At 72.7% G+C, this 57,515-nt stretch carries 51 protein-coding genes (2 of these 51 only partly in view); 35 read left to right on the top strand and 16 right to left on the bottom strand.

What is annotated here, in order from left to right; all coding sequences use genetic code 11:
- Positions 1–335, bottom strand: the 5' portion of a protein-coding gene (locus tag ACXJKB_RS05310; protein ID WP_457186120.1) for a LysR family transcriptional regulator. Its footprint begins 580 nt before the window's first position; the window shows 335 of its 915 coding nt (coding positions 1–335); it begins with the start codon at positions 333–335; the stop codon falls past the left edge of the window.
- A gap of 82 nt (positions 336–417) precedes the next feature.
- Here ACXJKB_RS05310 and ACXJKB_RS05305 point away from each other — a divergent pair, with 82 nt between their 5' ends.
- From ACXJKB_RS05305 to ACXJKB_RS05265, 9 genes are all read left to right on the top strand, one after another.
- Positions 418–1,518 (top strand): class I SAM-dependent methyltransferase, encoded by a 1,101-nt coding sequence (locus tag ACXJKB_RS05305; RefSeq protein ID WP_457186117.1) that lies wholly within the window; start codon positions 418–420, stop codon positions 1,516–1,518.
- 74 nt (positions 1,519–1,592) lie between these two features.
- The gene (locus ACXJKB_RS05300; protein ID WP_457186115.1) at positions 1,593–2,621 is read left to right on the top strand and encodes an iron ABC transporter substrate-binding protein; all 1,029 of its coding nucleotides are present in this window, start codon (positions 1,593–1,595) and stop codon (positions 2,619–2,621) included.
- A 77-nt stretch (positions 2,622–2,698) separates the two neighbouring features.
- Complete coding sequence (locus ACXJKB_RS05295; RefSeq protein ID WP_457186113.1) at positions 2,699–4,174, top strand: ABC transporter permease; 1,476 nt, start codon at positions 2,699–2,701, stop codon at positions 4,172–4,174.
- Between the two features lie 61 nt (positions 4,175–4,235).
- Positions 4,236–5,300, top strand: coding sequence for an ABC transporter ATP-binding protein (locus tag ACXJKB_RS05290; RefSeq protein WP_457186111.1), 1,065 nt, complete (start codon positions 4,236–4,238; stop codon positions 5,298–5,300).
- Entirely contained in the window at positions 5,297–7,957 is a 2,661-nt protein-coding gene (locus ACXJKB_RS05285) for an AMP-binding protein (RefSeq protein WP_457186109.1), read from the top strand. The genes ACXJKB_RS05290 and ACXJKB_RS05285 overlap by 4 nt, the downstream gene beginning before the upstream one ends.
- Positions 7,958–8,025: 68 nt before the next feature.
- Entirely contained in the window at positions 8,026–9,807 is a 1,782-nt protein-coding gene (locus ACXJKB_RS05280) for an acetyl/propionyl/methylcrotonyl-CoA carboxylase subunit alpha (protein WP_457186107.1), read from the top strand.
- 94 nt (positions 9,808–9,901) lie between these two features.
- Positions 9,902–11,842, top strand: coding sequence for a hypothetical protein (locus ACXJKB_RS05275; RefSeq protein WP_457186106.1), 1,941 nt, complete (start codon positions 9,902–9,904; stop codon positions 11,840–11,842).
- A gap of 44 nt (positions 11,843–11,886) precedes the next feature.
- Complete coding sequence (locus ACXJKB_RS05270) at positions 11,887–12,522, top strand: TetR/AcrR family transcriptional regulator (RefSeq protein ID WP_457186104.1); 636 nt, start codon at positions 11,887–11,889, stop codon at positions 12,520–12,522.
- Positions 12,519–14,225, top strand: a complete 1,707-nt coding sequence (locus ACXJKB_RS05265; RefSeq protein WP_457186102.1) for an FAD-binding dehydrogenase — start codon at positions 12,519–12,521, stop codon at positions 14,223–14,225. Before ACXJKB_RS05270 ends, ACXJKB_RS05265 begins: the two co-directional genes overlap by 4 nt.
- A gap of 1 nt (position 14,226) precedes the next feature.
- Here ACXJKB_RS05265 and ACXJKB_RS05260 read toward each other — a convergent pair whose 3' ends face one another.
- On the bottom strand, positions 14,227–14,955 hold the full coding sequence (locus tag ACXJKB_RS05260; RefSeq protein ID WP_457186100.1) for a TetR/AcrR family transcriptional regulator: 729 nt from the start codon (positions 14,953–14,955) through the stop codon (positions 14,227–14,229).
- A 126-nt stretch (positions 14,956–15,081) separates the two neighbouring features.
- On the opposite strand from ACXJKB_RS05260, the gene ACXJKB_RS05255 reads away from it, so the two are divergent.
- On the top strand, positions 15,082–16,020 hold the full coding sequence (locus ACXJKB_RS05255) for an NAD-dependent epimerase/dehydratase family protein (protein WP_457186098.1): 939 nt from the start codon (positions 15,082–15,084) through the stop codon (positions 16,018–16,020).
- A gap of 76 nt (positions 16,021–16,096) precedes the next feature.
- Positions 16,097–19,501, top strand: a complete 3,405-nt coding sequence (locus ACXJKB_RS05250; RefSeq protein ID WP_457186096.1) for a pyruvate carboxylase — start codon at positions 16,097–16,099, stop codon at positions 19,499–19,501.
- Here the strand turns inward: ACXJKB_RS05250 and ACXJKB_RS05245 are convergent.
- Positions 19,488–20,432, bottom strand: coding sequence for an SGNH/GDSL hydrolase family protein (locus tag ACXJKB_RS05245; protein WP_457186094.1), 945 nt, complete (start codon positions 20,430–20,432; stop codon positions 19,488–19,490). The two genes, ACXJKB_RS05250 and ACXJKB_RS05245, sit on opposite strands and share 14 nt — an antisense overlap.
- On the bottom strand, positions 20,429–21,670 hold the full coding sequence (locus ACXJKB_RS05240) for a SpoIID/LytB domain-containing protein (RefSeq protein WP_457186092.1): 1,242 nt from the start codon (positions 21,668–21,670) through the stop codon (positions 20,429–20,431). Before ACXJKB_RS05240 ends, ACXJKB_RS05245 begins: the two co-directional genes overlap by 4 nt.
- A 239-nt stretch (positions 21,671–21,909) precedes the next feature.
- Here ACXJKB_RS05240 and ACXJKB_RS05235 point away from each other — a divergent pair, with 239 nt between their 5' ends.
- The 6 genes from ACXJKB_RS05235 to ACXJKB_RS05210 all read left to right on the top strand — a co-directional run bounded on the left by ACXJKB_RS05235 (position 21,910) and on the right by ACXJKB_RS05210 (position 28,961).
- On the top strand, positions 21,910–23,196 hold the full coding sequence (locus tag ACXJKB_RS05235; RefSeq protein WP_457186090.1) for an MFS transporter: 1,287 nt from the start codon (positions 21,910–21,912) through the stop codon (positions 23,194–23,196).
- Positions 23,193–24,590, top strand: a complete 1,398-nt coding sequence (locus ACXJKB_RS05230; RefSeq protein WP_457186088.1) for an FAD-binding oxidoreductase — start codon at positions 23,193–23,195, stop codon at positions 24,588–24,590. The genes ACXJKB_RS05235 and ACXJKB_RS05230 overlap by 4 nt, the downstream gene beginning before the upstream one ends.
- A gap of 35 nt (positions 24,591–24,625) precedes the next feature.
- On the top strand, positions 24,626–26,347 hold the full coding sequence (locus ACXJKB_RS05225; RefSeq protein WP_457186086.1) for a helix-turn-helix domain-containing protein: 1,722 nt from the start codon (positions 24,626–24,628) through the stop codon (positions 26,345–26,347).
- 113 nt (positions 26,348–26,460) lie between these two features.
- A complete protein-coding gene (locus ACXJKB_RS05220) occupies positions 26,461–27,282 on the top strand; it encodes an alpha/beta fold hydrolase (RefSeq protein ID WP_457186084.1) in 822 nt (273 codons plus the stop codon).
- Positions 27,279–28,019 carry an alpha/beta fold hydrolase gene (locus ACXJKB_RS05215; RefSeq protein WP_457186082.1) on the top strand — a complete coding sequence of 247 codons (741 nt, stop codon included), beginning with the start codon at positions 27,279–27,281 and terminating at the stop codon, positions 28,017–28,019. Before ACXJKB_RS05220 ends, ACXJKB_RS05215 begins: the two co-directional genes overlap by 4 nt.
- 33 nt (positions 28,020–28,052) lie before the next feature.
- Positions 28,053–28,961 carry a DNA-formamidopyrimidine glycosylase family protein gene (locus ACXJKB_RS05210; protein ID WP_457186080.1) on the top strand — a complete coding sequence of 303 codons (909 nt, stop codon included), beginning with the start codon at positions 28,053–28,055 and terminating at the stop codon, positions 28,959–28,961.
- On the opposite strand, the gene ACXJKB_RS05205 is transcribed toward ACXJKB_RS05210, so the two are convergent.
- Positions 28,897–30,288: an NAD(P)H-quinone dehydrogenase gene (locus ACXJKB_RS05205; protein WP_457186078.1), complete on the bottom strand. Its 1,392-nt coding sequence runs from the start codon at positions 30,286–30,288 to the stop codon at positions 28,897–28,899. The genes ACXJKB_RS05210 and ACXJKB_RS05205 overlap by 65 nt on opposite strands.
- A 108-nt stretch (positions 30,289–30,396) precedes the next feature.
- Positions 30,397–31,800 (bottom strand): dihydrolipoyl dehydrogenase, encoded by a 1,404-nt coding sequence (gene lpdA, locus ACXJKB_RS05200; protein ID WP_457186076.1) that lies wholly within the window; start codon positions 31,798–31,800, stop codon positions 30,397–30,399.
- Positions 31,801–31,867: 67 nt separating this feature from the next.
- On the opposite strand from lpdA, the gene ACXJKB_RS05195 reads away from it, so the two are divergent.
- The 5 genes from ACXJKB_RS05195 to ACXJKB_RS05175 are packed head-to-tail and all read left to right on the top strand — an operon-like array spanning position 31,868 to position 35,435.
- Positions 31,868–32,320, top strand: a complete 453-nt coding sequence (locus ACXJKB_RS05195) for a gamma-glutamylcyclotransferase (protein WP_268110135.1) — start codon at positions 31,868–31,870, stop codon at positions 32,318–32,320.
- A gap of 47 nt (positions 32,321–32,367) precedes the next feature.
- A complete protein-coding gene (locus tag ACXJKB_RS05190; RefSeq protein ID WP_457186074.1) occupies positions 32,368–33,180 on the top strand; it encodes a purine-nucleoside phosphorylase in 813 nt (270 codons plus the stop codon).
- A gap of 2 nt (positions 33,181–33,182) precedes the next feature.
- Complete coding sequence (locus ACXJKB_RS05185) at positions 33,183–33,980, top strand: NAD-dependent epimerase/dehydratase family protein (protein WP_457186072.1); 798 nt, start codon at positions 33,183–33,185, stop codon at positions 33,978–33,980.
- 33 nt (positions 33,981–34,013) lie between these two features.
- Positions 34,014–34,388 carry a MerR family transcriptional regulator gene (locus ACXJKB_RS05180; protein WP_457186070.1) on the top strand — a complete coding sequence of 125 codons (375 nt, stop codon included), beginning with the start codon at positions 34,014–34,016 and terminating at the stop codon, positions 34,386–34,388.
- Positions 34,389–34,445: 57 nt separating this feature from the next.
- The gene (locus ACXJKB_RS05175) at positions 34,446–35,435 is read left to right on the top strand and encodes an aldo/keto reductase (RefSeq protein ID WP_457186068.1); all 990 of its coding nucleotides are present in this window, start codon (positions 34,446–34,448) and stop codon (positions 35,433–35,435) included.
- Between the two features lie 9 nt (positions 35,436–35,444).
- Here ACXJKB_RS05175 and ACXJKB_RS05170 read toward each other — a convergent pair whose 3' ends face one another.
- Positions 35,445–36,764, bottom strand: coding sequence for a DUF2252 domain-containing protein (locus ACXJKB_RS05170; protein WP_457186066.1), 1,320 nt, complete (start codon positions 36,762–36,764; stop codon positions 35,445–35,447).
- Positions 36,765–36,803: 39 nt separating this feature from the next.
- Here ACXJKB_RS05170 and tpx point away from each other — a divergent pair, with 39 nt between their 5' ends.
- Entirely contained in the window at positions 36,804–37,301 is a 498-nt protein-coding gene (gene tpx / locus ACXJKB_RS05165) for a thiol peroxidase (RefSeq protein WP_457186064.1), read from the top strand.
- 87 nt (positions 37,302–37,388) lie between these two features.
- Here tpx and ACXJKB_RS05160 read toward each other — a convergent pair whose 3' ends face one another.
- The gene (locus tag ACXJKB_RS05160) at positions 37,389–38,033 is read right to left on the bottom strand and encodes an MOSC domain-containing protein (protein ID WP_457186062.1); all 645 of its coding nucleotides are present in this window, start codon (positions 38,031–38,033) and stop codon (positions 37,389–37,391) included.
- A 16-nt stretch (positions 38,034–38,049) separates the two neighbouring features.
- The gene (locus ACXJKB_RS05155; protein WP_457186060.1) at positions 38,050–38,421 is read right to left on the bottom strand and encodes a VOC family protein; all 372 of its coding nucleotides are present in this window, start codon (positions 38,419–38,421) and stop codon (positions 38,050–38,052) included.
- Positions 38,422–38,480: 59 nt separating this feature from the next.
- Between ACXJKB_RS05155 and ACXJKB_RS05150 the strand changes: the two genes are divergently transcribed.
- Genes ACXJKB_RS05150 through yidC form a run of 5 tightly spaced genes read left to right on the top strand, consistent with a single transcriptional unit; the run spans position 38,481 to position 43,447 of the window.
- A complete protein-coding gene (locus ACXJKB_RS05150; RefSeq protein WP_457186058.1) occupies positions 38,481–40,145 on the top strand; it encodes a phospho-sugar mutase in 1,665 nt (554 codons plus the stop codon).
- 1 nt (position 40,146) lies between these two features.
- The gene (locus tag ACXJKB_RS05145) at positions 40,147–41,292 is read left to right on the top strand and encodes a hypothetical protein (protein WP_457186056.1); all 1,146 of its coding nucleotides are present in this window, start codon (positions 40,147–40,149) and stop codon (positions 41,290–41,292) included.
- Between the two features lie 2 nt (positions 41,293–41,294).
- Positions 41,295–42,239 carry a GNAT family N-acetyltransferase gene (locus tag ACXJKB_RS05140; protein ID WP_457186054.1) on the top strand — a complete coding sequence of 315 codons (945 nt, stop codon included), beginning with the start codon at positions 41,295–41,297 and terminating at the stop codon, positions 42,237–42,239.
- A 49-nt stretch (positions 42,240–42,288) separates the two neighbouring features.
- Positions 42,289–42,594: a hypothetical protein gene (locus ACXJKB_RS05135; RefSeq protein ID WP_457186052.1), complete on the top strand. Its 306-nt coding sequence runs from the start codon at positions 42,289–42,291 to the stop codon at positions 42,592–42,594.
- Between the two features lie 55 nt (positions 42,595–42,649).
- On the top strand, positions 42,650–43,447 hold the full coding sequence (yidC, locus tag ACXJKB_RS05130) for a membrane protein insertase YidC (protein ID WP_457186050.1): 798 nt from the start codon (positions 42,650–42,652) through the stop codon (positions 43,445–43,447).
- Here yidC and ACXJKB_RS05125 read toward each other — a convergent pair.
- Positions 43,437–44,378 (bottom strand): NAD(P)-dependent alcohol dehydrogenase, encoded by a 942-nt coding sequence (locus ACXJKB_RS05125; protein ID WP_457186048.1) that lies wholly within the window; start codon positions 44,376–44,378, stop codon positions 43,437–43,439. The genes yidC and ACXJKB_RS05125 overlap by 11 nt on opposite strands.
- A 95-nt stretch (positions 44,379–44,473) precedes the next feature.
- Here ACXJKB_RS05125 and ACXJKB_RS05120 point away from each other — a divergent pair, with 95 nt between their 5' ends.
- Positions 44,474–45,130 carry a TetR/AcrR family transcriptional regulator gene (locus ACXJKB_RS05120; protein ID WP_457186046.1) on the top strand — a complete coding sequence of 219 codons (657 nt, stop codon included), beginning with the start codon at positions 44,474–44,476 and terminating at the stop codon, positions 45,128–45,130.
- Here ACXJKB_RS05120 and ACXJKB_RS05115 read toward each other — a convergent pair.
- A complete protein-coding gene (locus ACXJKB_RS05115) occupies positions 45,114–45,722 on the bottom strand; it encodes a hypothetical protein (RefSeq protein ID WP_457186044.1) in 609 nt (202 codons plus the stop codon). The genes ACXJKB_RS05120 and ACXJKB_RS05115 overlap by 17 nt on opposite strands.
- Before the next feature lie 78 nt (positions 45,723–45,800).
- Between ACXJKB_RS05115 and deoC the strand changes: the two genes are divergently transcribed.
- From deoC to ACXJKB_RS05100, 3 genes are read left to right on the top strand one after another with little or no spacing between them, the layout of a single operon-like run.
- Positions 45,801–46,778, top strand: a complete 978-nt coding sequence (gene deoC, locus ACXJKB_RS05110; RefSeq protein WP_457186042.1) for a deoxyribose-phosphate aldolase — start codon at positions 45,801–45,803, stop codon at positions 46,776–46,778.
- 5 nt (positions 46,779–46,783) lie between these two features.
- Positions 46,784–48,229 carry an aldehyde dehydrogenase family protein gene (locus tag ACXJKB_RS05105; protein ID WP_457186040.1) on the top strand — a complete coding sequence of 482 codons (1,446 nt, stop codon included), beginning with the start codon at positions 46,784–46,786 and terminating at the stop codon, positions 48,227–48,229.
- Positions 48,226–49,086: an aldehyde dehydrogenase family protein gene (locus ACXJKB_RS05100; protein ID WP_457186038.1), complete on the top strand. Its 861-nt coding sequence runs from the start codon at positions 48,226–48,228 to the stop codon at positions 49,084–49,086. The genes ACXJKB_RS05105 and ACXJKB_RS05100 overlap by 4 nt, the downstream gene beginning before the upstream one ends.
- An 80-nt stretch (positions 49,087–49,166) precedes the next feature.
- On the opposite strand, the gene ACXJKB_RS05095 is transcribed toward ACXJKB_RS05100, so the two are convergent.
- Positions 49,167–50,843, bottom strand: coding sequence for a substrate-binding domain-containing protein (locus tag ACXJKB_RS05095; RefSeq protein WP_457186036.1), 1,677 nt, complete (start codon positions 50,841–50,843; stop codon positions 49,167–49,169).
- Between the two features lie 97 nt (positions 50,844–50,940).
- On the opposite strand from ACXJKB_RS05095, the gene ACXJKB_RS05090 reads away from it, so the two are divergent.
- A complete protein-coding gene (locus ACXJKB_RS05090) occupies positions 50,941–51,552 on the top strand; it encodes an ATP-binding protein (RefSeq protein WP_457186034.1) in 612 nt (203 codons plus the stop codon).
- Here the strand turns inward: ACXJKB_RS05090 and ACXJKB_RS05085 are convergent.
- Complete coding sequence (locus ACXJKB_RS05085) at positions 51,542–52,618, bottom strand: adenosine deaminase (RefSeq protein WP_457186032.1); 1,077 nt, start codon at positions 52,616–52,618, stop codon at positions 51,542–51,544. The genes ACXJKB_RS05090 and ACXJKB_RS05085 overlap by 11 nt on opposite strands.
- 49 nt (positions 52,619–52,667) lie before the next feature.
- Between ACXJKB_RS05085 and ACXJKB_RS05080 the strand changes: the two genes are divergently transcribed.
- Entirely contained in the window at positions 52,668–53,120 is a 453-nt protein-coding gene (locus tag ACXJKB_RS05080; protein WP_457186030.1) for a MaoC family dehydratase, read from the top strand.
- A gap of 4 nt (positions 53,121–53,124) precedes the next feature.
- Here the strand turns inward: ACXJKB_RS05080 and ACXJKB_RS05075 are convergent, their stop codons facing one another.
- The 3 genes from ACXJKB_RS05075 to ACXJKB_RS05065 form a co-directional block, all read right to left on the bottom strand.
- On the bottom strand, positions 53,125–54,723 hold the full coding sequence (locus ACXJKB_RS05075) for a VWA domain-containing protein (RefSeq protein ID WP_457186028.1): 1,599 nt from the start codon (positions 54,721–54,723) through the stop codon (positions 53,125–53,127).
- 111 nt (positions 54,724–54,834) lie between these two features.
- Positions 54,835–56,118 (bottom strand): thymidine phosphorylase, encoded by a 1,284-nt coding sequence (locus ACXJKB_RS05070; RefSeq protein ID WP_457186026.1) that lies wholly within the window; start codon positions 56,116–56,118, stop codon positions 54,835–54,837.
- Positions 56,118–56,585, bottom strand: coding sequence for a cytidine deaminase (locus tag ACXJKB_RS05065; RefSeq protein WP_457186024.1), 468 nt, complete (start codon positions 56,583–56,585; stop codon positions 56,118–56,120). Before ACXJKB_RS05065 ends, ACXJKB_RS05070 begins: the two co-directional genes overlap by 1 nt.
- Before the next feature lie 210 nt (positions 56,586–56,795).
- Between ACXJKB_RS05065 and ACXJKB_RS05060 the strand changes: the two genes are divergently transcribed.
- A protein-coding gene (locus tag ACXJKB_RS05060) for a BMP family lipoprotein (RefSeq protein WP_457186022.1) crosses the window boundary here: on the top strand, positions 56,796–57,515 show its 5' portion. Its footprint extends 399 nt past the window's final position; only the first 720 of its 1,119 coding nucleotides appear in the window; the start codon lies at positions 56,796–56,798; its stop codon lies beyond the right edge, outside the window.

The raw sequence follows: 57,515 nt of genomic DNA, 5'->3' as shown, positions 1-57,515 counted from the left end.
CCCGGCACGAACGACGCGAGGGCGGTCGGCACGCTGCCGAGCCGCAGACGCCGCTCCTGCCGGCCGAGGACGTCGAGGAGGTCGCGCTCGGCGGCGTCGAGGCGGGCGACGACGGCCCGGGCGTGCTCGGCCAGCACATGCCCGGCTGGAGTCAGCTGCACCGGCCGCGCCCCTCGGTCCACGAGGCCCGCCCCGACCTGGCGCTCCAGCGCGGCCACGTGCTGGCTCACCGCCGACTGGCTGACGCCCAGCGCCGCGGCGGCACCGGAGAACGATCCCGCCGCCTCGACGGCGGCGAGGGCCTGAAGGCGCGGGCCCGCTGCTATCAGCCTCACTTATCAGACGATAGCAATCAGCCTCTCCACTGATGGGACATCCGGGCGACCGTGGCGGTCCACACCCATCGAGGAGACAGCCATGACCACCACCGACCAGCCCGGCCAGCAGCCGCTCGAGGAGCCTCTCGACGAGCAGCGCCTGATGTCCTTCGTGTTCCGCGCCGTGGACGAGGTCGGCGCGACCCTCAACGCGGCGCTCGTCGTGCTGGGCGACAAGCTCGGCTGGTACGAGGCGCTCGCCGAGCGCGGCCCGATGACGGCCGAGGCACTCGCCGATGCCGCCGGCACCGCTCTGCCCTACACCCGCGAGTGGCTCAACGCGCAGGCCGCCGGCTCGTTCGTCGACTACGACCCGACGACCGGTCGCTACACCCTCCCGCCGGAGCACGCCGTGGCCCTCACCGACGCCGACAGCCCGGCGTACCTCCCCGGCCTCTTCCAGATCGCCCTCGGCACCGTCGCCGACAGCCAGCGCCTCGTCGACGCCGTACGTCGCGGGGGCGGGATCGGCTGGCCGGAGCACAGCGGCGACGTGCACGAGGGCTGCGAGCGGTTCTTCCGGCCGTCCTACCGCGCCCACCTCGTCGACTCCTGGCTCCCGGCCGTGGGGGTCGCCGACCGCCTGCGCGCCGGTGCCGCCGTCGCCGACGTGGGCTGTGGGCACGGCGCGTCGACCATCCTGATGGCCTCGGCGTTCCCCGCGTCCCGGTTCGCCGGCTCCGACCCGCACGCCCCGTCGATCGACGTCGCGCGCCGAAGGGCCGAGGAGGCCGGCGTCGCGGACCGGGTCCGCTTCGAGGTCGCCGACGCGGCCGGGTTCAGCGGCACCGGCTTCGACCTGGTGGCGACCTTCGACTCGCTCCACGACATGGGCGACCCGGTCGGCGCCGCGCGCCACGTCCGCTCGGCGCTCGCCGACGACGGCGTGTGGATGGTCGTCGAGCCGATGGCCGGCGACCACGTCGAGGACAACCTCACGCCCGTGGGCCGTGCCTACTACGGCTTCTCGACCCTGCTCTGCACCCCGGCCTCGCTCTCGCAGGAGGTGGGCCTGGCGCTCGGCACGCAGGCTGGGCCGGCGCGGATCCGGGCGGTGGTCGAGCAGGCCGGTTTCGGCTCGCTGCGCAGTGCCGCCGAGACGCCGTTCCACCGCGTGATGGAGGTCCGCGTCGCGGTGTGACGGACGCGATTCCGCGCACCCCACGGTCCGGGTCTAGGGTTAGGGCAGCCTAAGCAAAGTAAGGACGCCCCCTCGTGTCGACTCCCCCCCGCCGCGCGACCAAGCGCGCCAGCGTGGCCCTGGCCGCGACCCTCCTGACGGCCTCCACCCTGTCCGGGTGCGGCGTCTTCGGGTCGCCCGACCTCGTCGTCTACAACGCCCAGCACGAGGAGCTCCTCGACGAGATCGTGCCGATGTTCGAGGAGCAGTCCGGTCTCGACGTCGAGCTGCGCAGCGGCAAGGACCTCGAGATGGCCAACCAGATCGTCGAGGAGGGCAAGGACTCCCCCGCCGACGTGTTCCTCACCGAGAACTCGCCCGCGATGAGCATCGTCGACAACGCCGGCCTGTTCGCGGAGCTGCCCGAGGCCGCCACGGCGTCGATCCCCGACGAGTACGTCCCGTCGGACCGCGCGTGGACCGGCTTCCTGGCCCGCTCCACCGTCGCGATGTACAACACCGACACGATGACCGACGCCGACATGCCCGACTCGATCCTCGACTTCGCCGACCCCGAGTGGAAGGGCCGCGTGGCCTTCTCCCCGACCGGTGCCGACTTCCAGGCGATCGTGTCCGCCGTCCTCGAGCTCGAGGGCGAGCAGGCCACGGCCGACTGGCTCGCCGGCCTCGAGGAGAACGGCGTCATCGTGCAGAACAACCTCGTCGTGATGCAGTCAGTGGACTCCGGCGAGGTCGACGCCGGCATCGCCTACCACTACTACTGGTACCGCGACCGCCAGGAGAACGGCAGCGACTCCGACAGCTCGGCGCTGCACTTCTTCGGCGACCAGGACCCCGGTGCGTTCCTCAGCATCTCCGGCGCCGGCATCCTCGACAGCAGCGAGCACAAGGACGCCGCCGAGGAGTTCGTCACCTGGCTGACCAGCACCGACGCGCAGCAGGCGATGGCGGAGTCGTACGCCCTGGAGTACCCGCTCAACCCCGACGCGAAGCTCGACCCCGCGGTCAAGCCGTTCGACGAGCTCGAGCCGCCCACCGTCGACGTGGCGAGCCTCAACGGTCCGCAGGTGACCGAGCTGATGACCGCGGCAGGCCTCCTCTGACCACGTACGCCCAGACCGGGCGTCGCGCACCGCGGCCACTGCTGGTCGCGGGGGCGGCGGTCGCGGTCCTGGCGCTGGTGCCGCTTGCCTACGTGGCCTTCTACGTCGTGATCATCGGCCCCGTCGACCTCTGGCACCTCCTGGCCCGGCCGCGCATCGCCGAGCTGCTGCGCAACACCGTCACCCTGGCGATCGCGTGCATGGCCGCCACCGCCGCCCTCGGCGTCTCGCTCGGCGTCCTCGTCGAGCGCACCGACCTGCCCGGACGCCGCCTGTGGCACGGCCTGCTCGTCGCACCACTCGCCGTCCCCGCGTTCGTCAACGGCTATGCCTGGGTCTCGCTCGACCGCAGCGTCCACGGGTTCACCGGCGCCTTCACCGTCGTCACGCTCTCCTACTACCCGCTGGTCTACCTCCCCGTCGTCGCGATGCTGCGCCGCCTCGACCCGGCGCTCGAGGAGTCGGCCTGGTCGCTCGGCCACTCCCGCGCCCGCACCTTCCGCACGGTCGTCCTCCCGCAGCTGCGCCCCGCCCTGCTCGGCGGCGCGCTGCTGGTCGGGCTCCACCTGCTCGCCGAGTTCGGCGCGCTGTCGCTGCTGCGCTTCCCGACCTTCACCACCGCGATCTACGACCAGTACGGCTCGACCTTCAACGGCGCCGCGGCCACCGCGATGGCCGTCGTCCTGGTCCTGCTCTGCCTCGTGCTGCTGCTCGCCGAGCTGCGCCTGCGCGGCAACCGGAGGTACGCCCGGCTGGGCCGCGGCGCCGCCCGCAGCGCCGTACCCGTCGCGCTCGGCCCGTGGCGCTGGCCGCTCCTCGGTGTCGTCGGGGCCGTGGTGGTCCTCGCCCTCGGCATCCCCGCCTACTCCCTGCTGCGCTGGCTGGTCGTCGGCACGTCGACCGAGTTCCCGATGGCCGAGCTGGCCGAGGCGCTCGTCGCGACGGTCGCGCTCGCGCTCGCCGGAGCGGTCGTCACGACGCTCGCCGCGATCCCGGTGGTCTGGCTGGCCGTGCGCCACCGCGGCTGGGCGAGCACCGTGATCGAGCGCAGCACGTACATCGCCAACGCGCTGCCGGGCATCGTCGTCGGCCTCGCCCTCGTCGTGGCGTCGTTGCGCCTCGTGCCGGCGATCTACCAGACCGCCGCCCTGCTCGTCGCGGCGTACGTCATCCTCTTCCTGCCGCGAGCCGTGGTGACGGTCCGAGCCGGGCTGGAGCAGGCGCCCACCGTGCTCGACGACGTCGCGCACAGCCTCGGCACCGGCCCGCTCGCGACCGCGCGCCGGGTGACCCTGCCGCTCATCGCGCCGAGCCTCGGCGCGGGCGCGGCGCTGGTCTTCCTCGCGATCTCCACCGAGCTCACCGCGACGCTCATGCTGTCGCCGATCGGCACCCACACGCTGGCCACCGAGTTCTGGTCGGCCTCCTCCGAGCTCCGCTACGGCGCCGCGGCCCCCTACGCGCTGCTGCTGGTGCTCGTCTCGATCCCCGCCACGGTGCTGCTGATGCGCTCCGACAGCCCCGCCACCCGCACGGAGAGGGTTCCGGTATGAACACCCCACGACGTTCTTGTCCTCCGCTTCGCTCCCCCGAACAACGCCGCGGGGACCCCGCATGAGCTCGCTCACGATCACCGGCGTCACGAAGTCCTTCGGCGCAGGGGCCTCGGCCACCCGCGCCGTCGACGACGTCACCCTCCACGTGCCGCACGGCTCGTTCACGACCGTGCTCGGCCCGTCCGGCTGCGGGAAGACGACCCTGCTGCGGCTCATCGCCGGCTTCCTGCTCCCCGAGTCGGGCAGCATCGCCTTCGGCGACACGACCGTCGCCGGCGAGGGCGTGCGCCCCGTGGCGCCGCAGGCGCGGCGGGTCGGCTACGTCCCCCAGGAGGGGGCGCTGTTCCCGCACCTCGACGTGGCCGCCAACATCGCGTTCGGCCTGCCGCGGGACGCCCGCGGGGGTCAGGACGGTCGCGACCGCGTCGCCGAGATGCTCGACCTCGTCGAGCTGCCCACCGACTTCCGCGACCGTCGCCCGGACGAGCTGTCGGGCGGCCAGCAGCAGCGCGTGGCTCTGGCCCGCTCGCTCGCGCCGCAGCCCGCCGTCGTGCTCCTCGACGAGCCGTTCTCCTCCCTCGACGCCAGCCTGCGCGGCAGCACGTCGCGGGCCGTGCGCCGCGCCCTCGAGGCGACGAACACCACCGCCCTGCTGGTCACCCACGACCAGAACGAGGCCCTCTCGCTCGCCGACCAGGTCGCCGTGATGCGCGCCGGCCGGCTGGTGCAGTCGGCGACGCCGAGCCAGGTCTACCTCTCCCCCACCGACCCGCAGGTCGCCGAGTTCGTCGGCCGCGCCGTCGTGCTGCCCGGCACCGCCACCGACGCCCGCGCGACCTGCTCGCTGGGCGAGGTCGTGCTGACCGAGCCGACCACCGGGCCGGTCGCGCTGATGATCCGCCCCGAGCAGGTCTTCGTCGACCTCGCGCACGACGAGGGCGTGCGCGGCACGGTCGAGGAGGTCAGCTACTACGGGCACGACTGCGCCGTGCAGGTCCGCCTCGACGACGGGACCTCGGTCCTCGCGCGGATGGCGGGCGTGCGCCACCCCGGCCCCGGCGACACCGTCCACCTGCGCGTCACCGGCCTGGTCCGGGCCTACCACCCGACGGACACGCCGTGACGCTCACGTCGCCCCAGCCCGCGCTGCACCCGCTGCACCCCCTGCACCCCCTGCACCCCGCGCCGGACCTGGGCAGGAGGGTCGCACCGGCGGTCGGCCCGGTCCTCGACCACGCGCGCTTCGGCGCCGCTCCCGCCGTGCTCGCCGGCGAAGAGGTCCTCACCCACGCCGACCTCGCCCGGCGCGTCGCGGACCGCGCGGCCACCTGGGGCCCCGCCCGCCGGCTCGTCCTGGTCGAGGGCGCCAACGACCTCGGCTCGCTCGTCGCCTACCTCGCCGCGCTCCAGCACGGCCACGTCGCCCTCGTCGTCCCCGACGGCCGACCTGCGCAGCGTGACGCGACGGTCGCGGCCTACGACCCGGACGTGGTCTGCACGCCCGGCGCGCGCGACGACGTACGCCGCCCCACGAGCGCGCACGACCTGCACCCCGACCTCGCGCTGCTGCTGAGCACCTCCGGCACCACCGGCTCGCCCAAGCTCGTACGGCTGTCCCGCGACAACGTCGCCAGCAACGCCGCGGCCATCGCCGACTACCTCGCGCTCACCCCTGCCGACCGCGCGGTCACCACCCTGCCGCTGCACTACTGCTACGGCCTGTCCGTGCTGCACTCCCACCTCGCGGTCGGCGCGAGCGTCGTGCTGACCGACCTGAGCGTCGTCGACGCCTGCTTCTGGGACCTCTTCGCCCGCACCGGCGTGACCGGGCTCGCCGGGGTGCCGCACACCTTCGACCTGCTGGCCGCCAGCGGCTTCGAGGACCGCGACCTGCCGACGCTGAGGCAGGTCACCCAGGCCGGCGGCCGGCTCGCGCCGGAGGACGTGCGCCGCTGGAGCCGCTCCGGTCGCAGCCGCGGGTGGGACCTCGTGGTGATGTACGGCGCCACCGAGGCCACGGCCCGGATGGCGTGGCTGCCGCCGGACCTCGCCGAGGACCACCCCGACAGCATCGGCGTCGCGATCCCCGGCGGGCACCTGCACCTCGACGAGTCCGTCGACGACCGGCCCGGCGTCGGGGAGCTCGTCTACACCGGCCCCAACGTGATGCTCGGCTACGCCGAGGAGCCCGCCGACCTCGCCCTCCCCCGCGTGACGACCGAGCTGCGCACCGGCGACCTCGCCCGCGAGCGCCACGGCCTCTTCGCGGTGGTGGGACGACGCAACCGCTGGGGCAAGGTGTTCGGCCTGCGCATCGACCTCGATGCCGTCGAGCAGGGCCTGCGCGCCGACGTCGACCGGCACGCCCGGGTGGTCGCGACGGGCCGCGCCGTCCACGCCTTCGTCACGAGCGGACGCGGCAGCGCCGCCGCACGCGCGCTCGTCGCCGACCGGTGCGGCGTACCTCCGCACGCGGTGCGGGTCACCGTCGTGCCGCAGGTGCCGCTCACGAGCAGCGGCAAGCCCGACTACGCCGCGCTCGGCGAGCTCGCCACACAGGTCGAGCGGGAGGTCGAGCGGGAGGAGGGCACGACAGCCGCGCCCGACCGCCACGCCCGCACCGTCCGCGCCGACGTCGTCCGCGTGCTCGGCCGCCCCGACGCGACCGACGCCGACTCGTTCGTCTCGCTCGGCGGCGACTCGCTGTCCTACGTCGAGCTCGCGACCCGGCTGGCCGACCACTTCCCGCACGGACTGCCCGCCGGGTGGCACGTGCGCGGGATCAGGGAGCTCGAGCGCCTCGCGGCGACCGCCGACGTCCGGCCGGACACCGACGGGACGACCGGCGCCTCGACGGGGGCCGACCGCCCGCGGCGCCGCACGACGTACCTCGACACGACGGTCGCGCTGCGGGCGCTCGCGATCCTGCTCATCGTCGCCAGCCACGTGGACCTCGTCGGCCTCGAGGGCGGCGCCCACCTGCTCCTCGCCCTCGCCGGCTTCAACTTCGCGCGCTTCCAGCTCTCTGCGCCCGGCGGCGCCCGCACCCGGCTGCGGCACGGCCTCGCCGGCCTGGCCCAGCTCGTCGTACCGGCGGTGCTGTGGGTCGGTGGCGTCGCGCTCGTGCTCGGCAGCTACGACCTCACGACCGTCCTGTTCGTCCGCGAGGTGGTCAACGGCTCGGAGTGGGACGACCAGTGGCAGCTGTGGTTCCTCGAGTCGCTCGTGTGGCTCACCGCCGCCGCGCTGGCCGTCACCACGCTCCCGGTGCTGCACCGCCTCGAGCGGCGTACGCCGTTCCGCTTCGCGCTCGGCGTGCTGGCCGTGACGACCGTCGCCCGCGTCGCCGAGGTGGGCCTCCGCGCCGGCCCGACCGAGCGCTACACCACGCTCGTGGTGGCGTTCTTCTTCGCCCTCGGCTGGACGGGCGCACGTGCCGCGACCACGCGGCAGCGCCTGCTCGTCTCCGGCCTGGCCCTCCTGCTGGTCGTCGGCTTCTTCGGCGAGGTGCACCGCGAGGTCATCGTCGTGGGCGGGTTCCTGCTGCTCGTGTGGCGCCCGCACCTGCCGGTCACGCCGCTGCTCGCGCGGGTCGCGGGGGTGCTGGCCACGGCGAGCCTGTTCATCTACCTGACGCACTGGCAGGTCTACCCGGCCCTCGAGGACGCAGGTCACCAGTGGCTCGCGCTTGTGGCGTCGCTCACAGTGGGGATCGCCTACGCGCACGTCGTACGACCCGTGCACCAAGCAGTCGGTCGCGCCGTGCTCGGGTCGCGGTAGCCTGCCGAGCGGTACGCCCTCCGGCTGCCCGTCGCCACCCAGCCAGTGTCACCGCCAGGAGTAGTCGCGTGAGTCTGAAGAAGGTCCTCATCGCCAACCGCGGCGAGATCGCCGTCCGCGTCATCCGCGCCTGCAAGGACGCCGGCATCGGGTCGGTCGCGGTCTACGCCGACCCGGACCGCGACGCCCTCTTCGTGCGCCTCGCCGACGAGGCCCACTCCCTCGGTGGCGCCACCCCGGCCGAGTCCTACCTCGACATCGCCAAGATCATCGCGATCGCGGAGAAGTCCGGCGCCGACAGCATCCACCCCGGCTACGGGTTCCTCGCCGAGAACGCCGAGTTCGCCCAGGCCGTCATCGACGCCGGGCTGATCTGGATCGGTCCCCCGCCCGCCGCGATCGAGGCGCTGGGCGACAAGGCCCGGGCCAAGCACATCGCCGACAAGGCGAAGGCCCCGCTCGCGCCGGGCACCAAGGACCCGGTGACAGATGCGCAGGAGGTCGTCGAGTTCGCCAAGGCCAACGGCCTGCCGGTCGCGATCAAGGCCGTCTTCGGCGGCGGCGGCCGCGGCCTCAAGGTCGCCCGCACGCTCGAGGAGATCCCCGACGCCTACGAGTCCGCCGTCCGCGAGGCCGTCACCGCCTTCGGCCGCGGCGAGTGCCTGGTCGAGAAGTTCCTCGACAAGCCCCGCCACGTCGAGACCCAGTGCCTCGCCGACCAGCACGGCAACGTCGTCGTCGTCTCCACCCGCGACTGCTCGCTGCAGCGCCGCAACCAGAAGCTCGTCGAGGAGGCCCCCGCGCCCTTCCTCACCGACGAGCAGGTCGCCGAGCTCTACGCCTCCTCCAAGCGGATCCTCACCGAGGCCGGCTACCACGGCGCCGGGACGTGCGAGTTCCTCGTCGCCCAGGACGGCACCATCTCCTTCCTCGAGGTCAACACCCGCCTCCAGGTCGAGCACTGCGTCTCCGAGGAGGTCACCGGCATCGACCTCGTCCGCGAGATGTTCCGCATCGCCGCCGGCGAGGAGCTCGGCTACGACGACCCGGAGATCCGCGGCCACTCCATCGAGTACCGCATCAACGCCGAGGACGGCGGCCGCAACTTCATGCCCGCCCCCGGCACCCTCACCCGCTGGCACCCCCCGGCCGGTCCTGGTGTTCGCCTGGACGGCGGTTACGACCAGGGCGAGACCATCCCCGGGTCCTTCGACTCCCTCATCGCCAAGCTCATCGTCACCGGCCGCGACCGCACCCAGGCGCTCGAGCGCTCCCGCCGCGCCCTGGACGAGTTCGTCGTCGACGGCATGCCCACCGTCATCCCGTTCCACCGCGCCGTGGTCCGCGACCCCGCCTACGTCGGCGCCTCCACGCCCACCGGCGACGGCGAGTTCACCGTCTACACCCAGTGGATCGAGACCGAGTTCGACAACCAGATCGAGCCGTACGCCGGCGAGTCCGCCGAGGCCGACGAGGCTGGTGAGCGGCAGAAGGTCACCGTCGAGGTCGGCGGCCGCCGGCTCGAGGTCGTGCTGCCCGCCGGGCTCGGCGGAATGTCCCTCGGTGGAGGCGGAGCAACGAGCGGCGCGAAGAAGGCCAAGCGGTCGGCGAAGAAGGCCGGCGCGAAGGCCTCCGGCGACGCCGTGACCTCCCCGATGCAGGGCACGATCGTCAAGGTCGTCGTCACCGACGGCCAGGAGGTCGCCGAGGGCGACACCATCGTCGTCATGGAGGCGATGAAGATGGAGCAGCCCCTCAAGGCCCACAAGGCCGGCACCGTCACCGGCCTGCAGGCCGAGGTCGGCGCCACCGTCACCAACGGCGCCGTGATCTGCGAGATCAAGGACTGATCGCCTCCACCCCTGAGGGCTGGTGACAGCCGGCCACGTCAGGCCTAGCCTGACGGCGTCGGCAACGGCGCCGACCCTGTCCACGGGGGCGGCGATGGCACGATGCGCGGCACGACTCATCCTCCTGACGCTCCTCGGCGGCCTGCTGGCCGCCGGGAGCTCCACCCCCGCGGCCGCCGACCCGGCCTCGGGCTACGTCACCATGGTCAGCGAGTCCGGTGACTACATCGGGCAGGGCATCGCCCGCACCTACCGCAGCAACATCTCGTACCGGGTCAGCGAGACCACCGCCCACGTCTCGGCCGGTCCCTTCACCTTCGACTTCGCGGCGCCCGCCGGCTACGCGCTCACCCCCGCCCGCTACCCGGGCGCCACCCGCTACCCCTTCCAGGAGCCCGGCGAGCCCGGGATCGACGTGTCGGGCGACGGCCGCGGCTGCAACACCTCGACCGGCTTCTTCACCGTGCTCGACCTTGCGCCCGATCGGCTCTGGATCGTCTACGAGCAGCACTGCGAGGGCGGCGACGCGGCGGTGTTCGGGGAGATCCGGCTGGGGTACGGCGAGGCCAGCGACCCGCTCGGCGTCGAGGCCGGGATCCTCGCGTTCCCGTCCGACTACCCGGGTGTCCCGGTGCGCCCCGTCCCGATCCGCGTGACCAACAACGGCGCCGCGGCGACCAGCGTCACCAGCGCGATCAAGGCCGGTGCCGCCGATTTCAGCATCGTGAACAACGGCTGCTCCGCCTCGCTCGCTCCCGGCGCGAGCTGCACCGTGCACGTCGGGTGGACGGCCAGCAGGCCCGGCGTCCGCCTCGGCCTGCTCGAGATCTCCGACAGCCGGGGAGGCTTCCGCGAGATCAGCCTGTCGGCCATCGGCACGAGCGGCCGCACCCGCTGGCAGATGAGCGGCGACGCCGGTGACTACATCAGCCAGGGCAGGAGCTACACCTACACGCCCCAGACGGGCGCCCGCATGGGCGGCGGCGGCACCGAGACCTACGCCTCGATGGGAGCCGACTACGGCGACGACTGGTGGGGCGCCAGGTTCCAGGCGCCCCAGGGCCAGATCCTGCTCCCCGGCAAGACCTACACCGGAGCCACGCGCTACCCCTTCAACTCCGGCAACGCCGGGCTCGACGTCAGCGGCAGCGGTCGCGGGTGCAACACGCTGACCGGGCAGTTCACCGTCCACGAGGCGACGTACGACAACGGGATCCTGACCGGCTTCCGGATCTCCTTCGAGCAGCACTGCGAGGGCGCCACCCCGGCGCTGCGGGGCGAGCTGTCGTGGCGGGCCCTCGACCCGGCCGCCCCTGTCCCGGACACGACGGCGCCCGGTCCGGTCACCGGCCTCGCCGCAGGCGCCGCGGGCGCGTCGGTGCCGCTCTCGTGGACCAACCCGACGGACGCCGACTGGGTCGACACCGTCATCCTCGGCGCGAGCGGCACCAGCGCGGTGACGGAGGGCCGACTGGTGTACGACGGCCGGCGCACGTCGACGGTCGTGACGGGCTTCCCGACGTGGCTGCCCTACACGCTCACAGTCTTCACCGAGGACACCTCCGGCAACCTGAGCCCCGTCCGCACGGTCACGATCCCGGCGACCACGACGGCGCCGCCACCGCCCCCTCCGCCGACGACGACGAGCCCGACACCGACGCCCACGCCCACTCCCACGTCGACTGCCAGCCCCACCCCGACCACAGCCCCGAGCCCCACCCCGACCCCGGCCCCGACGACCCAGCCCAGCCCGACGGCGCCGAGCCTGCGCGCGGTGTCGCTGCAGGCCACGCGCGTCGACCGGCGCGGCGTACTGCTGACAGGGCGCTCCGGCACCTGGGCCGCCGGCGAGCGGGCGCTGCTCCAGCGGCGCACCGACCGCGGGTGGTCCACGGTGGCGACCAAGCGCTTCTCCCCGTCCGGTCGCGTCCGCTTCGTCGTGGACGCCCCGCGTCGGGGCGCGGTCCGCTACCGGCTCGTGGCCCGGACGGACGGCCCGGCCGTCGTGTCCCCGCCGGTCCGGGTGCGCCCGTGACCAGTTAGATAGCAAGCGCTCACTTTTTATGTAACACTGGAGCGGTGAGCACCACCTCCGCCCCGCGTCGTACCCAGGCGCAGCGTCGCGAGGGCACGATCAGCGCGCTGCTCGAGGCCACGGTGACCTGCCTGACGGAGCGGGGCTACGCCGCCACCTCGACCGCCGCGGTCTGCGCGGAGGCGGGCGTGAGCCAGGGCGCGCTCTTCCGGCACTTCCCGACCCGGCAGGCGCTGCTGGTCGCGACCGCGGAGCACGTGGCGACCCGCAACGTCGCGGCGTTCCGCGCCACGACCGAGGGTGCGGCGGTCGGGACCATCGACGACGTCGCGGACGTGCTCACCCACCTGCGCGCGGCGGTGCTCTCCCCCACCAACCAGACCTGGCGCGAGCTCCTCGTCGCCGCCCGCGCCGACGCCGGCCTCCGCGAGGCGCTGCTGCCGGCGCGCGAGGTGCTGCACGCGCAGATGCTCGACGTCGCCGCCGACCTGTGGGCCGACCGCCTCTCCGCCGACGACCTCCCGGCCGTCCTCGGCATCGTGGTCAACATGCTCGACGGACTCGCCTTCTCCGCCCTCGACCCCGACCCCGCGGCCGCCCCCGGCCGCACCGCCGAGCGGGCCCTGCGCCTGCTCGCCGAGCTGATCGTCCACCGCTACCCCGAGCAGGAGTCCCGATGACCGAGCCCACCCCCACCGACGGCTTCACCCCCGACGTCATCGTGGTCGGTGCCGGCCTCGCCGGCCTGGTCGCGACGCACGAGCTGGCCCTCGCCGGCAAGCGCGTCCTCGTGCTCGACCAGGAGAACCGCGACAACCTCGGCGGCCAGGCCTGGTGGTCCCTGGGCGGGCTGCTGTTCGTGGACAGCCCCGAGCAGCGCCGGATGGGCATCAAGGACTCCCCCGAGCTGGCCTGGCAGGACTGGCAGGGCTCGGCCCAGTTCGACCGCCTCGGCGACGGCACCGACGGCCCCGGCCGCGGCGAGGACTTCTGGCCACGGCAGTGGGCGAAGGCCTACGTCGACTTCGCCCACCGGGAGAAGCGCGCCTACCTCCACGACCTCGGCCTCAAGTCGCTCCCCTTCGTCGGTTGGGCCGAGCGCGGCGACGGCCGCGCCACCGGGCACGGCAACTCCGTCCCCCGCTTCCACCTGACGTGGGGCACCGGCCCCGAGGTGGTGCGGATCTTCGCCGAGCCCGTCGAACGCGCCGAGGCGCAGGGGCTGGTACGCCTCGCGTTCCGTCACCAGGTCGACGAGCTGGTCGTCGAGGACGGCGCGGTCGTGGGCGTGCGCGGCACCGTGCTGGCCGACGACGACGCCGAGCGGGGCGTGAAGTCGAGCCGCGAGGCGGCCGGCACCTTCGAGCACCGCGCCGCCGCTGTCGTCGTGACGAGTGGCGGCATCGGCCACAACCACGAGCTGATGCGGCGCAACTGGCCCACCGAGCGCGTCGGCGCCGCGCCCGAGCACCTCATCTCCGGCGTGCCCGCCCACGTCGACGGACGAATGCAGGGCATCGCCGAGGACGCCGGCGCGACGATGGTCAACAAGGACCGGATGTGGGCCTACGTCGAGGGCATCCACAACTGGGACCCGGTGTGGCCCGACCACGCCATCCGGATCCTGCCCGGCCCGTCGTCGATGTGGTTCGACGCCACCGGCCGGCGGCTCGAGGGCATGTCGGGCGTCCCCGGCGCCGACTCGATCGGCGCGATGAAGCAGATCCTGAGCGTCGGTCACGACTACTCGTGGTTCGTGCTCACCCAGTCGATCATCGAGAAGGAGTTCGCCCTCTCCGGCTCCGAGCAGAACCCCGACATCACCGGCAAGGACCTGAAGTTCCTCGCCCAGAGCCGGCTCGCGAAGGGCGCACCCGGCCCGGTCGAGGCGTTCAAGGAGCACGGCGTCGACTTCGTCGTGGCCGACACCCTCGCCGAGCTGGTGACCGGGATGAACGAGCTCGCCCGCGGACCGGAGCTCGACCTCGACGACCTCGAGCGGCACATCGTCGCGCGCGACCGCGAGGTCGACAACGCCTTCACCAAGGACATCCAGGTGATGGCGATCCACAACGCGCGCCGCAGCCGCACCGACAAGCTGATCCGCGTCGCGAAGCCGCACAAGGTCCTCGACCCGGCACACGGCCCGCTGATCGCCGTCCGCCTCAACATCCTGTCGCGCAAGACGCTCGGCGGGCTCGAGACCGACCTCGACGGTCAGTGCGTGGCCGCCGACGGCACCCGCGTCCCGGGCTTGTACGCCGCGGGCGAGGTCGCAGGGTTCGGCGGCGGCGGCGTGCACGGCTACAACGCGCTCGAGGGGACCTTCCTCGGTGGCTGCATCTTCTCCGGCCGCGCCGTCGGGCGGGCGCTCGCGCGCTGACTCAGGACGGCGTGAGCCCGACCGCCTCGACGAGCGCCGCGACGTGGTGCTCGAAGAGGTCGCGGGGGTCGCCGAAGGTGTCGGCACCGTACTGCCCGAACACCTCGAACGACACGCACCCGAAGAGCGCCGCCCAGGCGAAGAGTCCGCGGGCGACGAGACGGTCGGGGGCGGCGATGCCCACCTGCTTGCGGATCCGGGCCAGGTCGCGCGACAGCCGGCGCGGGGCCAGCGGCGCCTCGTCCAGCGAGATCGCGCCCGCCTGCCAGGCGTCCTCCCACACCTCGACCAGACGTCCGACGACGCGTGTGCCGGGGCCCGTGGTCTGCTCGGCCGGCGCCTCGTAGCCGGGCACCGGACTGCCGAAGAGCAGGGCGTACGTCGCCGGCTCGGCCAGCGCCCACGCGCGGGTGGCACGGGCGATCGCGACGACCCGGCCCACGTGGTCGTCGGGGTCGACCGGCTCCAGGGCCGCGTCGACGGCGTCGCCGAGCTCGTCGTAGCCGTCGACCACGAGCAGGGTCAGCAGCTCGTCGCGRCTCGCGACGTAGCGGTAGACCGYCGACGACACCAGCCCGAGGTCGCGGGCGACGGCGCGCAGCGACAGGGCCGCCGCTCCCTCGGTCGCGAGGTGCTCGCGGCCGATCCGGACGATGTCGCGCATCGTCTGGACGCGCGCCCGGGCGCGCGGAGAGAGGTTCGCGGGGGTCTCGGCGGAGGTGTCGGCCATCTGCCCATCCAAGCACAGGTGGCGAGCAGTGATGCCACATGTGAGCACTGCTCTTGTCTTCTGCCGAGAGGCGAGCCATGATGGTCGAACCGAGAGCACCGCTCTCCCAAAACCTCAGGAGCTCCCATGTCCGTCCACGTCGTCACCGGAGCCGGCCCCGTCGGCTCGACCGTCGCCCAGCAGCTCGCCGACTCGGGCGAGCAGGTCCGCCTGCTGACCCGATCGGGCAGCGGGCCGGTGCACCCGCTCATCGACCGCCGTCGTGTCGACGTCTCCCGGCCCGACGCGCTGGCCGAGGCCCTGGAGGGGGCGGTCGCGGTCCACCACTGCATCCACGGGTCGGCGTACGACGCCCGCGTCTGGCGCGCCGAGCTGCCGCAGGCCGAGCGGGCCGTCCTCGATGCGGCCGGTCGGGTCGGGGCGGTCGTGGTGTTCCCCGAGAGCCTCTACTCCTACGGCCCGGTCGACGGCACGATCACCGAGTCGACGCCGCGCACCGCCACCACCGGCAAGCTCGGGGTCCGCACCGGGCTGCTCGCCCAGCGCGACGCCTCCGCCACCCCGACCGTCAGCGTGGCCGCCTCCGACTTCTACGGCCCGCTGGTGCGCAACGCCCACGCCGGCGAGCGCATGGTGCCGACCGTCCTGGCCGGGCGCACGATGCGCGTGGTCGGCAGCCCCGACCAGCCGCACTCCTTCACCTACGTCCCCGACCTGGCCGCCGCGATGATCGGCGCAGCCGCTCGCCCGGACCTGTGGAACTCGTTCCTCCACGCCCCCACCGCCGCACCRGTCACCCAGCGGCGGCTCGTGGAGCTGGTCGCCGAGGCGGGCGGCGTGCGCGCCCCCAAGGTGTCCTCGATCCCGGTGCCCGTGCTCGGCGCGGTCGGCCTGGTCTCACGGCAGATGAAGGAGATGGCCGAGACCGGCTACATGTTCGCGAAGCCCTTCGTCATGGACTCGTCCGCCAGCGAGGAACGGCTCGGGTTCGGACCCACCCCGCTGGCCGACGGCCTGGCCCGGACGGTGGCGTGGTGGCGCGCCCAGGAGGCGGAGGCCGCCTGACGAGCAGGGGCCGCGGGCCGACCGGCGTACGGACGGGTAACCCAGGTCACACACGTCTCTCGATAGCGTGCGCCCCATGTTCTCCAAGGTGCTCGTCGCCAACCGTGGCGAGATCGCAGTCCGGGCCTTCCGTGCAGCGCGCGAGATCGGCGTGCGCACGGTGGCCGTCTTCCCGCACGAGGACCGCGGGTCCGAGCACCGGATGAAGGCCGAGGAGGCCTACCAGATCGGCGAGGAGGGCCACCCCGTCCGCGCCTACCTCGACCCGCAGGCCATCGTCGACGTCGCGATCCGCTGCGGCGCGGACGCGATCTACCCCGGCTACGGCTTCCTCTCGGAGAACCCCGCCCTCGCCGAGGCATGCGCCGCCGCGGGCATCACCTTCATCGGTCCGAGCGCCGAGGTGCTCACCCTCACCGGCAACAAGGCGCGCGCGATCGCCGCGGCCAAGGCCGCCGGCGTACCCGTGCTCGAGTCCGTCCCGCCGTCGACCGACGTCGACGTGCTCGTGAAGGCCGCCGAGTCGATCGAGGCACCCCTCTTCGTGAAGGCCGTCGCCGGCGGTGGTGGGCGCGGCATGCGTCGCGTCGACGACCGGGCCGACCTGCGCGAGGCGATCGAGACCTGCATGCGTGAGGCCGAGGGCGCCTTCGGCGACCCGACCGTCTTCATCGAGCAGGCCGTGGTGGACCCCCGCCACATCGAGGTGCAGATCCTCTCCGACGGCACCGGCTCCGAGGACGGGGTCATCCACCTCTACGAGCGCGACTGCTCGGTCCAGCGCCGCCACCAGAAGGTCGTCGAGATCGCCCCCGCGCCGAACCTCGACCCCGAGCTCCGCGACCGCATCTGTGCCGACGCCGTCCGCTTCGCCCGCGAGATCAGCTACAAGAACGCCGGCACCGTCGAGTTCCTCCTCGACCCGTCGGGCCACTACGTCTTCATCGAGATGAACCCGCGCATCCAGGTCGAGCACACCGTGACCGAGGAGGTCACCGGTGTGGACCTCGTGCAGTCGCAGATGCGCATCGCGGCCGGCGCGACCCTCGCTGACCTCGAGCTCACCCAGGACTCCGTCGCCCCGCGCGGCTTCGCGCTGCAGTGCCGGATCACCACCGAGGACCCCGCCAACGGCTTCCGCCCCGACACCGGCCGGATCACGATGTACCGCTCCCCCGGTGGCCCGGGCGTGCGCCTCGACGGCGGTACGACCTACACCGGCGCCGAGATCAGCCCGCACTTCGACTCGATGCTCGCCAAGCTCACCTGTCGCGGCCGCTCCTTCGAGGCAGCCGTGCAGAAGGCCCGCCGCGCTCTCCTGGAGTTCCGCATCCGCGGCGTCTCGACCAACGTCGGCTTCCTCCAGGCCGTGCTCGCCGACCCCGACTTCGCGGCCGGCGGCGTGACGACCTCGTTCATCGAGGACCACCCGCAGCTGCTCAAGGCGCAGTTCGGCGGCGACCGCGCCACCCGCCTGCTCGACTTCCTCGCCGACGTCACCGTGAACCAGCCCCACGGCACCGCGCCGGTCTCGGTGTCGCCGGTCAGCAAGCTTCCCCGGCTCGACCGCTCGCAGCCGGTGCCCGACGGCACCCGCCAGCTGTTGCGCGAGATCGGCCCGGAGGAGTTCGCCCGTCGGCTGCGCGCGGCGAAGACCGTCGCCGTCACCGACACGACGTTCCGCGACGCCCACCAGTCRCTGCTCGCGACCCGCGTGCGCACCCGCGACCTCCTCGCCGTGGCCGACCACGTGGCCCGTACGACGCCGCAGATGTGGTCGGTCGAGTGCTGGGGCGGGGCGACGTACGACGTGGCCCTCCGCTTCCTCAACGAGGACCCGTGGGAGCGGCTCGCCGCCCTGCGCGAGGCGATCCCCAACATCGGCCTCCAGATGCTGCTCCGTGGCCGCAACACCGTCGGCTACACGCCGTACCCCTCCGAGGTCACCGAGGCCTTCGTCCAGGAGGCCGCCGAGACCGGCATCGACGTCTTCCGCGTCTTCGACGCCCTCAACGACGTCTCCCAGATGCGCCCGGCCATCGACGCCGTCCGCGCGACCGGCACGTCGGTCGCCGAGGTCGCGCTCTGCTACACCGGCGACCTGTCCTCGCCGGGCGAGAAGCTCTACACGCTCGACTACTACCTCCGCCTCGCCGACCAGATCGTCGAGGCCGGCGCGCACGTGCTGGCGATCAAGGACATGGCCGGCCTGCTCCGCGCCCCCGCAGCCCGCACGCTGGTGACGGCACTGCGCGAGCGCTTCGACCTGCCGGTCCACCTGCACACCCACGACACCCCCGGCGGCCAGCTCGCCACGCTGCTCGCGGCGATCGACGCCGGGGTCGACGCCGTCGACGCCGCCTCCGCCTCGATGGCCGGCGGAACCTCGCAGCCCGCGCTCTCCGCGCTCGTCTCCGCGACCGACCACTCCGCGCGCGAGACCGGGCTCTCGCTCGCCGCGGTCAACGCGATGGAGCCCTACTGGGAGGCCGTCCGACGCGTCTACGCGCCGTTCGAGTCGGGCCTGCCCGCGCCCACCGGTCGGGTCTACCGCCACGAGATCCCCGGCGGCCAGCTCTCCAACCTGCGCCAGCAGGCGATCGCGCTCGGCCTGGGCGAGAGGTTCGAGCAGGTCGAGGACATGTACGCCGCGGCCAACGACATCCTCGGCAACGTCGTGAAGGTGACCCCGTCGTCCAAGGTCGTCGGCGACCTCGCGCTCGCGCTCGTCGCCGCCAAGGCCGACCCTGCCGAGTTCGAGGCGGACCCGGCGTCGTACGACGTCCCGGACTCCGTGATCGGCTTCCTCAACGGCGAGCTGGGCGACCCGCCCGGCGGCTGGCCCGAGCCGTTCCGCAGCAAGGCGTTGGTTGGGAAGACCTGGAAGCAGCCGGCTGAGACCCTGACCGCCGAGCAGCAGGCCAGCCTGGCGTCCCCCGAGGCGGCCGAGCGCCGCGCGACGCTCAACGAGCTGCTCTTCCCCGGTCCGACGGCCGCCTTCCACGAGTCGCGGGAGAAGTACGGCGACCTGTCAGGCGTCTCGACGATCGACTACCTCTACGGCTTGCGTCGTGGCGAGGAGCACCAGGTCCGCGTCCGCGAGGGCCGCGAGATGATCTTCGGGCTCGAGGCGATCAGCGAGCCCGACGAGCGCGGCTTCCGCAACGTGATGGCGACCGTGGACGGCCAGCTGCGTCCGGTGCAGGTGCGCGACCGCAGCATCTCCGCCGACGTCGCGTCCGCCGAGAAGGCCGACCCGTCGATCAGCGGTCATGTCGCCGCGCCCTACGACGGCGCGGTCACCGTGACCGTCGCCGAGGGTGACTCCGTCGAGGCCGGCCAGACCGTCGCGACCATCGAGGCGATGAAGATGGAGGCCTCGATCACCGCCCCGGTCGCGGGCACGGTCCAGCGGCTCGCGATGCCGTCCACGAAGGCCGCCGAGGGTGGCGACCTGGTGCTGGTGATCAGCCCTCGTTGAGGACGACCACGTCGGGGTCGGGCTCGGCGTACTCGGTGATCTCCTCGGGGTCCTCCCCCGTCACCTGCCGGAACACCTCGGTGGCGACGGCTCGCATGCCGTTGATCTTCGGGTGGAACGGCGCCGCGATGCCTACGCGGAACCGCGGGCCGTTGACCCACGCCCGGCCCTTGGCGCAGACGTCGTGGCCGTCGGAGACCGCGGCCATGTCGACGTACGACGCTCCTGCCGCCCGGGCGCCGCGGCGGATCGAGGCGTTGAGCATGTCGGCGACCTCGGTCACCGGCGCCAGCACCTCGGCCGGGACGCCGACGGCGCGGCAGGTGCCCTCGGTGGGCAGGATGTCGGGGTAGCCGACGACGAGGACCTCGGCGTCGGGGGCGACCTTCGCGATGCGCCGGACAGCCTCCTTGACCCGGCCGGCGACCTTGCCGGTGTCGGCGCGCAGCTGGTCGACCGGGCAGGCGACCGCCGGTCCGCGCTGGCACTGGATGAGCGAGTCGTAGATGCCGAAGTCGTTGCCGCCGATGCCGAGGGTGACGAGGTCGGTCTCGGCGGACAGCGCGTCGACCTGCGGCCCGGTGGTGTTGCCGTCGAACATCACCATCGGCGCGTGGAGATCCCGGGTCGTGGCGGCCGAGCAGGTCACGTCGGTGTAGCTGGCGACGTCGAGCCAGTCGGCCAGGAACGCCGGGTAGTTGTCCTTGGAGCGCGCACAGCCCTGCGGGTCGGTCCGCATCGTGCCGATGAACGGGCCGGCCGAGAACGAGTCGCCCATCGCGACGTAGTCGATCCGGGTCGTCACCTCGGTGTCGACGACGGGGTCGGGCAGGTCGGCGTCGCCGTCGCCGGCCGCCTGGCCGGACTCGCAGGCGGACGCGGCGAGAGCGAGGGCGGCGAATGCTGCCGCCAGCCTGAGTCGTCGGGTCACGGGCGCGCGGGGCCCTTCTGTCGCGGGATGACGCTGAACGTGAACCAGTCGGAGTAGAGGCCGAGGTAGGAGCGGGCGTCGTCGCCGCTCAGCGTGGCCCGGCCACCGGTGAAGACGAACGCCATGTCGGTGACGCGTCCGCCCCACTCGCCGTTGCCGTCGCGCGTGACGACCTCGATGCCGGTGAGGTCACCCAGGTCGGGCCAGTGCTTCTCGACCTGCGTGTCGTCGATGGTGGTGGTCCACGTGGAGTAGGTCGGGTTGACCAGGCCGTCGTAGGGGTCGGGCTGCGCCACGAGGTAGGGCATGGAGCCGGCCGAGGAGAACCCGCCGTTGCTGGCGGAGAACTGCGTGAACGCCGGTCGTCCGTCGTAGTAGAGACCCTGCCCGGCCGTGGCCTTGATGGCCGCGGTCGCCGCCGGGTGCTCGACGTCCGCTCCGCCGTAGACCTGGCACTGCGTGGTGTCGCAGAGGTCGTAGTGGGAGGCGTTGGGGTGCGAGCGCTCGAACGCCGCGTAGGTTCGCGCCGCGACCGACTGGGCGCTGACCGCGGCCGGGGTCCACAGCGCGGGGACCTCCTGCGGCACGACGCCGCGCAGGTAGGCCTCCATGCCGACCCGGTTGACGGTCTGGCGCTTGCCGCCCAGGCGCGGGGCCACGGACTGCAGGGTGCCGCGGTAGTCGCGTCGGGCGCCGGGCAGCACGAGGGTCAGGCGGCCGTCGGCGGCGCTGAACTCCGCCTCGCCGCGGACCTTCTTCCAGGTGCGCCACGAGCCGCCCTTCGTCCACTGGACGGCGGTGTCGCGGCCGGCGGCGACGAGGCGCCACTTGCGCGCGTTGTTGGACGGCACGCGCCAGGTGCGCGAGCGACCCACCTTGCCGACCTTGAGCCCGCGCTCGGCCGCGACCTGCACGTCGCGCCCGGTGTCGGCGGTGATGAGCACGCGGAGCTTGCCGCGGACCGCTCCCCAGATGGTGCCGGGGTAGTAGAACTCGTTGATCTGCTGCCAGGTCAGGCCCTGCTGGGCCGCGCCCAGCGCGCCGTACTGCGACATGCCGTTGCCGTGGCCGAAGCCGTGGCCGGTGATGGTGATCGCGCTGCTGCCGGGGACGGTCCAGGCCTCGACCTTCTGGCGCGGCTCGGCCCCCGACGCCTCGGTCGCCGACGCCGGCAGGGCAGGGAGCAGCAGCGCACTCGCGGCGAGCGCGATCGGCAGCAGGCGGGAACGGGTCATCATGTGGTCTCTCCCCCGAGAACGGACGACGAACCTCCGAGGTTACAGGCGGTCCGGGCGTCCGGGGGCCCGGACTGCGGATCCGGGCGCTGCGGCGTCGGCGCTCGAGGCTGGGGACTGTCTCCGTGCTCGACGTCCCACAGTGGAGATCGCCTCCATCGTCCGGCGCGTCGGGCGTGCGTAGCGTCACGCCACACGAGCGGCGCACCGATCGCTCCAGCCCGCCGAACCAGGAGCTCGCCATGGCGCTGTCCGACCTCTCCGTCCCCGTCCAGTCGGTCGCGCCACCCGCGCCTGCGGCGCCCGAGCCCCGGCTGCGCCGGATGACCTTCGGCCTGCTGATGGTCTACGTCGCCATCCTCGCGGTGAACTCCGCCGGCAACGGCATCCTGCTGCCCAACATCGTCGCCGGCATCGACGAGGCCGGGAAGATCGGCAACCTGGCGTTCGTCACGACGGTCGCCTTCGTCGCCAACATCTTCGCCCAGCCCCTCGCCGGCGCCTTCTCCGACGCGACCCGCTCGCGCTTCGGGCGCCGCACCCCCTGGATGGTCGGCGGCGCGCTCCTCACCAGCGGCTTCCTCCTGGGCCTGCCGCTCGCGCAGTCCGTGCTCGCCGTGGCGGCCGTCTGGCTGGTCGTCCAGGTCGGGGTCAACGCCCTGCAGGCGGCCGCGACCGCCCTCGTCCCCGACCGCTACCCCCCGGCCCGCCGCGGCGGCGTGTCGGCGATGATCGGCGTCGGCATCACGATCGGCAACGCGGTCGGGGTCGTCGTCGCCGGCGGCACCGCCACGGAGGGATACCTCCCCTACGTCGTGCTCGCGCTGCTCATGGTCGTCGTCGTCGGTGTCTTCGTAGTGGTCAACCGCGACGACTCGAGTGCCCACCTCCCCCGCGAGCGCACCACCGCCAAGGAGTTCCTGCGCGGCTTCTGGGTCAGCCCCCGCCAGCACCCCGACTTCGCCTGGGCCTTCGCCTCGCGCTTCCTCATGGTCATCGGCTTCTACGGCGCCCAGACCTACGGCCTCTACATCCTGCGCGACTACATCGGCCTCAGCGACGCCGAGTCCAACTCCTTCGCCGCCACCATGGGGATCGTGCTCCTGGTCGGCGTGCTGCTCTCCGCGCTCGGCAGCGGCTGGCTCTCCGACAAGGTCGGTCGCCGCAAGCCCTTCATCGTGTGGTCCTCGGTCGTCATGTCGATCGCCCTGGCGATCCCGCTCGTCGTGCCCACCACGTCCGGCATCCTGGCCTACGCCTTCCTGCTCGGCCTCGGCTTCGGCGTCTACATCTCCATCGACCTCGCCCTCATGACCGAGGTGCTCCCCGCCCGTCTGCAGGGCGAGAGCAGCGCCGGCCGCGACCTCGCGATCCTCGGCCTCGCCACCACGCTCCCGCAGGCCATGAGCCCCTCGATCGCGGCTGCGCTGGTCACCGTCACCGGTGGCTACCCGGCCCTGTTCGTCTCCGGCATCGTCTTCGTGATGCTCGGCGCGGCCCTCGTCCGCCCGATCAAGGCCGTCCGATGACCCTCACCGCGACCACCGCCACCGGGACCGACCTCTCCTCCCTCACGGACCTGCTGCCGGCCGGGACGCTGCTGACCGACCCCGACTCGATGGAGCGCTACAGCCACGACGAGGCCGAGTGGGCCCCGTACGACGTCCCGCTGGCCGTCGCCCGACCGACCGACGCCGGGCAGGCGCGCACCATCGTCCAGTGGTGCGTACAGCACCGGGTGCCGGTCGTGCCCCGGGGCGCGGGGACCGGACTCTCCGGCGGCGCCAACGCCGTCGCCGGCAGCATCGTGGTGAGCTTCGAGCGGATGACCGCCGTCCTGCGGATCGACCCCGTCGAGCGGCTGGCCGTCGTCCAGCCGGGCGTCGTCAACGACGACCTCCGTGCGGCCTGCGCCGAGCACGGCCTCTGGTACCCGCCCGACCCGGCGAGCTCGCCCTGGTCGACGATCGGCGGCAACGTCGCCACCAACGCGGGTGGCGTGTGCTGCGTGAAGTACGGCGTCACGGGCGACTACGTCCTCGCCCTCGAGGTCGTCACCGGCACCGGCGAGCTCGTGCGGGTCGGCCGCGAGACGGCGAAGGGCGTCGCCGGCTACGACCTCGTCTCCCTGCTGGTCGGCTCGGAGGGCACCCTCGGCCTGGTCACCGAGATCACCGTCCGCCTGCGCCCGGCCCGGCCGCCGGAGCAGACCGTGGTGGGGTTCTTCGACTCGCTCGTCGCCGCCGGCGAGGCGGTCGCCGCGGTGGCCCGTGCGGGCACCGTGCCCTCCGCCCTCGAGCTGCTCGACCGCCACTGCCTGACCGCGGTCAACGATTGGAAGAACCTCGGCATCGAGGCCGACTGCGAGGCCATCCTCCTGGCCCGCGTGGACGGCCCCGGCGCCGCTGGCGTGGCGGAGGCCGAGGCCGTGCTGGCCGCCTTCGAGGGCGCTGGCGCGACGTTCGCCGCGCGGTCGGAGGACGACGCCGAGGCCGACACGATGTTCGCCGCGCGCCGGCTGGCCTACTCCGCGCTGGAGCGGCTCGGGCCGGTGCTCACCGAGGACGTCTGCGTGCCGGTGGGGCGGCTGCCCGAGATGCTGGCGGCCGTGCAGGCCATCGGCGAGCGGCACGACGTGCTGATCGCCAACATCGCCCACGCGGGCGACGGCAACCTCCACCCGCTGATCATCACGCCGGCCGGGGACGACGCGGCGCAGGTGCGGGCCCAGGCCGCGTTCGACGACATCATCGCCGAGGCGCTGACGTGCGGGGGCACCGTCACCGGCGAGCACGGCGTCGGCCTGCTCAAGCGCGCGGGGCTCGCCGCCGAGCTCCCCCTCGCTGTCGTCGACATGCACCGCGCCATCCGGCGCGCGCTCGACCCGCACGGGGTGCTCAACCCCGGGAAGGTCGTCGCCTGAGCATTCCCCACCGCCCCATGCGTGAGGATGGGGAGATGGTCGCCCCCGGTGAGGACAGCGGACACGACGTCGCCGAGCTGCGCCGCCGCGCCGACGAGCTGGCCGTCCTCAACGACCTCGCCCGCCGACTGGCGGCGCTGCACGACACCCGCGAGGTCCTCGACGAGGTGGCCCGCCAGGCGCGCCGGCTGCTGGGCGGGGACGTCGCCTACATCATGCTGCTCCGCGACGGCCGCCTGCGGATCGAGGTGGTCGACGGTGCGATGGGGTCGGCCATGCGTGGCATCGAGCTCGAGGCCGGCCAGGGACTCGGCGGCCAGGTGCTGGCCAGCGGCCGACCGCTGTGGAGCGAGAGCTACCTCGCCGACACCCGCTTCCCCCACGCCGCCGGCACCGACTCCGCGGCCCGGAGCGAGCAGCTCGGCGGAATCCTTGGCGTGCCGCTCGTGGTCGGGGACGACACGCTCGGGGTCCTGCTGGCGGCCGAACGCCGTCCCCGCGTCTTCGTCGACCACGACGTCGAGCTCCTCGCCGGCCTGGCCGCGCACGCGGCGCTCGCCCTTCGGACCGCCGACCTCTTCGACCGCGAGCGTGCGGCCGCGGCCGAGCTGCGCGAGGCCAACGCGGCACTGCACGTCGTCGGCGAGAGCCGCCGACGCGCCAGCGACCTGCGCGACGTCCTCAACGAGGTGGTGCTCATCGGCGGCGGCCTCCCGGCGGTGGTCGCCGCGCTCGACCGCGCGGCCGGGCTGGTCGTGGAGGTGCGCGACGTCGACGGCCGGACCCTCGCCGGGGAACGGCTGGCCGCCCCCGTCCTCGTCGTGCCCGTCGACCTCCCGGAGGGGCACGTCGCGGACCTGCTCGCCACGACCGGCACCACCCCCGGCGACGACGACGGCTCCCCCACGACCGCGGGCGGCACTGCGGACCAGGACGACGAGCCCCTCCGACTGCTCCGGATCGGCGCCACCACCGTCGCGGTGCTGATCGCGTCGGAGCGCTCGGTCGCCGAGGCGGAGCTCCGCTCCCGTGGGGAGTTCGTGCACGCCCTGCTGTCCTCTGGCACCGACGAGGAGAGCCTGGTCCGAAGGGCGCGGGCCCTGGGCATCGACCTGCGGGCCGTCGGCGCCGTCGCGGTCGTCGACCCCGAGCCGGTGGGCACGACGGTCGCCGTGGCGTTCGCGTCCCGGTTGGCCGCCCACCTGCGGGGCTGGTCGGCCTCCCACGCGGGACAGGTCGTCGTCCTCGTCCCGGCCGGCGTGGACGACGCCCGCGAGGCCTGCGAGCGCCTCTGCGGACCGGACGGCACTCCCACGACCGGGCTCGCCGCCTGCACCGGGGGGCCGTCCGGCGTCCGGACAGCGCACGAGGAGGCCCGCCAGACGACGTCCCTGCTGCTGGCCCTCGACCGCGCCGGGTCCTGCGCCGCAGCCGACGACCTCGGGCTCTACCGGTCGCTCTTCAGCCGCTCGGGGCGCACCGGGCTCGCCACCTTCATCCGGTCCACGGTGGGCCCGCTGCTCGACCACGACCGGGAGCGGCAGCGCGACCTCGCCGCCACCCTGGAGACCTACCTCGAGCAGGCGCGCCACCACGCGCGGACCTGCGAGGTCCTCCACATCCACGCCAACACGCTCTACCAGCGCCTCGACCGGATCACCGAGGTGCTCGGCCCGCAGTGGAAGGAGCCGGGTCGCGCCCTCGAGCTCCAGGTGGCGCTGCGCCTGCACCGGCTCCTGGCCGCCCGGCCCGACTGACCGGCCCGACTGACCGGCCCGACACGGGACACGGACGACTCCTCCATCGGCAGCGCCGGGCGACGTACGAGCTCTCCATGCCCGGGGCGCGCGGACGCCGCTACCGTCGGACCATGCCGACCTTCCGCACCACCGACGACGTCACCCTCGCCTTCACCGACGAAGGACAGGGGCGCCCGGTCGTGCTCGTGCACGGCTACACCGCGCCCGCGACGGCGTGGGTGCTCACCGTCGACGCGTTGCTCGCGGCCGGTCACCGGGCCATCGCCTTCGACCGCCGCGCCCACGGCGAGTCCGAGACGCCCATCCACGGCCAGCGGATGGCCCGCCACGGCCGCGACCTCGGTGAGCTGCTGGAGCACCTCGACCTCCGCGACGCGATCCTCGTCGGCGCCTCGATGGGCGGCAACACCCTCTGGGCCTACGTCGACCAGTTCGGCCCGTCGCGCCTCGCCGGCGTCGTCGTGGTCGACCAGACCCCGAAGATGCTCAACGACGCGAGCTGGCCGCACGGCTTCTACGGCTACGACGCCACCAACGCCGCCACCTTCTTCGACCACGGCGTCCCCCAGCTCGACGGCGGCCGCACCGTGGACCGGTCCAGCCAGTCCGTGGCCCGGCTGGCCGAGCGCCTCGGCGGGTTCCCCGCCTTTCGCGAGAGCGCTGCCCCGGAGACCCTCGGCCTGCTCCGCGACCACGCCCTCCAGGACTGGCGCGACGTCGTACGCCGCTTCCCGCGACCGCTGCTCATGCTGGCCGGGCGGGAGAGCCAGGTCTGGTCGTGCGAGCACGCCGCGGCGGCGGTGGCCGGGTCGGTGGCCGGCCGCGCGCTCGTCGTCGAGGACGCCGGCCACGCCATCAGCATCGATCAGCCAGACGTCTTCAACGAGCTCCTCCTCGACTTCGTCGCCGAGATCGGGGTCCCCGTCAGATGAGGCTTGCCACGACGACCCACGGCGACGGGGCGCGGCGTGTCGCGCTCGTCCACGGGCTCGGCGCCGATGGTGCCCTGTGGCGCGGTCTCACCGACCGGCTCGTGGCAGCCGGAGGGGTCACCGTCACAACGGTCGACCTGCGCGGGCACGGCGCGAGCGACCGGGCCGACGACTACGGCATCGCGGCATTCGCGGACGACCTCGTCGAGACGCTGCCGGCCGGCCTCGACCTCGTGGTCGGCCACTCCCTCGGCGGCACGGTGCTCGAGCGGGCGGTGGCCAGCCTGGCACCCGCGCACGCGCTGTACCTCGACCCGGGGTTCCGGCTCGCGCTGCCCACGGACGGACTCCCGGGACGGCTGTTCTGGGCGGCGGCCCCGGTTTCGGTGGTGCTCACGGCCCTCGCGCAGAAGTGGCGCAGCCGCGGCCGAGCCCCGCTCGCCGCCGAGGACGCCGCGCTCCGCAAGGCCGCGACCGCCCGCTTCGACAAGGGCATGGCGATCGGTGTCTTCCGCGAGGTGGCCCACCACCCCGCCGCGGTCACGGCACCCGCTGTTCCGTCGACGGTGGTGCTGTCCGACGACTCGCCAGCCGTGCTGCCCGACGCGACCGCCGCACGGCTGGCCGCGCTCGGATGGGAGGTGTGTCGACTCACTGGAGTCGGCCACGACTTCTGGCTGCAGGACCCCGACCGGACCTGGGCGGGAGTGCGCGGCGTCCTGCTGGGCGCGACCTGAGCCGCTGTCGCACCCGCCTGTGACACTGGACGGGTGCCCGAGGGAGACAGCGTGTGGAAGCTCGCCCGACGGCTGGACCGCCAGCTCGTGGGCCACACGGTGGAGCGCTCCGACTTCCGCACACCCGCGCTCGCCACGCGCGACCTGTCGGGCCGCGAGGTCGTCGGGCACGACACCCACGGCAAGCACCTGATGACGCGCTTCTCCGGAGCCGTGGGCTCGCCGCCGGCCACGCTCCACAGCCACCTCCGCATGGACGGCTCGTGGTCGACCCTGGCGCCGGGCAAGCGGCTGCCCGGCAAGCTGCAGCCCCACGTCCGGCTGGTGTGGTCCCTCGACGACGGGCGCACCGTCCACGGCATCCGGCTGCACGACCTCGCCCTCGTGCCGACCGATCGCGAGGCCGACCTGGTCGGCCACCTCGGTCCCGACCCGCTCCGTGACGACTGGGACGCCGAGGAGGCGGTCAGCCGCCTGCTCGCCGCGCCGACCACGCCGCTGGTGACCGCGCTGCTCGACCAGCGGTCGCTCGCCGGCCTCGGCAACCTCTGGGCCAACGAGCTCGCCTTCCTCAGCGGCGTGAGCCCGTGGACGCCGGTCGGCGAGGTCGACGTGCCCCACCTCGTCGAGCGTGCCGCCACGATGCTGCGCCACTCGGCGCGCGTGCCGGGCGCCTACCAGGTGACCACCGGTTCACCGGTGAAGGGCGACGACCACTGGATCACCGGCCGCCAGCGGCAGGGCTGCCGCCGGTGCGGAGGCCCGGTCAGTGTGCAGGCCGAGGTCCCGGGAGACGCCGCCAACCGCCGCACGTGGTGGTGCAGGTCGTGCCAGCGCGGCCCGGGGCCGGAGGCCCGCGCCGGCGACGGACCCGGGATCAGACGTGGTGCAGGCGCCGGGCGGCCTCGGCGATCGACCCGCTCATCGACGGGTAGACGGTGAACGCGTGGGCGAGCTGGTCGGCGGTCAGCGACTCCGCGACCGCGACCGACACCGGGTGGATGAGCTCGGAGGCCCGCGGCCCGACGACCACTCCTCCGACCACGATGCCGGTGCCCGGACGACAGAAGAGCTTCACGAAACCGTCTCGCACGCCCTGCATCTTGGCGCGGGCGTTGCCGGCCAACGGCAGGGTGACGACCTCGGCCTCGATCTCGCCGGCGTCGACGGCCTGCTGCGACCAGCCGACGGTGGCGATCTCCGGGGAGGTGAAGACGTTGGACGACACCTTCTTGAGGTCCAGCGGCGCGACCGCGTCGCCGAGGAAGTGCCACATCGCGATCCGGCCCTGCATCGCCGCCACCGAGGCCAGCATCAGCACGCCCGTGCAGTCGCCGGCGGAGTAGATCCCGCGCGCCGAGGTGCGCGAGACGCGGTCGACGGTGATGAAGCCGCCGTCGTCCACGGCCACGCCCGCCTCCTCGAGACCGAGGTCGGCGGTGTTGGGCACGGAGCCGAGCGCGAGGATGCAGTGGCTTCCGGTGACCGTGCGGCCGTCGGTGAGGGTCACCGTCACCTCGTCGCCCTCGCGGGTCACCGACTGCATGCGTGAGCGGCTGAGCACCTTCATCCCGCGGCGGGTGGCCACGTCCTCCAGCACCGCCGACGCGTCGGCGTCCTCGCCGGGCAGCACCCGGTCGCGGCTGCTGACGAGCGTCACGTCGATGCCGAGCGACAGGTAGGCGCTGGCGAACTCCGCGCCGGTGACGCCCGAGCCGACCACGACCAGCTTCTCCGGCACCTCGGTGAGGTCGTAGACCTGCTCCCAGGTGAGGATCCGCTCGCCGTCGGGCTGGGCGCTCGGCAGCGTGCGGGGCGCCGCACCGGTCGCGACGATGACCGCGTCGGCCTGCAGGGTCTCCTCGCCGTCGGCGGTCGTGGCGACGACCGTGAGGTCCGGCCCGAGGCGACCACGACCGGTGACGACGCGTACGCCGTCGCGGTCGAGGCGGGCCGCGATGTCGGTCGACTGGTCGGCCGCGAGCTGCTTGACGCGGGCGTTGACCCGAGCCAGGTCGACGCTGATGGTCGTCGCCGCGTCGCCCTGGTGGTCGTGGAAGTTGACCCCGAGCTCCTGCGCCGTCGACATGTCGGTCATCAGCTCGGCAGTGGCGATCAGCGTCTTGCTCGGCACGCAGTCGGTCAGCACCGCCGAGCCACCGACGCCGTCGGTGTCGACGACGGTGACCTGTGCGCCCAGCTGCGCGGCCACGTGGGCGGCCTCGTAGCCGCCCGGACCGCCGCCGATGATGACGATGTGGTCGGTCATTGCTCTCCTAGGTCTCGATACACCGCGTACGGCTTCGTTCCTCAGCCGCTGCGCCACTCGACCTCCTCGGCCGACGCAGCCACCTCGCGAGCTCGGTGCCTCCTGGCCTCAGAGGTTGATCATGTGACCGGCGATGCCGTGGACGGCCTCCTTGACGGCCTCACCGAGGGTCGGGTGGGCGAAGACGTTGCGAGCCACCTCGTCGGCGGTGAGGTCCCACTTCTGGGCCAGCGTCATGACCGGCAGCAGCTCGGTGACGTCGGGGCCGATCATGTGGGTGCCGATGATCTCGTTGTGCTCGGCGTCGGCGACGACCTTGACGAAGCCGACGGCCTCGCCGAGGCCCATCGCCTTGCCGTTGGCGGTGAAGGGGAACGTCGCCGTCTTGACGTCGTAGCCCTTCTCCTTGGCCTGGGCCTCGCTGTAGCCGAACGAGCCGATCTGCGGCATGCAGTAGGTGGCGCGGGGCACGAAGTCGTACTCGACCGGCATCGTCTCGGCGCCGTTGATCGTCTCGGCGGCCACGATGCCCATCGCTTCGGCGACGTGGGCGAGCATCATCTTCCCGGTGCAGTCACCGATGGCGTAGACGTTGTCGACGTTGGTGCGCATGTAGTCGTCGATCTCGATCGCGCCGCGCTCGGAGACCGCGACGCCGATGTCCTCGAGGCCGAAGCCCGTGACCCGCGGGGCGAAGCCGAAGGCGGCGAGGAACTTGTCGGCCTCGATCACCTGCTCGTCGCCACCCGCAGCCGGCGCGATGGTGACCTTGACGCCCGAGCCGGTGTCCTCGACCTTCTTGACCGCCGTGGAGGTGAGCACCTTCACGCCGAGCTTCTTGTAGTGCTTGAGGAGCTCCTTGGAGATGTCGGCGTCCTCGGTGGGGACCATCCGGTCGAGGAACTCGACGATCGTGACGTCGACGCCGAAGTTGGCCATCACGTAGGCGAACTCGACGCCGATCGCGCCGGAGCCGCCGATGACGATCGAGCCGGGCAGCTCGTCGGTGAGGATCTGCTCCTCGTAGGTCACCACGTTGTCGCTCAGCTCGACGCCGGGCACCAGGCGCACGGTGGCGCCGGTGGCGAGGATCAGGTTGTCGAAGGTGTAGCCGGTGGTCTGGCCGTCACTGTCCTTGACGTCGATCCCGGTCGCGCTGGTCAGGGTGCCCCAGCCGTCGATCTCGGTGATCTTGTTCTTCTTCATCAGGAAGTGGACGCCCTTGACGATGCCGGCGCTCACGTCGCGGCTGCGCTTGTGGGTCGGGCCGAAGGACATCGTGACGTCGCCCTCGATGCCGAACTTCGCCTTCTCGTGCTGGAGCGTGTGCGCCAGCTCGGCGTTCTTGAGCAGGGCCTTCGACGGGATGCAGCCGACGTTGAGGCAGACACCTCCCCAGTACTTGGCCTCCACCACGGCCACCTTCTGGCCGAGCTGGGAGGCGCGGATCGCGGCGACGTAGCCACCGGGGCCGGCGCCGAGGACGAGGGTGTCGAAGTGGGTGTCGGTCACGCGCCCAGCCTAGTTGTCCGCCGCGCAGGGGGAACACCCGAGGTCGTGGCTCGATACTGTGTCGCCCGTGACGCTGTACGCCGCCTACGGGACGAACCTCGATCCCGCCCGCATGGGTGAGCGCTGCCCCCACTCGATCCTCCACTCCACCGGCTGGCTGACGGGCTGGCGGCTGACGTTCGGGGGCGAGGAGCACGGCTGGGACGGCGCCCTGTCGACGATCGTCCAGGACCCGTTCGAGCAGGTCTTCGTGGCGGTCTACGACGTCACGCCCGAGGACGAGCGGTCGCTCGACGGCTGGGAGGCCGCCGACACCGGCCTCTACCGCAAGACCAAGGTGCGGGTGCAGACGTTGACCGGCGAGCTCGTCGTGTGGGCCTACGTCCTCGACGCCTACGAGGGGGGCCTGCCCTCGGCGTCCTACCTCGGGGTCCTCGCCGACGCGGCCGACGCCGCCGGTGCGCCCGAGGACTACGTCGCGGCCCTCCGCCGCCGCGCCTGCCGGTCCACCGGACTCTGAGCACCACGCCCGGGGCATCGGCGACAGGTCCGTCTAGAGTTCCCGGCGTGACCCACGCAGCCTCCGTCCCCACGCCCTACGAGAGCGCCGCCGAGGCGGCCGCCCGGCTCGCCGAGCTGACCGGCGTCGAGCGCCACGACATCGCCCTGGTGCTGGGCTCGGGCTGGCTCCCGGCCGTGGACGCGCTCGGCGAGGCGACCGCCGAGATCGACACGACCGACCTCCCCGGCTTCAGCGCCGCCGCCGTCGCGGGCCACAGCGGCAAGATCCGCTCCATCAGGAGCGGCGACAAGAACCTCCTGGTCTTCCTCTCGCGCACTCACTTCTACGAGGGCAAGGGCGTCGCGGCGGTCGTGCACCCGGTGAGGACGGCGGCCGCTGCCGGCTGCTCGGCCATCGTCCTCACCAACGGGTGCGGCGGCCTCAAGCAGGGGTGGCAGCCCGGCCAGCCGGTGCTGATCTCCGACCACATCAACCTCACCGGCACGAGCCCGATCGTCGGTGCGAACTTCGTGGACCTGACCGACCTCTACAGCCCGCGCCTGCGCGCGATGTGCAAGGAGGTCGACGACTCCCTCGACGAGGGCGTCTACGTGCAGTTCCCCGGCCCCCACTACGAGACGCCCGCCGAGGTCCGGATGGCCGGCATCATGGGCGGCCAACTCGTCGGCATGAGCACCACGCTGGAGGCGATCGCCGCCCGCGAGGCCGGCATGGAGGTCCTCGGGATCAGCCTGGTCACCAACCTCGCCGCCGGCCTGAGCGGCGAGCCGCTCAACCACGAGGAGGTCCTCGTGGCGGGTCGCTCGGCGGCCAGCCGGATGGGCGGCCTGCTGAGCCAGGTCGTGACGAGGATCTGACGATGCGCGTCCTGGTCACCGGCGCCGCCGGCAGCATCGGCCGGGTGGTCACCACCGGCCTGGCCGCCTCCGGCCACGACGTGGTGGGCCTCGACCTGGTCCCGCCGCCCGACGGCACGCCCTTCACGTGGCACGAGGCCGACTGCGCCGACGGCGACGCCGTCGAGGCGGTCTTCGCCGAGGAGCGGCTCGACGCCGTCGTGCACCTCGCGGGCATCCCCGACGAGGCGTCGCTCCCCGACGAGCTCACCTCCCACGTCGTGACGACCGCTGCCCTCCTCGACGCGATGGTGGCCCACGACGTGCCGCGCATCGTCTACGCCTCCTCCAACCACGCCGTCGGCCGCACGCCGCGCGCGGACGGCACCCTGACCGAGCAGGCCCTGCCCCGCGCCGACACCTACTACGGCGTCGCCAAGGTCGCGGCCGAGGCGCTCCTGCACCTCTTCGCCGACCGCCACGGCATCGACGCCGTCGCGTGCCGGATCGGCTCGTTCCTCGAGGAGCCCGCCAGCGTGCGCGGCCTGTCGACCTGGCTCTCCCACGGTGACTGCGTCCGGATGGTCGAGGCGGCGCTGAGCACGCCCGCTCCGGGCTACGCCGTGCTCTACGGCATCAGCGCCAACACCCGCGCGTGGTGGGACCTCGAGCCGGGTCGCCGGCTGGGCTACGAGCCGCAGGACGACGCCGAGGCGTACGCCGACCGGGTCGCCCCCGGCCCGCACGACGACGTGGAGGCCGAGTTCGTCGGCGGCCCGTTCGCGACGGCGCAGTTCCACCGTCCCGCCCTGGGTGCTTGACTTCGAGCACGCTCCAAGTCCGACACTGGTCCGATGACCAGCCTGAGCATCGCCGAGGCGGCCGAGAAGACCGGGCTCACGGCCCACACGCTGCGCTACTACGAGCGTGACGGCCTGCTGCTGCACTCGGTCGACCGGGCACCGTCCGGCCACCGTCGCTACACCGCCGAGGACCTGCGCTGGATCCAGATGGTGACCCGGCTGCGGGCCACTGGCATGCCCATCCGGGACGTACGCCGCTATGCCGCGCTGGTGCGCGACGGTGACGGCAACGAGGCCGAGCGCCTGGGCCTGCTGCTCGCGCACCGCGAGGTCGTGGAGCGCCAGCTCGCCGAGGTCACCGGTCACCTGCGGGCCATCGACCACAAGATCGCGCTCTACGAGCACAAGGTCGCGCCCACCGCCTGAGCCCGACCGCGCCGAGGGGTTGACTTGGAGCGCGCTCGAAGGCGAATGGTGGCAGGCATGAGCATCCAGACACGACAGATCGGCTCCCTCACCGTCTCGGCCCTCGGCCTCGGCTGCATGGGGATGTCGGAGTTCTACGGCACCCCCGACGAGCAGGGCGGCACCGACACCATCCACCGCGCCCTCGACCTGGGCGTGACCTTCCTCGACACCGCCGACATGTACGGCCCCTTCACGAACGAGCTGCTCGTCGGCAAGGCGATCGCCGGCCGGCGCGACGAGGTCCAGCTCGCCACCAAGTTCGGCAACGAGCGACTCCCGGACGGCAGCATGGTCGGCATCAACGGATCCCCCGACTACGTGCGCGCGGCCTGCGACGCCTCGCTCCAGCGGCTCGGGGTCGACCACATCGACCTCTACTACCAGCACCGCGTCGACAAGACGGTCCCGATCGAGGACACCGTCGGAGCGATGGCCGAGCTCGTGGAGGCCGGCAAGGTCCGCCACCTCGGGCTCTCCGAGGCCTCGGCGGCCACCATCCGCCGGGCCCACGCGGTCCACCCGATCACCGCGCTCCAGACCGAGTACTCCCTCTTCACCCGCGACCTCGAGGACGAGATCCTCCCCGTGCTGCGCGAGCTGGGCATCGGCCTGGTGCCCTACTCCCCGCTCGGCCGCGGACTCCTCACGGGCGCGATCAGCGCCACCGGTGGAGCCGACGGCGAGGCGGACCGCCGCCGGTCGGAGTACTTCCCGCGGTTCCAGGGCGAGGCGCTGGACGCCAACCTCGTGCTCGTGGACAAGGTCCGCGAGATCGCCGGGTCCAAGCACTGCACGCCCGGCCAGCTGGCGCTGGCATGGGTGCTCGCGCAGGGCGAGGACGTCGCACCGATCCCGGGCACCAAGCGGGTGAAGTACCTCGAGGAGAACGTCGGTGCCCTCGACGTCCAGCTCACCGCCGACGACCTCGCCGCCCTCGAGCAGGCCGTGCCGCGCGACGCCGTCCAGGGCGACCGCTACGGCAGCATGGCCTCGATCGACGCCTGAGGGACGCGCCTAAGTCGCGGCGATCCCGACCCGGCCCTCGCGGAAGGCGTCGACGAACAGCGCGTGGTCCTCGCGGACGCGGACGGCGTACGCGATCCCCCACTGGCACAGCCAGTCCACGAACTCGTTGCGCCGGCCCTCGAGCGAGCGGGCGATGGCCGCCTCGACCTGGAAGTCGACCAGGTCCTGGTGGCTGTCCTCGTCGGAGGCGCAGTGGATCTTGGCGGTGGCGCGACCGAGCAGGTCGACGACCGAGCGCATGTCCTCGGGCTCGTTGATCTCCGACCAGTCGAGGTCGACCTCGTAGGGCGAGACCTCGGCGACGACGTAGCCGACGCCGTCGACGCTCGTGTGGCCGAGCAGCGGATCGGTGTGCACCTGCAGCGCGCGCTGGCTGACCGCGGTGCGGTGCCCCTCGTGCTCGAAGTAGGCGTCCACCTCGGCGGTGTCGACGAACCTGCTCAGCGCCGGGACGTTGGCCTGCTTCATGCTCAGCACGACGTCGTTGTCGAGCGCCTGGCTGTAGCCCTCGACCAACACGTTGAAGGCCGGCAGGCCGGCGCTGCCGATGCCGAAGCCGGACTTGCCCACGACGTCGCGGAGCTCGTAGAAGAGCTTGCGGTCGAACCGCTTCGACTCGGGGATGGTGTCGAGGTAGGCGCGGAACGCCGCGACCACCTTGGCCCGCTCCTCGCGCTTGAGGCGGCGGGTGCTGCCGTCCTCGATGAAGCGGCGGCTCCCGTTGGCCAGGTACGTCATCTCGTCGAGGAGGTCGGCCCGGCGCATCGCCCGCGCGGCCACCAGCGCGGTCAGCACCGGCCCCTCGGCCTTGTCGAGCCGGATCTCGAAGTCGTCGTCGGTGTCGGATGCCACGTAGTGGTTCACCTGGGACAGGTAGGACCTGGCGTAACGGGCGATCAGCTTGCGGATCGCGTCCTCGGGCAGCGCCTTCTGCCAGCCGACGAGCGCGAGGCTCGCCGCGAACCTCTGGAGGTCCCAGGTGAAGCGGCCGACGTAGGCCTCGTCGAAGTCGTTGATGTCGAAGACGAGCCGGCCGTCGGAGTTGAGGTACGTCCCGAAGTTCTCCACGTGCAGGTCGCCGTGGATCCAGATGCGCTCGGCACCGTGGGCCGCCCACTCGTCGCGCTCACCGGTCACGTCGTTGAAGAACAGGCACGCGCTGCCGCGGTAGAACGCGTGCGGGTCCCGGGCCATCTTGCGGTACTTCGCGCGGAACGCCGCAGGGTCGGCCCGCATGAGCGGCGCGAACGCGTCGCGCAGCACCTCGATGATCACGTCGGTGCGGGCGTCGGTTCGCGCAGGGGCCATGCGGGCACTCTAGGACCGGCGGCCAGTAGGTTGGGGGCCATGGCAACCACTCAACTCGGCCCCAACACCGTCAGCACCGTGGGCGAGCTCCCCACGGTCGGCTCGCAGGCTCCCGGCTTCGACCTGGTCGACTCCAAGTTCGAGGCGCTCACCGACTCCGACGTCTCCGGCAAGCGGGTCGTGCTCAACATCTTCCCGAGCATCGACACCGGCGTGTGCCAGGCGAGCGTCCGGAAGTTCAACGAGCTCGCGTCCGGCCTCGACAACACCGCCGTCGTGAACGTGTCGGTCGACCTGCCCCTCGCGCAGGCCCGCTTCTGCGGCGCCGAGGGCATCGACGACGTCCTCGTCGGTTCGGCGTTCCGGTCCTCCTTCGGCGAGGACTACGGCGTCGCGATGGCCGACGGCGGCTGGAAGGGCCTGCTGGCCCGGGCGGTCGTCGTCCTCGACACCGACGGCACCGTGCTCCACACCCAGCTCACCGACGCGATCGGCGTCGAGCCCGACTACGACGCCGCGGTCGCCGCACTCGGCTGAGGCGAGCGACACCCCGAGCGACACCCCGAGCGACACCCTGACGGTGGCCGCGGACCCGATGGGTCCGCGGCCACCGTCGTTCCCGCGCTACTGGCGCCGCGCGAGCCAGTCGTGCTCGACCTGCGGCAGCAGCCCCGAGGCCAGGAAGCCCGCAGCGAGGTCCCTGTCGCCCATGAGGGCGCGGAAGTACATCGGCAGGGTGAGCCCGTGCCCCGGCCGCTCGACGACCTCGACCGGGTCGCCGGCCCGGATCGCCCCCGGCTCGATCACGGCGAGGTAGGCGCCGGTCAGTCCGCGCTCGGCGAAGCGGCGTACCCACGCGCGCTCGGCCATGTGCTTGGCGAACGTCGCGCACGGGATGCGCGGCCCGCACACCTCGAGGAGGGTGCCGCCGACCTGCCACCGCTCCCCCACCTCGGCCGTGTCGACCTCGAGGCCCGCCGTGGTGAGGTTCTCGCCGAACATGCCGTCGGTCAGGTCGCGCCCGAGGTGCTCGCCCCACCAGTCGAGCTCCTCGCGGGCGACGGCGTAGACGGCCTGGGTCGTCCCGCCGTGGTGCCGCCGGCTGATGATCGCGTCACCGACGACGCCGCTGCCGAGCCCGCCGCGCTTCGGCCCGGGGTCGCGCACCTCGATCACGTCCACCGGGCGCTTGTGGATCCCGCTGGGCCGCTTCAGGCCCGGGACCGGGTCGGCCGTGCCTGCGTTGACGGAGCGGACGACGGCTGGCACGCCGACACGCTAGCCGTCAGGAGTCGCCGGTGTGGCAGACGGCCTCGATGTTGTTGCCCTCGGTGTCGCGGACGAAGGCGCCGTAGTAGGCCTCGTGGTACTCCGGCCACAGCCGCGGCTCGTGGAGCGACTCGGCGCCGGCGCCCACGGCCTCGGCGTGCCAGGCCCGGACCGTGGCGGCGTCGGGGGCGCGGAAGGCCACGTGGACCTCGCGGTTGGGACCGATGCCCTCGAAGGTGCTGATCCAGAAGTCCGGCTGGTCCGTGCCGTAGCCGATGGCCACCTCGAAGTCCATCAGGCGCCGGTGCCCCAGCACGCCCAGGACCCGGTCGTAGAACGCCGCCGCGCGCGGCAGGTCGGTGCAGTTGATGCCCAGGTGATCGATCATGCCCCGATCGTGGCACCGCCCACCGACGCCGTCACGGCCCGTGGGGATAGCGTGCGTCCATGACCGTGCCGAACGACCAGACCGCCCTGCTCGAGGCGGCCCGCGCCTGGGCAGCCGAGGACCCCGACGAGCAGACCCGTGCGGAGCTGGAGGCTCTCGTCGCCGCCGCCGAGCGGGGCGAGGAGACCGACCTCGCCGACCGCTTCGCCGGCACCCTCGAGTTCGGCACCGCCGGCCTGCGCGGCGCCCTCGGCGCCGGGCCCAACCGGATGAACCGGGTCGTGGTCACGCGCACGGCGGCGGGCCTGGCGGCGTACCTCCGCGACACCGGCCACAAGGGCGGGTCCGTGGTGATCGGTTTCGACGCCCGCCACAACTCCGACGTCTTCGCCCGCGACACCGCGGAGATCATGACCGGCGCCGGGTTCAAGGCGCTCGTGATGCCGCGGACGCTGCCCACGCCGCTCCTCGCGTTCGCGATCCGCGAGCTGGGCTGCGCGGCCGGCGTGATGGTCACCGCCAGCCACAACCCGCCGCAGGACAACGGCTACAAGGTCTACCTCGGCGACGGCAGCCAGATCGTCCCGCCCGCCGACAGCGAGATCGCCGCCCGGATCGCCGCCGTCGGCCCGCTCGCGGAGCTCCCGCGCGGCGACGCCGGCCGCCTCGTCGGCGAGGAGATCGTCGACCGCTACCTCGACACGGTCGCGGGCCTGGCCGAGGACGGCCCGCGCGACCTGCGCATCGTCTACACCCCGCTCCACGGCGTCGGCGGCACGACCGTCGCGCAGGTCTTGGAGACCGCCGGGTTCGACGCCCCGCACGTCGTCGAGCAGCAGGAGCACCCCGACCCCGACTTCCCGACCGTCTCGTTCCCCAACCCGGAGGAGCCGGGCGCGATGGACCTGGCGATGGCGCTCGCCGCCGAGCACAAGGCCGACCTGGTGGTCGCCAACGACCCCGACGCCGACCGCTGCGCCGTCGCGGTGCCGGACGTCCACGGGTGGCGGATGCTGCGCGGCGACGAGGTGGGCGCCCTGCTGGCCCACCACCTGCTCGCCCGCGGGCGACACGGCACCTACGCCAACTCCATCGTCTCCTCCAGCCTGCTCGGCAAGATGGCCGCCGCTGCCGGGCAGCCGCACGAGGAGACGCTCACCGGCTTCAAGTGGATCGGCCGCGTCGAGGGCCTCGCCTTCGGCTACGAGGAGGCCCTCGGCTACTGCTGCGACCCCGAGCACGTCCGGGACAAGGACGGGGTCTCGGCGCTGCTGCTCGTCTGCGAGCTCGCCGCGCAGGCCAAGGCCGAGGGGCGCGGCCTCACCGACCTCCTCGACGACATCGCCCGTGAGCACGGCCTGCACGCCACCGACCAGCTGTCGGTGCGCTTCGACGACCTCGCCGCCATCCCGGCGACGATGGACCGGCTGCGCAGCGCCCCGCCGACCACGCTCGGCGGCCTCGCGGTCGAGCAGGTGGAGGACCTCTCCCAGGGGTCGGCCGCGCTGCCGCCGACCGACGGGCTGCGCTACTCCCTCGCCGAGGGCGCCCGCGTGATCGTGCGTCCCAGCGGCACCGAGCCCAAGGTCAAGTGCTACCTCGAGGTCGTGATCCCGGTGGAGACGGGGTCCGACGGGGCCGGCGCTGATGCCGCCCGGATCTCCGCCGCGGGCCGGCTCGACGCGATCAAGGCCGACCTGCGGGGCGCGGCCTTCGGGGGCTGACGTGCGCGCCGCGACACCGCTGGTCCTCGCCCTCGCCGTCGGCCTGCTCACCGCGGCGCCCGCCACGACGTCGTACGCCGACGGGGGTCCGCGCACGTGGCGCGTCGGGCCCGACCGCGAGCTGACGACCCCCAGCGCGGCCGCAGCGGTGGCCCGCGACGGCGACACGGTGCTGATCGACCCGGGCACCTACTCCGGCGACGTCGCGACCTGGACCCAGGACGACCTCACCCTGCGCGGGGACGGAGGTCGGGCGCACCTGCGGGCCGACGGCAAGGATGCCCAGGGCAAGGCGATCTGGGTGATCGCCGGCGATCGCACGACCGTCGACCGGATCGAGATGAGCGGCGCGACCGTGCCGGACCGCAACGGCGCGGGCATCCGCCAGGAGGGCACCGACCTCACCGTCACGCGCAGCTGGTTCCACGACAACGAGAACGGCATCCTCACCGGCGCCGACCCCGAGAGCGACATCGTGATCGAGCGGTCGCGGTTCTTCCGCAACGGCTACGGCGACGGCTACTCGCACAACCTCTACGTCGGCGCCGTCCGCTCGCTGACGGTCAGCGGCAGCTGGCTCGCGCGGGCTGACACCGGCCACGAGCTCAAGTCGCGCGCGGCCCGCAACACGATCGTCGCCAACCGCATCAGCGACGGCGACGCCACCGCGAGCTACTCGATCGACCTGCCCAACGGCGGGCTGTCGCTCGTCGCGGGCAACGTCGTCGTCCAGGGCCCGCGGTCGGAGAACCCCGCGCTCGTCTCCTACGGCGCCGAGGGCCTGACCAACCCGAGCCGCACGCTCTGGGTCGTCAACAACACCTTCGTCAACCAGCGCACGTCCGGCACGTACGTCGCCCTCGCCGACGGCAGCCGCGCCCACCTGCGCAACAACCTCCTGGTCGGACCCGGCGAGCTCTCCGGCGGCGCGGGTCCCGATGCGCGGGCCAACCGCCGCGTCGGGCTCGGCGGCTTCGTGGATCCCGCCCGCGAGGACTACCGGCTCACGGCGTCGTCTCGGGCCGTCGACCGCGGGGCCCGCGTGCCGTCGCGCTGGCGGGCCCGGCAGCAGTACGTCCACCCGGCCCGCGACGAGCGCCGCCCGGTCGTCGGCCGCACCGACCTCGGCGCCTTCGAGGTGCGCTGAGTGTGAACGGCGTGACGGCCCGGAGAGCAACACCACGGGATGTCGACGCCCTCATCGACCTTCCTGGCGACCCGTGTGTCAGCGGCCCGCCCTCCGCTCAGGTCCGAGAGGACTTCGATGCCCACCGGATGCGGCCGGAGTGGTCCTGGTTGCTCGAAGAGAATGGTCGGGTGGTCGGTCGTGCCCTGTGGTGGGGCCGCGGTGGGACCACACCCAGCGCTCTCGATGCGCTGGACGTGCTTCCCGGGGTGGCTGACCCCCGGGCGGGCGCGGCCCTGCTGCTCCAGGGCGGACACGCCGACTTCTCTTCTCCCGGCGAGCCGGCGTTGCCGGCGTACACGATCCGGCTGGCGCCGGGCTGGCGTGGGGATCCGGACGCGAGCCGTGCGGTCCGGTGGCGGACGGAGGCGTGTTCGGACCAGGGACTCACCCGTCCGCTCGAACGACGTCAGTACGCATGGACGCCGGAGCGGGCGGTCCCGGCGCGAAGCACCCGGGTCGCGTTCCGGCCGGGGACGGACGACGAGTTCATCGAGCTGTTCCGTCAGGCCGCCCGCGGCAGCCTCGATGTCGAGACGCGTCGGGCCCTGGAGACGACTGACGAGCTCAGTCAGGCGCAGGGCGACTTCGAGTTCTACGACAGCTGTCCGGGCGAGCGCGACTGGTGGCGGGTCGCAACCGACACCGTCGGGGCACCGGTCGGCTTCATCGTGCCGTCAGCCACGCCGTACCACCGCAACGTGGGATATCTCGGCGTTCTGCCGGACCAACGCGGCCGTGGCCTGGTCGACGACCTCCTCGGCGAGGTCACCCGGATCCACGCCGCATCAGGGGCGGAACGCATCACCGCCACCACTGACGTGACCAACCTCCCGATGGCGGCGGCATTCGAGCGCGCAAACTACGCGGTGACCGAGAACCGTCTGATCCTGGAGGCGCCCCGCTGATTGTGCACGTGCGCCCGCTCCCACCGTGAAGCCCGCTAGTCTCGAGCCCATGGACCGGACCCTCGATGCAGTGGTACGCGGACGCTTCGCGCTCGTCGTCGCACTGCTCGGCGTGGCCTCGGTCCTCAGCGCAGCCTCGATGGCGCCGACCATCACGACAGAGGGCGTCGCGGTCCTCGCCGCACTGATGGCCGCCACGTCACTGATGGGGATCCACGCCCCGGTACGCGTCCCCGACGCCACCCTCCACTCGCTCCGGCCGCGCCGTCGCGCCGCCGACATCCCGCTCGTGCTCGCCGGACGGACCACCGACGTGGTCCACCCGGTGCGCCCGCGCGCTCCTGGACGCGTCTGACCCGTCGCCCCGCGCGACGTCGTACAGACCCTTCCGCCCGATCCAGGAGACCTCCATGTCACCGCTCGCCCCGCTCAAGCACGCCCTCGCCGCCGTCATGGCCACGACCCACGACGCCCTCGCCGCCCTCGGCGTCTCCGCCGACTCCGCCGTCACCTGGGTGGTCGGCATCGCCTCGCTCGTCGTCCTCGTGCGGCTCCTGCTGCTGCCGTTCGTCATCCACGGCGTCCGCCAGGCCCACGCCGGGGCGCGCGCCCGCCCCCACCTGAAGGGGATCACCGAGCGCTACCGCGGCCGCACGGACGCCGAGAGCCTGCGCGCCCACATGGACGAGCGCCGCGCGGTGTCCGCCGAGCACGGGGTCAGCCGCCTCGGCTGCCTGCCGGTGCTGGTGCAGCTGCCGGTGTGGCTCGCGCTCTACCACCTCGTCTCCGACGTGGCCCACGGCACGGCCGTCGGCGCGATGGGACCGGGGCTGGTGTCGTCGTTCGGTGCCGCCTCCCTCGTCGGCGTCTCGCTCGCCGGCCACGGCTACCTCGGCTCCGGTGGCCCCCACCTCGCCGTCGTGGCCGGGCTCGCGCTGACCGCGGCCGCGCTGTCGTACGTCACCCAGCGGTTCGTGGTCGCGCCCAACACGTCCGTGGACGGCATGCCGGAGGCGATGGTCGCGGCGCAGCGCCTCATGCCCGTGATGTCGGCCGGCGGGATGCTGCTCGCAGGAGGCGTGGTGCCGGTGGCACTGCTCGTCTACTGGGTGTGCAGCTCGACGTGGACGCTCGCCCAGTCGGCGGCGATCGCACGCTGGTGGCCCACCCCCGGGACGGCGGCGGCCGCGCGCCACGTCATGGCGTGACGACGAGGTTGCCGACCTTGCGGCCGGAGTCGACGACGCGGTGGGCCTCGACGATCTCGGCCAGCGGCAGCGTCCGACCGACCACCGGCCGCAGCTCCCCCGCCGCGAGGCGCTCGAGCAGCCACGCGAAGTGGGTGGGATCCTCCACGGATCCTCCGGCGCGGACGTTCCCGCGGGCGAGGACGGTGTCGACGAGACCCGCGACGGCGAGCACCAGCACACCCGACGGTGCGAGCAGGCGGCGACCCGAGCGCCGGTCGAGGTTGCCGACCGCGTCGAGCACGACGTCGTACGTCGTCGCCAGGTCGTGGACCGACGTCCGGGTGTGGTCGACCACCTCGTCCGCCCCGAGCGAGCGCACGAGCTCGGCGTTGCGCCCGCTGCAGACCGCGGTCACGTGCGCGCCGGCCAGGTGCGCGACCTGCACGGCCGCCGTCCCGACCGCGCCGGACGCGCCGTTCACCAGGACGCGCCGGCCGGGTGCCACCACGTCGTCCAGGAAGTGGCGCGCCGTGCTGCCGCCGAAGAGGACGGCGGCGGCGTCCTCGTGCGAGACACCGGCAGGCACCGTCGTGAGTCGGTCGGCGCGGACGGCCGCGAGCTCGGCGTGAGCGCCCATCCCGATCCCGGTCATGCCCGCCACCTCGTCGCCGATCGTCAGGCCGGTGACGCCGGCGCCGAGCGACTCGACCGTCCCCGAGTAGACGACGCCGAGGACCTGCCGGCGCGGGCCGCGCCACCCGAGTGCGAGCCGGCCCGGCACCGCGAAGCCGCGCGGGAAGCGGCACCCGCGGATCCGGGCGTCCCCGGAGTTGACGGTCGTCGCCCGGACGCGCACGACGACCTGGCCCTTCCCTGCGACCGGGTCGGGCAGGTCCCGCACCGCGACGACCTCCGGCGGTCCGTACCGCTCCACGACTGCTGCCTTCACGACCACTCCTCGAGCCCACGGAGACTTACACCTGTAAGCCTGGTGTCGGACACCGTAGCCTTACGCCTGTAAGCCACCCAAGCCCAGGAGTCCTCATGTCCAGACCACCGCTCTCCCGCGACCGCGTCGTCGACGCCGCGAGCCGGGTCGCCGACGCGTCCGGGCTCGCCGGGGTGAGCATGCGCAGCGTGGGACGCGAGCTCGGGGTCGAGGCGATGTCGCTCTACCACCACGTCGCCGGGAAGGAGGCGCTCCTCGACGGCCTCGCGGACTGGGTCTTCGCCCGCATCACGCTGCCGCGGTCGGGCGCGGCATGGCGCGCGGAGATGGAGGAGCGGGCGCGCTCAGCACGGGCCGTGCTCGCCGCCCACCCGTGGGGGCTCGGGCTCCTGGAGTCGCGGCGCTCCCCCGGTCCGGCCACCCTCGGCCACCACGACGCGGTGCTCGGCTGCCTGCGCTCGGCGGGCTTCTCCGTCGCTCTCGCCGCGCACGCCTTCTCGGTGCTCGACGCCTACACCTACGGGTTCGTCCTCACCGAGGTGAACCTGCCCTTCGAGCCCGGCGAGTCGGCCGACGACTTCGTCGCCGACCTCGGCGCGGTGCTCGCCGACCGCCCGCACCTCGCGGAGATGGTGGCCGAGCAGGTCGTGGGACAGGACTACGCCTACGGCGACGAGTTCGACTTCGGCCTCGCGCTCGTGCTCGACGGCCTCGAGCAGCGCGTGCCGCAGGAGATCAGAGGAAGAAGCTGACCACCATCAGCACGGCGGCCACCGCGATCAGCGCCAGTGGCATCGTCGCCGGCTCACGGCGTACGGCACCGGGCAGCGCACGCTGCTCCTCCGAGCCGGCGGCGACCCCGGCGCGGTCACGGGCGGCGTCGACGAGCTCGCGGAGCCGGTGCTCGGCCCAGTCGACGTAGCGCATCCCCTCGTGCGGGCCGTCCCCGGACGACGGAGCGCCGCGGGTCAGCATCGCCTTGCGCCAGGTGCGGCCCAGCACCGTGCTGACGAGGCGCCGGTCGCCGGCGCGGACCGCGAGCACCTGGCGCACGGCCAGCTCCTCGACCGCGGCCAGCTGGACGTGGACCGTCTCGGCGAGGTTGCGCATCACCAGGTGCTCCTCGGTGGCCCACAGCGCCGGGCGCAGCATCGCGGCCCACGACAGGACGCCGACCAGCAGGGCGACGCCGCCCACCCACGCGGGGAAGCCGTCGTCCAGGTAGGCCACCATGGCGACCACGACCGCGGCGCTCAGGAGCACGGCCGCCCAGCCGGAGAACCGTCCACTGGTGGGCGGGAACCGTTCCACGACGGCCTCGCCGTCGTCCTGCAGGCGTGCCATGGTCTCCTCGCTGTTTTGGGCAGACATTGGCCCCCTGCGGATTGCCGGGGGCGTCCGGGCCAACTCTATGCTGGGTCGGTGACACCCACTGCCAGCTCCACGGCGAGCACGACCTCCTCGCACGCGGTCTTCGACGACATCGTGCGCTCGGACTCCTCGCTCCGCCGATTCCTCCACGGCCTCCCCGGCGTCGACCAGGTCGGGTGCGAGGCCCGCGCCGCCGGTCTGGCCACGAGGTCGATCAAGACCACGTCGAAGGCGTACGCCATCGACCTGGCCATCCGGATGGTCGACCTGACCACGCTCGAGGGCCAGGACACCCACGGCAAGGTCCGCGCGCTCGCGTCCAAGGCGATGCGCCCCGACCCGGCCGACCCGACCTGCCCGGCCACCGCTGCCGTGTGCGTCTACCCCGACATGGTCGCCACCGCCAAGCAGACGCTCGGCGACAGCGGCGTCAACGTCGCGGCGGTCGCCACCGCGTTCCCGAGCGGCCGCGCGGCGATGGACATCAAGCTCGCCGACACGCGCGACGCGGTCGAGGCCGGCGCCGACGAGATCGACATGGTCATCGACCGTGGTGCGTTCCTCTCGGGTCGCTACCTCGAGGTCTTCGAGGAGATCGTCCAGGTCCGCGAGGCGTGTGGCGACGCGCACCTCAAGGTGATCTTCGAGACCGGTGAGCTGCAGACCTACGACAACGTCCGCCGGGCCAGCTGGCTCGCGATGATGGCCGGTGGCCACTTCATCAAGACCTCCACCGGCAAGGTCCAGCCCGCCGCGACGCTCCCGGTCACCCTGATCATGCTCGAGGCGGTCCGCGACTTCCGCGAGCAGACCGGGCAGATGATCGGGGTCAAGCCCGCCGGTGGCATCAAGACCACCAAGGACGCCATCAAGTACCTCGTGATGGTCAACGAGATCTGCGGCGAGGACTGGCTCGACCCCGACTGGTTCCGCTTCGGCGCCTCCACGCTGCTCAACGACCTGCTCATGCAGCGCACCAAGATGACGACCGGCCGCTACTCCGGTCCCGACTACTTCACGCTGGACTGATAACCATGACCTTCGAGTACGCCCCCGCGCCCGAGTCGCGCGCCATCGTCGACATCAAGCCGTCCTACGGACTCTTCATCAACGGCGAGTTCGTCGACGGCAACGGCACGTCGTTCAAGACCGTCAACCCCGCCACCGAGGAGGTGCTGGCCGAGGTCGCCGAGGCCAGCGACGCCGACGTCGACGAGGCCGTGAAGGCCGCCCGTCGCGCCTACACCCGCGTCTGGTCACGGATGTCCGGCGCCGAGCGCGCCAAGTACCTCTACCGGATCGCCCGGATCATCCAGGAGCGCGGCCGCGAGCTCGCCGTCCTGGAGTCGATCGACAACGGCAAGCCGATCAAGGAGTCGCGCGACGTCGACGTGCCGATCGTCGCCGCCCACTTCTTCTACTACGCCGGCTGGGCCGACAAGCTCCAGTACTCCGGCTACGGCTCGACCCCGCTCGGCGTCGCCGGCCAGGTCATCCCGTGGAACTTCCCGCTGATGATGCTGGCGTGGAAGATCGCCCCGGCCCTGGCCTGTGGCAACACGGTCGTGCTGAAGCCGGCCGAGACCACCCCGCTGACCGCGCTGCTCTTCGCCGAGATCTGCCAGCAGGCCGACCTGCCGCCCGGCGTCGTCAACATCGTCACGGGCGCCGGTGACACCGGCCGTGCCATCGTGTCGCACCCCGACGTCGACAAGGTGGCCTTCACCGGGTCCACCGAGGTCGGCAAGGCGATCGCCCGCGCGGTCGCCGGCAGCGACAAGAAGGTCACCCTCGAGCTCGGGGGCAAGGCCGCCAACATCGTCTTCGACGACGCCCCGCTCGACCAGGCCGTCGAGGGCATCGTCAACGGCATCTTCTTCAACCAGGGCCACGTCTGCTGCGCCGGCTCGCGCCTGCTCGTGCAGGAGTCCGTCGCCGACGAGGTCATGGAGCGCCTGAAGCGCCGGATGGCCACGCTGCGCGTCGGCGACCCGCTCGACAAGAACACCGACGTCGGCGCCATCAACTCCGCCGAGCAGCTCGCCAAGATCCGCGAGCTCTCCGAGGTCGGCGAGTCCGAGGGCGCCGAGCGCTGGTCGGCTCCCTGCGAGCTGCCGTCCAACGGCTACTGGTTCGCCCCGACCGTCTTCACCGGCGTCACGCAGGCCCACCGGATCGCCCGCGAGGAGATCTTCGGCCCGGTCCTGTCCGTGCTGACCTTCCGCACCCCCTCCGAGGCGATCGAGAAGGCCAACAACACGCCGTTCGGCCTCTCGGCCGGCGTGTGGACCGACAAGGGCTCGCGCATCCTGTCCATGGCCAACCGCCTCCGTGCGGGCGTCGTCTGGGCCAACACGTTCAACAAGTTCGACCCCACCTCGCCGTTCGGCGGCTACAAGGAGTCCGGGTACGGCCGCGAGGGTGGCCGCCACGGTCTCGAGGGCTACCTCAAGAACACGGAGAAGGGAGCGGACGCGTGAGCCGCATCGACGTACGCAAGACGTACAAGCTCTACATCGGGGGCCAGTTCCCGCGCTCGGAGTCGGGTCGCTCCTACGTCGTCAACGACGCCAAGGGCCGCCTGGTCGCCAACGCCGCCCAGGCGTCCCGCAAGGACGCCCGCGACGCCGTCGTCGCCGCCCGTGCTGCCTTCGGTGGCTGGTCCGGCAAGACCCCCTACAACCGCGCGCAGGTCGTCTACCGCATCGCCGAGGTGCTCGAGGGTCGGCGCGAGCAGTTCGAGGCCGAGCTCCGCGCCGCGGAGGGCATCTCCGCGGCCCGCGCGCGCACCTACGTGGACGCGTCGATCGACCGCCTCGTCTGGTACGCCGGCTGGGCCGACAAGATCACCCAGGTCGTCGGCAACGCCAACCCGGTCGCCGGCCCCTACTTCAACCTGTCGACCCCCGAGCCCAGCGGCGTCATCGCCGTCGTCGCCCCGCGCGGCCCCCTGCTCGGCCTCGTCAGCGTCGTCGCGCCGCTCATCATCACCGGCAACACCGTGGTCGTGATCGCCAGCCAGGACAACCCGCTGACCGCGATCACGCTCGGCGAGGTGATGGCCACCAGCGACCTCCCGGGCGGCGTGGTCAACGTGCTCACCGGCTCGCAGACCGAGATCGCCCCGTGGCTGGCCTCGCACATGGACGTCAACGGCATCGACCTGACCGGGGTCGAGGACGCCGAGCTCGCGACCGAGCTCGAGGTGGCCGGGGCCGACAACCTCAAGCGCGTACGCCGTCCCGCCCCCGACACCGACTGGCTCGCCGAGCCCGGCCTGGACCGGATGACGCAGTTCCTCGAGACCAAGACCGTCTGGCACCCGATCGGCGTCTGAGCCGACCGACCCACGACACGACGAAGGCCCCCGGAGATCCTCCGGGGGCCTTCGTGCGTGATGGCGGACGAGCCGATCGATCAGCGGTTGAGCAGGGCCTGGGCCAGCACGCCGAGGATCTCGTTGGGGTTGGTCACGAGGTAGTTCTGGCCACCCGTGGCGGCGGCGATCTGCTCGAGCTCGCCGGTGTCGGCGTCCTGCGAGATGCCGATGACGATCACCTTGACCGGCTTGGCGGGGTCGCGCAGCGACTTGAGCTGGTTGACGAGCGACTCCAGCGACAGCGAGCTCGAGTCGTCGCTGGCACCGTCGGTCATGATCACCACGGAGTTGAACCACGCCGGGTCCCACATCTCCTGCGCGTGCTTGTAGGCCGCGAGGGTGGAGTCCATGACGCCGGTGCCGCCTCTGACCTTGCTGGGCAGGGCGTCGGCCTCGGCGCGGACCTCGTCGCCGTGCGTCTTGCCGTCGGCGGCCGGCGCGTCGAGCCGCTCGAGCGGGGAGTACTCGGCGTACGAGGCGCCGTTCTCGCCGCGGTTCTTGGAGAAGCCCCAGATGCCGATCCGGGCCTGCGCCGGGAAGGCGTCGAGCGCGACCTGGGACGCGGTCACCGCCAGACCGATGCGGGTGGTGTCGCCGATGGCCATCTTCATCGAGCCGGAGAGGTCGACGACCGCCAGGATGCTGGAGGGCACCGACAGCACGCGCCACTGGCGAAGGGTGTCGTCGGTGGTCTTCTGGGCGACCGTGGGGAGCACCGGGGTGCTGCCGAGGCCGATGTCGTTGGGCAGCGCGGTGCCGTCGGGGCCGCGGAGCTCGGCGGCCGCGATGGCCTCCACGCCGGCGCTCGAGGCGAACCAGCGACCGAGGGCGCGGCCCACGCGCGAGGAGAGGTCGCCACCGGAGGCGAGGATGTCCTTGCTGCCGCGGTTCACGTCGATCAGCGGGTACTGCAGCATCGGCGCGCCTGTCTTCGGCGCCACCAGGGTGAGCTGGTCGTTGCTGCGGCGGGCGGCGAGGTAGGCCTGCTCGGTCGCGGGCACCAGCTGGGTGCTGGACGCGGTGATCGTCGAAAGGTCGGTCTCGGTGGCGCTGCCGGCCACGGCGCGCTCGCCGTAGGTCTGGGCGACCGGGACGGTCTTCTCCTCGATGGACAGCGCGGTCTCGCCGGTCTTCTTCATCTCGGCGTACGGCGCGAGCAGCGCGAGCGCGGAGGCACCCTCGGCGCTCGGGTCGGCCATAGAAAGGCTGCCGCCGTCGAGGACGGAGGACCAGGATGCCGGGGCCTTGGCGGCCGGGCCGCCGATGAGGCCGACCGGCGTCTGGGCGAGGACCTCCGCGATCGGCGTACCGGTCCAGCCGGCGCTGGTGAGCTGGCCCTTCCAGGTCGGGCTGTCCGGGATCCAGATCTCGGGGAGCTCGGCGTTGGGGTCGCTCAGCACGGCGACGACGTCCTTCACGGTGCCCGCGGTGACCTGGATGTCGATGCAGGGCTCGTCCTCGTTGACGTCCTTGACCGCCTGGTTGACCAGGTCCTCCATGACCGGGGCGGTGGTCAGCGTGACGACCTCGGAGATGCACTCGGCACCCTCGGGCTCGCCGCTGGCACCGCGCACCGTGAAGAAGCCGACGAGGCCCACGACGAGCGCGAGCGCGAGGCCACCCAGGACGAAGGTCTTGGCGGAGCGGCCTGCGCCACCGGAACCGTCCGCGGTAGCGGACGCGGTCTCGGGCGCAGTCGAGTCGTCGAGACTCATGGAGGTCCTCCCACAGAGGTGTCGATCGAAGGTCTGGGCGAGACTAATGTCCAGCCTTTACCCTCCGTGGCCGAACGACGAAATGAGTTCGCAACAAATGAGCACTGCCCAGGTGGTCGTCCTGGCCGGACCCAGCGGCGCCGGAAAGTCCCGGCTGGCGGAGCGCCTCGGGCTCCCCGTCCTGCGCCTCGACGACTTCTACAAGGACGGCGACGACCCCTCGCTCCCCCGCATCACCACCGGCGCCAACTCCGGGCTCGTCGACTGGGACCACCCGGACTCGTGGCACGAGGCCGACGCCCTCGCCGCGCTGCGCGAGCTGTGCGCCACCGGGCGCAGCGAGGTGCCGATCTACGAGATCGCGCAGAACGGACGCTGCGGCTCACGCACGGTCGACCTCGGCGGCAGCAACCGGTTCGTCGCGGAGGGCATCTTCGCGCCGGAGGTGGTGGCCGCGTGCCGGGAGGCGGGCATCCTCGCCGCGGCCTACTGCATCACCCAGCACCCGCTCGTCACGTTCTGGCGGCGCCTCACCCGTGACCTGCGCGAGCACCGCAAGCCGCCGCGGGTGCTCGTACGCCGCGGGCTGGCACTGATGCGCGACCAGCAGCGGGTCGTCGCCCACGCGGTGCGGCAGGGCTGTCGGCGCGCGACGGGTGACCAGGCGTACGCCGAGCTGACCGCCGACAGCAGCGCCGCTAGCCGTTGATGAGGGCGGCGTAGCCCGGCTTGACGACGCCGTCGATGATCGCGAGCCGCTCGTCGAAGGGCAGGAACGCCGACTTCATCGCGTTGATGGTGAACCAGCGCAGGTCCTCCAGCGGGTAGTCGAACGCCTCCACCAGGCCGAACATCTCCCGCGTCATCGAGGTGCCGCTCATCAGGCGGTTGTCGGTGTTGACGGTGACGCGGAAGCGCAGGTCGGTCAGCAGCCCGATCGGGTGCTCGGCGAAGGACTCCGCCGCCCCGGTCTGGATGTTGGAGCTCGGGCACATCTCGAGCGGGATCCGCTTGTCGCGGACGTAGGCCGCCAGCCGCCCGAGCTCGACCGACCCGTCGTCGTTGACGGTGATGTCGTCGATGATCCGCACGCCGTGGCCGAGCCGGTCGGCGCCGCACCACTGGATCGCCTGCCAGATCGACGGCAGGCCGAAGGCCTCACCGGCGTGGATCGTGAAGTGGGCGTTCTCGCGCTGGAGGTACTCGAAGGCGTCGAGGTGCCGGGTGGGCGGGAAGCCAGCCTCCGCGCCGGCGATGTCGAAGCCGGCGACACCGCGGTCACGCCACGCGATCGCCAGCTCGGCGATCTCCATCGACCGGGCCTGGTGCCGCATCGCGGTCAGCAGCTGGCGTACGACGATCCTGCCGCCGCTGGCGGCCATCCCTGCGTCGAAGCCCTCCTGCACCGCCGCGACGACCTCGTCGAGGGTCAGCCCGCCGCTGACGTGCTGCTCCGGGGCGTAGCGCACCTCGGCGTAGACGACGCCGTCGGCGGCGAGGTCCTCGACGCACTCGCGGGCGACGCGGGCGATCGCCGGACCGTTCTGCATCACCGCGACGGTGTGGTCGAAGGTCTCGAGGTAGCGGACGAGCGAGCCCGAGTCGGCCGACTCCGTGAACCAGTGACCGAGCGACTCCGCGTCCGAGGCGGGCAGCTCGTGGCCGACCTCCGCGGCGAGCTCCACGATCGTCTGCGGGCGCAGCCCGCCGTCGAGGTGGTCGTGCAGCAGGACCTTCGGGGCGGCCTGCACCTGGTCGCGGGTGGGAGTGCTCATCGGCACATCCAAGCAGGGCCCGCCATGGTCAAGCACTATCTTCGTGCGCATGCGCACCTTCACCACGCTCGACGAGGTCGCGGCCGCCGCCGGGTCCGAGATCGGCACCAGCGAGTGGCTCGACGTCGACCAGGCCCGCATCGACGCCTTCGCCGACGCCACGCTCGACCACCAGTGGATCCACGTCGACGTCGACAGGGCAGGCACGGGTCCGTTCGGCACCACCATCGCCCACGGGTTCCTCACCCTGAGCCTGCTCCCCCACTTCGCCTCGCAGGTCTTCCGCCTGGAGACCCCGGGCGCCCGGCTCAACTACGGCCTGGACAAGGTGCGCTTCCCGAGCCCCGTGCCGGTCGACAGCCGGGTACGGTCGCACGTGCGCTTCGGCGAGGTCCGCGACCTCGCGGCCGGCAAGCAGCTCGTCGTGGAGCACACCGTCGAGATCGAGGGCCACGACAAGCCGGCCTGCGTGGCCGCCCACGTGGTGCTGCTCCTCGCCTGAGGCGTCACCGCGACAGCACTGCCTGGGCGAACACCCCCAGCACGTCCTCGGGCTGGGCGGCGAGGTAGGCGTCGCCGCCGGTGACCCGCGCCATCCGGCGCAGGGCGGCGAGGTCGGCGTCGCCGCTGATCGCGATGCCTACCATGCGCACCGGCCGGTCGGGGTCCTTCAGCTCCTCGAGCCGCTGCAGCAGCTGGTCGAGGCTGATCGAGCCGGGGTCCTCGTTGCGGCCGTCGGTCATCAGCACCACGGAGTTGGAGTAGTGCGGCCGGTAGTTCTTCAGCGCCTCGCGGTAGGCGGCCAGCGCCGTGTCGTAGAGCCCGGTGCCGCCGTCGGTCAGGCTGGACATCTCGGCCGCGCGCTCCCGCAGGGCGTAGCGCTGGGTGCGGCCGAAGCGCAGGTCGTCGAGGCGACGGATGGGCTCGAGCTCGCGCCAGTCCTGGCCGGGGCCACCCTGGTCGATCGAGAAGACCCACAGACCGACCCGCGCGTGGTCGGGCAGGAAGCCCAGCCCGATCCTGGCCGCGTCGGCCAGCAGGTCCATGCGCGACCCGTTGCCGGCGTCGGCGTCCATCGAGCCGGAGGCGTCGACGACGGCGAGCATGGCCGACGGCACGCTGAGCTGGCTCCACGAGAAGACCGCCTCGGCGATCGCCTTGGCCGTGGGGGGTCGGAGGACCCCGTCGTCGTCCTTGCTCGGGGGCCGGAGTCCCTCATCGGAGATCAAGGAGCGACCCACCGTGCCCTCGAGGTGCTGGGCCAGAGCCTTCGCCAGCGCACGCGAGCCGGGCGCGGCGTCGGCTGCGACCATGAGCGGGAAGTCCAGGACCGGGGTGCCCACGGGCGGGGTCAGGTCGCGGAGGTCGGCGCGACCGTCGACCGTCTCCAGCTGCTGCTCGGTGGCGACCACCAGCCGCGGTGAGCGGCGCGCGAACATGGCCGGCTGGACGGTGGCGTCCTCTCCGTCAACGGTGCGGGCACCCTGGGCCTGCGCGAAGGGGACCAGGAGCTGGCGAGCGGCGTCGCGGGTCCGACCCACTGCGCGTGCCTCGGCCTCCGGAGCGGTCACCGCGAGGGCGCCCGCGACGGACGACTCCGGGTTGGGCACGGACACCAGGCCCGACGCCTCGGCGTCGCCCCAGGTCGCGAAGCGCTGCGCTGCGTCGCCGCCCACGAGGACCACAGGCGTCCGGGCAAGGCTCTTCACCAGCAGCCTCGGTCGGGGGGCCCGACCGAGGAAGGCCTCGGTGGCCACGAAATGCGCCTCCGGGATCCAGACGTCCGGAAGCCGGCTACCCAGCGACGCGCCGCGGGCGACCTCCATGCCCGGTCGCAGCGCCGGGTCGACCTGCACGCAGTCGGGCGTGACGTCCGCGAGGGCAGCCACCACCACGCTGTACATCTCCGGCGCGACGACGAGGTCGACGCTGCGGAACTCGGCGCACCCGTCGTCGGAGGCGGCGGCCCCGTCGCCGTCGCGGGACAGGGCGAACCAGGTCGCGCCCGCGCCGACGGCCAGCCCTGTCACCAGCACCAGGACCGCCAGCACGGCGGTCGACATCTTCGTGGCGCGGCCGGGTCCGCGCTGGTCGTTGCTCTGCATCGGGTTCCCCCAAGATCCCTAAGGTAAAGAAACGCTAGGAGGAGGCCCGGGCAACCCGGTTGCTACTGGCCGGTCATCGTCAGAGTTGGGGAGGGCGCTGCGCGCCGGCCGTCAGCCGATCCGGTCGAGCACGATCTCCGTGCCGACGCCGCTCGCGTCGCCACCGATGTCGAAGCCACCCTCGAGCGAGGCCAGCGCCCGCTCGAAACGCGCCGGCTCGTCGGTGAGCAGCGTGAACAGCGGCTGCCCCTCGGCGACCTCGTCGCCGGGCCGCGCGTGCCAGACGACGCCGGCACCCGCCTGCACCGGGTCCTCCTTGCGCGCCCGCCCGGCACCGAGGCGCCAGGCGGCCATGCCGACCGCCATCGCGTCGAGCCGAGTGAGGGTGCCGCTCGACGGCGCCGTGACGACGTGCGACTCCTTCGCCTCGGGGAGGGCGGCGTCCGGATCGCCGCCCTGGGCGCGGATCATCGCCTTCCACGCGTCCATCGCCGAGCCGTCGGCCAGCTTGTCGGCCGGGTCGACGTCGTCGCGTCCGGCGCCGGCGAGCATCTCGCGGGCCAGGGCCAGGGTCAGCTCCACCACGTCGGCGGGACCGCCACCCGCCAGGACGTCCACGGACTCCTGCACCTCGACCGCGTTGCCCGCGGTCAGCCCGAGCGGGGTCGCCATGTCGGTGAGCAGGGCAACGGTGTGCACGCCCGCGTCGGTGCCGAGCGCCACCATCGTCTCGGCCAGCTCGCGCGCCGAGTCGAGGTCCTTCATGAAGGCGCCGCTGCCGACCTTGACGTCGAGCACCAGTGCCCCGGTGCCCTCGGCGATCTTCTTGCTCATGATCGAGCTGGCGATCAGCGGGATCGCCTCGACCGTGCCGGTGACGTCGCGCAGGGCGTACAACTTCTTGTCGGCCGGGGCGAGGCCGTCTCCGGCGGCGCAGATCACGGCGCCGACGTCCTCGAGGATGGCGAACATCTCCTCGTTGCTCAGCGCCGCACGCCACCCGGGGATCGACTCGAGCTTGTCGAGCGTGCCGCCGGTGTGGCCCAGGCCGCGGCCCGAGAGCTGGGGGACCGCGACGCCGCAGGCCGCGACCAGGGGGGCCAGCGGCAAGGTGATCTTGTCGCCGACGCCGCCGGTGGAGTGCTTGTCGGCAGTCGGGCGCGAGAGCGAGGAGAAGTCCATCCGCTCCCCCGAGGCGATCATCGCGCCGGTCCAGCGCGAGATCTCCCGGCGGTTCATGCCGTTGAGCAGGATCGCCATGGCGAGCGACGACATCTGCTCGTCGGCGACGTCGCCGCGCGTGTAGGCGTCGATCACCCAGTCGATCTGGCTGTCGGACAGCTCGTGCTTGTCGCGCTTGGCGAGGATCACCTCGACGGCGTCGTGGGCAGCCACTAGTCGGTTCCTTCCGATGCTGCGTCGGCCAGGTCGGCCATGTGGGTGAGGTCGTCGGGTCCGAAGGCGTCGGGCAGCACCTCGGACATGGGCTTGACCCCCGAAACGGTCCAGACCAGCAGGTCACGTCCGCCGTGCTCGAACAGGAGCTGGCGGCACCGGCCGCACGGCATGATGATCTCACCCCCGCCGTTGACGCAGACGAAGTGCGTCAGCCGACCGCCGCCGGTGGAGTACAGCTGGGACACCAGGCCGCACTCGGCGCACAGCACGACGCCGTACGCCGCGTTCTCCACGTTGCAGCCGGTCACGACCCGGCCGTCGTCGACCCGCGCAGCCGCGCCCACCTTGTAGTGGGAGTAGGGGGCGTAGGCCCGCCGCATCACCCCGGTGGCAGCCGCCCTCAGCTCGTCCCAGCCCTGTTGGTCCAACGTCTCGTGCACGGCGTCCTCCACCTTCTCTGCCACCTCGGCCCTCCACCTTCTCCTGCAAGCGGCCACTATGGCGCATACGGCGAACCAGCGGTCTTTGGCAGGTTCCGCCGAAAGTCGTCCGGCGACTTTTATGTCTCAAACGCATTTCAGAAGTTCAGAACCTCGTGACGGGGTGCGCCCCGGCAGGCATCATGCTCCCGGAACGCTGACCCCACCCCGGGGTGCACGAACTTGGAGGCATTTGTGTTGAAGACGAGGAAGGTCGTCTCGAGCGGCCTCGTGGCGCTGCTCGCCGCCGCGACCCTGGCTGCGTGTGGTGACGCGCCCGAGGAAGACACCAACACCGGGAGCGGGAGCGACAGCAGCCCGGCTGCCAGCGACTTCCTGCCGTGCATCGTGTCCGACGCGGGTGGGTTCGACGACAAGTCGTTCAACCAGCTCGGCTTCGAGGGCGCCACGCAGGCGGCCGACGAGCTCGGTGTCGAGCTCAAGGCCGTCGAGTCGAACAGCGAGAACGACTACGGCCCCAACCTGGAGAGCCTGGTCGGCGAGGGCTGCGACGCCATCGTCACCGTCGGCTTCGCCCTGGCCGCGGCGACCAAGGAGTCGGCCGCCGCCAACCCCGACATCGAGTACGTCCTGATCGACGACTCCGCCGACGGCGGCGACGACGGTGCGACCTTCGACGGCAAGGCCGACGTGGAGAACATCAAGCCGCTGCTCTACAACACCGCCGAGGCCGCGTTCCTCGCCGGCTACGCCGCTGCTGACTACACCAAGACCGGCAAGGTCGGCACCTACGGCGGCATGCCCTTCCCGACCGTCACCATCTTCATGGACGGCTTCAAGCAGGGCGCGGAGTACTACGCCAAGGAGAAGAAGAAGGACGTCGAGGTCGTCGGCTGGGACGGCAAGAACGGTTCCTTCACCGGTGGCTTCGAGGCCAACGAGGCCGCGACCAGC

The organism is Nocardioides sp. P5_E3 (assembly GCF_054049275.1).
Note: the sequence above shows the minus strand (reverse complement) of the source record. Positions and strands in the feature narration are given on the sequence as shown.

Bases quoted from the DNA above. Each gene is read 5' to 3' on its own strand.
- ACXJKB_RS05305 (WP_457186117.1), top strand. From the start codon at position 418: ATGACCACCACCGACCAGCCCGGCCAGCAGCCGCTCGAGGAGCCTCTC.
- ACXJKB_RS05290 (WP_457186111.1), top strand. From the start codon at position 4,236: ATGAGCTCGCTCACGATCACCGGCGTCACGAAGTCCTTCGGCGCAGGG.
- ACXJKB_RS05275 (WP_457186106.1), top strand. From the start codon at position 9,902: ATGGCACGATGCGCGGCACGACTCATCCTCCTGACGCTCCTCGGCGGC.
- ACXJKB_RS05265 (WP_457186102.1), top strand. From the start codon at position 12,519: ATGACCGAGCCCACCCCCACCGACGGCTTCACCCCCGACGTCATCGTG.
- ACXJKB_RS05240 (WP_457186092.1), bottom strand. From the start codon at position 21,670: ATGATGACCCGTTCCCGCCTGCTGCCGATCGCGCTCGCCGCGAGTGCG.
- ACXJKB_RS05235 (WP_457186090.1), top strand. From the start codon at position 21,910: ATGGCGCTGTCCGACCTCTCCGTCCCCGTCCAGTCGGTCGCGCCACCC.
- ACXJKB_RS05230 (WP_457186088.1), top strand. From the start codon at position 23,193: ATGACCCTCACCGCGACCACCGCCACCGGGACCGACCTCTCCTCCCTC.
- ACXJKB_RS05225 (WP_457186086.1), top strand. From the start codon at position 24,626: ATGGTCGCCCCCGGTGAGGACAGCGGACACGACGTCGCCGAGCTGCGC.
- ACXJKB_RS05220 (WP_457186084.1), top strand. From the start codon at position 26,461: ATGCCGACCTTCCGCACCACCGACGACGTCACCCTCGCCTTCACCGAC.
- ACXJKB_RS05215 (WP_457186082.1), top strand. From the start codon at position 27,279: ATGAGGCTTGCCACGACGACCCACGGCGACGGGGCGCGGCGTGTCGCG.
- ACXJKB_RS05205 (WP_457186078.1), bottom strand. From the start codon at position 30,288: ATGACCGACCACATCGTCATCATCGGCGGCGGTCCGGGCGGCTACGAG.
- ACXJKB_RS05185 (WP_457186072.1), top strand. From the start codon at position 33,183: ATGCGCGTCCTGGTCACCGGCGCCGCCGGCAGCATCGGCCGGGTGGTC.
- ACXJKB_RS05180 (WP_457186070.1), top strand. From the start codon at position 34,014: ATGACCAGCCTGAGCATCGCCGAGGCGGCCGAGAAGACCGGGCTCACG.
- ACXJKB_RS05175 (WP_457186068.1), top strand. From the start codon at position 34,446: ATGAGCATCCAGACACGACAGATCGGCTCCCTCACCGTCTCGGCCCTC.
- ACXJKB_RS05170 (WP_457186066.1), bottom strand. From the start codon at position 36,764: ATGGCCCCTGCGCGAACCGACGCCCGCACCGACGTGATCATCGAGGTG.
- tpx (WP_457186064.1), top strand. From the start codon at position 36,804: ATGGCAACCACTCAACTCGGCCCCAACACCGTCAGCACCGTGGGCGAG.
- ACXJKB_RS05155 (WP_457186060.1), bottom strand. From the start codon at position 38,421: ATGATCGATCACCTGGGCATCAACTGCACCGACCTGCCGCGCGCGGCG.
- ACXJKB_RS05150 (WP_457186058.1), top strand. From the start codon at position 38,481: ATGACCGTGCCGAACGACCAGACCGCCCTGCTCGAGGCGGCCCGCGCC.
- ACXJKB_RS05135 (WP_457186052.1), top strand. From the start codon at position 42,289: ATGGACCGGACCCTCGATGCAGTGGTACGCGGACGCTTCGCGCTCGTC.
- yidC (WP_457186050.1), top strand. From the start codon at position 42,650: ATGTCACCGCTCGCCCCGCTCAAGCACGCCCTCGCCGCCGTCATGGCC.
- ACXJKB_RS05120 (WP_457186046.1), top strand. From the start codon at position 44,474: ATGTCCAGACCACCGCTCTCCCGCGACCGCGTCGTCGACGCCGCGAGC.
- ACXJKB_RS05115 (WP_457186044.1), bottom strand. From the start codon at position 45,722: ATGGCACGCCTGCAGGACGACGGCGAGGCCGTCGTGGAACGGTTCCCG.
- ACXJKB_RS05105 (WP_457186040.1), top strand. From the start codon at position 46,784: ATGACCTTCGAGTACGCCCCCGCGCCCGAGTCGCGCGCCATCGTCGAC.
- ACXJKB_RS05095 (WP_457186036.1), bottom strand. From the start codon at position 50,843: ATGAGTCTCGACGACTCGACTGCGCCCGAGACCGCGTCCGCTACCGCG.
- ACXJKB_RS05090 (WP_457186034.1), top strand. From the start codon at position 50,941: ATGAGCACTGCCCAGGTGGTCGTCCTGGCCGGACCCAGCGGCGCCGGA.
- ACXJKB_RS05085 (WP_457186032.1), bottom strand. From the start codon at position 52,618: ATGAGCACTCCCACCCGCGACCAGGTGCAGGCCGCCCCGAAGGTCCTG.
- ACXJKB_RS05080 (WP_457186030.1), top strand. From the start codon at position 52,668: ATGCGCACCTTCACCACGCTCGACGAGGTCGCGGCCGCCGCCGGGTCC.
- ACXJKB_RS05075 (WP_457186028.1), bottom strand. From the start codon at position 54,723: ATGCAGAGCAACGACCAGCGCGGACCCGGCCGCGCCACGAAGATGTCG.